This is a genomic window from Pseudomonas sp. MDV22-iso1 (genome assembly GCF_058145095.1).
The window spans coordinates 1-56,602 of the sequence record NZ_JBYVMF010000022.1; the positions used below are offsets into that span (position 1 = coordinate 1).

General features: G+C 57.9%; 52 protein-coding genes and 4 tRNA genes (1 of these 56 cut by a window edge). 31 read left to right on the forward strand and 25 right to left on the reverse strand.

Annotated elements, in window-relative coordinates; translation table 11 throughout:
• Positions 1-60: 60 nt before the first annotated feature.
• The 6 genes from msrQ to AC3ZVB_RS21930 form a co-directional block, all read right to left on the reverse strand.
• Positions 61-681, reverse strand: coding sequence for a protein-methionine-sulfoxide reductase heme-binding subunit MsrQ (gene msrQ / locus AC3ZVB_RS21905; RefSeq protein ID WP_490147725.1), 621 nt, complete (start codon positions 679-681; stop codon positions 61-63).
• Entirely contained in the window at positions 681-1,694 is a 1,014-nt protein-coding gene (msrP, locus tag AC3ZVB_RS21910) for a protein-methionine-sulfoxide reductase catalytic subunit MsrP (protein ID WP_490147726.1), read from the reverse strand. Before msrP ends, msrQ begins: the two co-directional genes overlap by 1 nt.
• Positions 1,695-1,752: 58 nt before the next feature.
• On the reverse strand, positions 1,753-2,607 hold the full coding sequence (pssA, locus tag AC3ZVB_RS21915; protein WP_162437840.1) for a CDP-diacylglycerol--serine O-phosphatidyltransferase: 855 nt from the start codon (positions 2,605-2,607) through the stop codon (positions 1,753-1,755).
• Positions 2,608-2,751: 144 nt separating this feature from the next.
• On the reverse strand, positions 2,752-3,768 hold the full coding sequence (gene ilvC, locus AC3ZVB_RS21920; RefSeq protein WP_007948647.1) for a ketol-acid reductoisomerase: 1,017 nt from the start codon (positions 3,766-3,768) through the stop codon (positions 2,752-2,754).
• Between the two features lie 48 nt (positions 3,769-3,816).
• Positions 3,817-4,308 carry an acetolactate synthase small subunit gene (gene ilvN / locus AC3ZVB_RS21925; protein WP_003176102.1) on the reverse strand — a complete coding sequence of 164 codons (492 nt, stop codon included), beginning with the start codon at positions 4,306-4,308 and terminating at the stop codon, positions 3,817-3,819.
• A 2-nt stretch (positions 4,309-4,310) separates the two neighbouring features.
• On the reverse strand, positions 4,311-6,035 hold the full coding sequence (locus tag AC3ZVB_RS21930; protein WP_162437839.1) for an acetolactate synthase 3 large subunit: 1,725 nt from the start codon (positions 6,033-6,035) through the stop codon (positions 4,311-4,313).
• 400 nt (positions 6,036-6,435) lie between these two features.
• On the opposite strand from AC3ZVB_RS21930, the gene AC3ZVB_RS21935 reads away from it, so the two are divergent.
• Entirely contained in the window at positions 6,436-6,849 is a 414-nt protein-coding gene (locus tag AC3ZVB_RS21935) for a DUF4124 domain-containing protein (RefSeq protein ID WP_162437838.1), read from the forward strand.
• A 144-nt stretch (positions 6,850-6,993) separates the two neighbouring features.
• On the opposite strand, the gene AC3ZVB_RS21940 is transcribed toward AC3ZVB_RS21935, so the two are convergent.
• From AC3ZVB_RS21940 to mrcB, 3 genes are read right to left on the reverse strand one after another with little or no spacing between them, the layout of a single operon-like run.
• Positions 6,994-7,329, reverse strand: coding sequence for a YqcC family protein (locus AC3ZVB_RS21940; protein ID WP_162437837.1), 336 nt, complete (start codon positions 7,327-7,329; stop codon positions 6,994-6,996).
• Entirely contained in the window at positions 7,329-8,066 is a 738-nt protein-coding gene (locus tag AC3ZVB_RS21945; protein WP_490147727.1) for a tetratricopeptide repeat protein, read from the reverse strand. Before AC3ZVB_RS21945 ends, AC3ZVB_RS21940 begins: the two co-directional genes overlap by 1 nt.
• A gap of 16 nt (positions 8,067-8,082) precedes the next feature.
• Entirely contained in the window at positions 8,083-10,407 is a 2,325-nt protein-coding gene (gene mrcB, locus AC3ZVB_RS21950; RefSeq protein ID WP_490147728.1) for a penicillin-binding protein 1B, read from the reverse strand.
• Between the two features lie 117 nt (positions 10,408-10,524).
• On the opposite strand from mrcB, the gene AC3ZVB_RS21955 reads away from it, so the two are divergent.
• The 3 genes from AC3ZVB_RS21955 (at position 10,525) to AC3ZVB_RS21965 (ending at position 13,030) form a co-directional block, all read left to right on the forward strand.
• Positions 10,525-12,081 carry a bifunctional aminoglycoside phosphotransferase/ATP-binding protein gene (locus AC3ZVB_RS21955; protein WP_490147729.1) on the forward strand — a complete coding sequence of 519 codons (1,557 nt, stop codon included), beginning with the start codon at positions 10,525-10,527 and terminating at the stop codon, positions 12,079-12,081.
• 88 nt (positions 12,082-12,169) lie between these two features.
• Positions 12,170-12,514, forward strand: a complete 345-nt coding sequence (locus tag AC3ZVB_RS21960; protein WP_194692773.1) for a pentapeptide repeat-containing protein — start codon at positions 12,170-12,172, stop codon at positions 12,512-12,514.
• A 243-nt stretch (positions 12,515-12,757) separates the two neighbouring features.
• Entirely contained in the window at positions 12,758-13,030 is a 273-nt protein-coding gene (locus tag AC3ZVB_RS21965) for a TfoX/Sxy family protein (protein ID WP_007971093.1), read from the forward strand.
• 249 nt (positions 13,031-13,279) lie between these two features.
• On the opposite strand, the gene AC3ZVB_RS21970 is transcribed toward AC3ZVB_RS21965, so the two are convergent.
• From AC3ZVB_RS21970 to AC3ZVB_RS21985, 4 genes are read right to left on the reverse strand one after another with little or no spacing between them, the layout of a single operon-like run.
• Complete coding sequence (locus tag AC3ZVB_RS21970; protein WP_490147730.1) at positions 13,280-14,143, reverse strand: ChaN family lipoprotein; 864 nt, start codon at positions 14,141-14,143, stop codon at positions 13,280-13,282.
• A 21-nt stretch (positions 14,144-14,164) separates the two neighbouring features.
• Positions 14,165-14,932 carry a heme ABC transporter ATP-binding protein gene (locus tag AC3ZVB_RS21975; RefSeq protein ID WP_194692775.1) on the reverse strand — a complete coding sequence of 256 codons (768 nt, stop codon included), beginning with the start codon at positions 14,930-14,932 and terminating at the stop codon, positions 14,165-14,167.
• Positions 14,932-15,969 carry a FecCD family ABC transporter permease gene (locus AC3ZVB_RS21980; RefSeq protein ID WP_162437830.1) on the reverse strand — a complete coding sequence of 346 codons (1,038 nt, stop codon included), beginning with the start codon at positions 15,967-15,969 and terminating at the stop codon, positions 14,932-14,934. The genes AC3ZVB_RS21975 and AC3ZVB_RS21980 overlap by 1 nt, the downstream gene beginning before the upstream one ends.
• Positions 15,966-16,838: a heme/hemin ABC transporter substrate-binding protein gene (locus AC3ZVB_RS21985; protein ID WP_490147731.1), complete on the reverse strand. Its 873-nt coding sequence runs from the start codon at positions 16,836-16,838 to the stop codon at positions 15,966-15,968. The genes AC3ZVB_RS21980 and AC3ZVB_RS21985 overlap by 4 nt, the downstream gene beginning before the upstream one ends.
• A 164-nt stretch (positions 16,839-17,002) precedes the next feature.
• Here AC3ZVB_RS21985 and AC3ZVB_RS21990 point away from each other — a divergent pair, with 164 nt between their 5' ends.
• Entirely contained in the window at positions 17,003-17,320 is a 318-nt protein-coding gene (locus AC3ZVB_RS21990; RefSeq protein ID WP_490147732.1) for a Rieske (2Fe-2S) protein, read from the forward strand.
• On the opposite strand, the gene sfsA is transcribed toward AC3ZVB_RS21990, so the two are convergent.
• Complete coding sequence (gene sfsA, locus AC3ZVB_RS21995; protein ID WP_162437827.1) at positions 17,317-18,030, reverse strand: DNA/RNA nuclease SfsA; 714 nt, start codon at positions 18,028-18,030, stop codon at positions 17,317-17,319. The genes AC3ZVB_RS21990 and sfsA overlap by 4 nt on opposite strands.
• Entirely contained in the window at positions 18,030-19,202 is a 1,173-nt protein-coding gene (locus AC3ZVB_RS22000) for a pyridoxal phosphate-dependent aminotransferase (protein WP_490147733.1), read from the reverse strand. The genes sfsA and AC3ZVB_RS22000 overlap by 1 nt, the downstream gene beginning before the upstream one ends.
• A 332-nt stretch (positions 19,203-19,534) precedes the next feature.
• On the opposite strand from AC3ZVB_RS22000, the gene dksA reads away from it, so the two are divergent.
• The 15 genes from dksA (at position 19,535) to AC3ZVB_RS22075 (ending at position 39,998) form a co-directional block, all read left to right on the forward strand.
• A complete protein-coding gene (gene dksA, locus AC3ZVB_RS22005; protein WP_007902025.1) occupies positions 19,535-19,975 on the forward strand; it encodes an RNA polymerase-binding protein DksA in 441 nt (146 codons plus the stop codon).
• A gap of 291 nt (positions 19,976-20,266) precedes the next feature.
• Entirely contained in the window at positions 20,267-21,154 is an 888-nt protein-coding gene (gluQRS, locus tag AC3ZVB_RS22010; RefSeq protein WP_162437825.1) for a tRNA glutamyl-Q(34) synthetase GluQRS, read from the forward strand.
• A 77-nt stretch (positions 21,155-21,231) separates the two neighbouring features.
• Positions 21,232-21,408 carry a hypothetical protein gene (locus AC3ZVB_RS22015; RefSeq protein WP_003176118.1) on the forward strand — a complete coding sequence of 59 codons (177 nt, stop codon included), beginning with the start codon at positions 21,232-21,234 and terminating at the stop codon, positions 21,406-21,408.
• Positions 21,392-24,346 (forward strand): sensor histidine kinase, encoded by a 2,955-nt coding sequence (locus tag AC3ZVB_RS22020; RefSeq protein WP_162437824.1) that lies wholly within the window; start codon positions 21,392-21,394, stop codon positions 24,344-24,346. The genes AC3ZVB_RS22015 and AC3ZVB_RS22020 overlap by 17 nt, the downstream gene beginning before the upstream one ends.
• Before the next feature lie 22 nt (positions 24,347-24,368).
• Complete coding sequence (locus AC3ZVB_RS22025) at positions 24,369-25,808, forward strand: sigma-54-dependent transcriptional regulator (RefSeq protein ID WP_490147734.1); 1,440 nt, start codon at positions 24,369-24,371, stop codon at positions 25,806-25,808.
• A 731-nt stretch (positions 25,809-26,539) separates the two neighbouring features.
• Positions 26,540-27,940, forward strand: a complete 1,401-nt coding sequence (locus AC3ZVB_RS22030; protein ID WP_490147735.1) for a polynucleotide adenylyltransferase PcnB — start codon at positions 26,540-26,542, stop codon at positions 27,938-27,940.
• Positions 27,941-27,943: 3 nt separating this feature from the next.
• Positions 27,944-28,429, forward strand: coding sequence for a 2-amino-4-hydroxy-6-hydroxymethyldihydropteridine diphosphokinase (gene folK, locus AC3ZVB_RS22035; protein WP_162437821.1), 486 nt, complete (start codon positions 27,944-27,946; stop codon positions 28,427-28,429).
• A gap of 378 nt (positions 28,430-28,807) precedes the next feature.
• Complete coding sequence (gene panB, locus AC3ZVB_RS22040) at positions 28,808-29,608, forward strand: 3-methyl-2-oxobutanoate hydroxymethyltransferase (protein WP_162437820.1); 801 nt, start codon at positions 28,808-28,810, stop codon at positions 29,606-29,608.
• Positions 29,605-30,465 (forward strand): pantoate--beta-alanine ligase, encoded by an 861-nt coding sequence (gene panC, locus AC3ZVB_RS22045; protein ID WP_490147736.1) that lies wholly within the window; start codon positions 29,605-29,607, stop codon positions 30,463-30,465. Before panB ends, panC begins: the two co-directional genes overlap by 4 nt.
• A 337-nt stretch (positions 30,466-30,802) precedes the next feature.
• Positions 30,803-32,467 carry a glucose-6-phosphate isomerase gene (gene pgi / locus AC3ZVB_RS22050; protein ID WP_162437818.1) on the forward strand — a complete coding sequence of 555 codons (1,665 nt, stop codon included), beginning with the start codon at positions 30,803-30,805 and terminating at the stop codon, positions 32,465-32,467.
• 122 nt (positions 32,468-32,589) lie between these two features.
• Positions 32,590-34,527: an acetate--CoA ligase gene (acs, locus tag AC3ZVB_RS22055; protein ID WP_490147737.1), complete on the forward strand. Its 1,938-nt coding sequence runs from the start codon at positions 32,590-32,592 to the stop codon at positions 34,525-34,527.
• A gap of 147 nt (positions 34,528-34,674) precedes the next feature.
• A complete protein-coding gene (locus AC3ZVB_RS22060; protein ID WP_194692784.1) occupies positions 34,675-35,547 on the forward strand; it encodes an oxygenase MpaB family protein in 873 nt (290 codons plus the stop codon).
• Positions 35,548-35,634: 87 nt separating this feature from the next.
• Positions 35,635-36,651: a class I SAM-dependent rRNA methyltransferase gene (locus tag AC3ZVB_RS22065; protein ID WP_490147738.1), complete on the forward strand. Its 1,017-nt coding sequence runs from the start codon at positions 35,635-35,637 to the stop codon at positions 36,649-36,651.
• Between the two features lie 93 nt (positions 36,652-36,744).
• On the forward strand, positions 36,745-39,702 hold the full coding sequence (locus AC3ZVB_RS22070; protein WP_490147739.1) for a DUF748 domain-containing protein: 2,958 nt from the start codon (positions 36,745-36,747) through the stop codon (positions 39,700-39,702).
• Positions 39,702-39,998: a DUF2845 domain-containing protein gene (locus AC3ZVB_RS22075; RefSeq protein WP_490147740.1), complete on the forward strand. Its 297-nt coding sequence runs from the start codon at positions 39,702-39,704 to the stop codon at positions 39,996-39,998. Before AC3ZVB_RS22070 ends, AC3ZVB_RS22075 begins: the two co-directional genes overlap by 1 nt.
• A gap of 336 nt (positions 39,999-40,334) precedes the next feature.
• On the opposite strand, the gene AC3ZVB_RS22080 is transcribed toward AC3ZVB_RS22075, so the two are convergent.
• Together AC3ZVB_RS22080 and AC3ZVB_RS22085 are read right to left on the reverse strand one after the other, a co-directional pair.
• Entirely contained in the window at positions 40,335-40,691 is a 357-nt protein-coding gene (locus tag AC3ZVB_RS22080; protein ID WP_162437812.1) for a BON domain-containing protein, read from the reverse strand.
• A 315-nt stretch (positions 40,692-41,006) separates the two neighbouring features.
• A complete protein-coding gene (locus AC3ZVB_RS22085; protein WP_490147741.1) occupies positions 41,007-41,417 on the reverse strand; it encodes a pilin in 411 nt (136 codons plus the stop codon).
• A 225-nt stretch (positions 41,418-41,642) separates the two neighbouring features.
• Here AC3ZVB_RS22085 and pilB point away from each other — a divergent pair, with 225 nt between their 5' ends.
• From pilB to yacG, 5 genes are read left to right on the forward strand one after another with little or no spacing between them, the layout of a single operon-like run.
• Positions 41,643-43,343 carry a type IV-A pilus assembly ATPase PilB gene (gene pilB / locus AC3ZVB_RS22090; RefSeq protein WP_490147742.1) on the forward strand — a complete coding sequence of 567 codons (1,701 nt, stop codon included), beginning with the start codon at positions 41,643-41,645 and terminating at the stop codon, positions 43,341-43,343.
• A 2-nt stretch (positions 43,344-43,345) separates the two neighbouring features.
• The gene (locus tag AC3ZVB_RS22095; RefSeq protein ID WP_490147743.1) at positions 43,346-44,563 is read left to right on the forward strand and encodes a type II secretion system F family protein; all 1,218 of its coding nucleotides are present in this window, start codon (positions 43,346-43,348) and stop codon (positions 44,561-44,563) included.
• Position 44,564: 1 nt separating this feature from the next.
• Positions 44,565-45,437, forward strand: a complete 873-nt coding sequence (locus AC3ZVB_RS22100) for a prepilin peptidase (RefSeq protein WP_490147744.1) — start codon at positions 44,565-44,567, stop codon at positions 45,435-45,437.
• Complete coding sequence (gene coaE, locus AC3ZVB_RS22105) at positions 45,434-46,057, forward strand: dephospho-CoA kinase (RefSeq protein WP_490147745.1); 624 nt, start codon at positions 45,434-45,436, stop codon at positions 46,055-46,057. The genes AC3ZVB_RS22100 and coaE overlap by 4 nt, the downstream gene beginning before the upstream one ends.
• Positions 46,054-46,254, forward strand: coding sequence for a DNA gyrase inhibitor YacG (gene yacG, locus AC3ZVB_RS22110; RefSeq protein ID WP_490147746.1), 201 nt, complete (start codon positions 46,054-46,056; stop codon positions 46,252-46,254). The genes coaE and yacG overlap by 4 nt, the downstream gene beginning before the upstream one ends.
• Before the next feature lie 54 nt (positions 46,255-46,308).
• On the opposite strand, the gene AC3ZVB_RS22115 is transcribed toward yacG, so the two are convergent.
• Positions 46,309-46,998 carry an energy-coupling factor ABC transporter permease gene (locus tag AC3ZVB_RS22115; protein WP_490147747.1) on the reverse strand — a complete coding sequence of 230 codons (690 nt, stop codon included), beginning with the start codon at positions 46,996-46,998 and terminating at the stop codon, positions 46,309-46,311.
• Positions 46,999-47,134: 136 nt separating this feature from the next.
• On the opposite strand from AC3ZVB_RS22115, the gene AC3ZVB_RS22120 reads away from it, so the two are divergent.
• The 5 genes from AC3ZVB_RS22120 (at position 47,135) to AC3ZVB_RS22140 (ending at position 50,606) form a co-directional block, all read left to right on the forward strand.
• Positions 47,135-47,761: a DUF1780 domain-containing protein gene (locus tag AC3ZVB_RS22120; protein ID WP_162437805.1), complete on the forward strand. Its 627-nt coding sequence runs from the start codon at positions 47,135-47,137 to the stop codon at positions 47,759-47,761.
• Entirely contained in the window at positions 47,758-48,285 is a 528-nt protein-coding gene (locus tag AC3ZVB_RS22125) for an MOSC domain-containing protein (RefSeq protein ID WP_162437804.1), read from the forward strand. The genes AC3ZVB_RS22120 and AC3ZVB_RS22125 overlap by 4 nt, the downstream gene beginning before the upstream one ends.
• A 51-nt stretch (positions 48,286-48,336) precedes the next feature.
• Complete coding sequence (locus AC3ZVB_RS22130) at positions 48,337-48,510, forward strand: DUF3094 domain-containing protein (protein WP_162437803.1); 174 nt, start codon at positions 48,337-48,339, stop codon at positions 48,508-48,510.
• 60 nt (positions 48,511-48,570) lie between these two features.
• Entirely contained in the window at positions 48,571-49,869 is a 1,299-nt protein-coding gene (locus AC3ZVB_RS22135; RefSeq protein ID WP_162437802.1) for an NAD(P)/FAD-dependent oxidoreductase, read from the forward strand.
• Between the two features lie 335 nt (positions 49,870-50,204).
• The gene (locus tag AC3ZVB_RS22140) at positions 50,205-50,606 is read left to right on the forward strand and encodes an HvfA family oxazolone/thioamide-modified RiPP metallophore (protein ID WP_490147748.1); all 402 of its coding nucleotides are present in this window, start codon (positions 50,205-50,207) and stop codon (positions 50,604-50,606) included.
• 116 nt (positions 50,607-50,722) lie between these two features.
• Here the strand turns inward: AC3ZVB_RS22140 and AC3ZVB_RS22145 are convergent.
• From AC3ZVB_RS22145 to rluD, 7 genes are all read right to left on the reverse strand, one after another.
• Positions 50,723-50,799: transfer RNA gene (locus AC3ZVB_RS22145), tRNA-Pro, on the reverse strand.
• A gap of 95 nt (positions 50,800-50,894) precedes the next feature.
• Positions 50,895-50,970, reverse strand: a tRNA-Lys gene (locus AC3ZVB_RS22150).
• 5 nt (positions 50,971-50,975) lie between these two features.
• Positions 50,976-51,052, reverse strand: a tRNA-Pro gene (locus AC3ZVB_RS22155).
• A gap of 9 nt (positions 51,053-51,061) precedes the next feature.
• Positions 51,062-51,137: transfer RNA gene (locus tag AC3ZVB_RS22160), tRNA-Asn, on the reverse strand.
• 300 nt (positions 51,138-51,437) lie between these two features.
• A complete protein-coding gene (clpB, locus tag AC3ZVB_RS22165) occupies positions 51,438-54,002 on the reverse strand; it encodes an ATP-dependent chaperone ClpB (RefSeq protein ID WP_162437800.1) in 2,565 nt (854 codons plus the stop codon).
• A gap of 130 nt (positions 54,003-54,132) precedes the next feature.
• Positions 54,133-54,858, reverse strand: coding sequence for a peptidoglycan editing factor PgeF (gene pgeF, locus AC3ZVB_RS22170; RefSeq protein ID WP_490147749.1), 726 nt, complete (start codon positions 54,856-54,858; stop codon positions 54,133-54,135).
• The gene (rluD, locus tag AC3ZVB_RS22175) at positions 54,855-55,817 is read right to left on the reverse strand and encodes a 23S rRNA pseudouridine(1911/1915/1917) synthase RluD (RefSeq protein ID WP_007942311.1); all 963 of its coding nucleotides are present in this window, start codon (positions 55,815-55,817) and stop codon (positions 54,855-54,857) included. Before rluD ends, pgeF begins: the two co-directional genes overlap by 4 nt.
• A gap of 151 nt (positions 55,818-55,968) precedes the next feature.
• Between rluD and AC3ZVB_RS22180 the strand changes: the two genes are divergently transcribed.
• A protein-coding gene (locus AC3ZVB_RS22180; protein ID WP_162437798.1) for an outer membrane protein assembly factor BamD crosses the window boundary here: on the forward strand, positions 55,969-56,602 show its 5' portion. The gene runs 389 nt beyond the window's last position; the window shows 634 of its 1,023 coding nt (coding positions 1-634); it begins with the start codon at positions 55,969-55,971; its stop codon lies off the right edge, out of view.

Sequence of the window (56,602 nt, forward strand, 5' to 3'; positions counted from 1 at the left end):
TTCGACTGCGCCGGAAGTGGGGCGAATTATAGACATCCTGAATCTGCCGTCAACCCTTAATTACGCCTTTCGTGCAGAAGATCCCTTTTTATTGGTAAATCGTGGAATTCGGCGGCTTACAGAGGGGATTCGCATCACCAATAGCAGCACACCTATAGAGGCGTAGATCACCCACTCCTTCAAGTCAGCGCGCACGATCCACAGCATATGTAGCAAGCCAAGCCCGAGGATCACATAGACCAGGCGATGCAGCTTCTTCCATCCCCCCCCCAAACGGCGCTGACTGAACCGATTAGAGGTCACTGCCAACACCAACAAACCGAGAAACCCCAGCACTCCGACAATAATGTAAGGCCGCTTGCGCAATTCGACACCCAGCTGCGACCAATCGAACCCGAGGATAAAAGCGGTATAGCCGCTCAGATGCAGCACCACATATGCAAAACACCAAAGACCCAGTTGACGCCGTACAGCTACCCACCCCGCCCAACCGGTAAGCTTCTGCAAAGGCGTCATGCTCAAGGTAATCAGGAGCAACACCAGCGTTCCCAGCCCCAAGCGGTCGACCAGCACCTTCCCGGGATCAGGACCCAGTACATCCTCCCAAGCCTGATAAAGCCAAAGTACAGGCCACATCGCCGCAGCGATGAAAATCCCGATACGCCAGAACGGATAACGCATCAGTAATTCTTCCGCAGATCGAGCCCTGCATATAAGGAAGCGACTTCATCCGCATAGCCGTTGAACATTTGGGTGTCGCGCACATTGGGTTTGAACAGACCACTCGGCAATCTGCGCTCGCGTGCCTGGGTCCAGCGAGGATGATCTACTTCGGGATTCACATTCGCATAGAAGCCATACTCATCGGCAGCGATACTCTGCCAGGTCGTTTTGGGCTGCTCGCTCACCAGACTGATACGCACGATGGATTTGACGCTCTTGAAGCCGTACTTCCAGGGCACCACCAAACGCAGCGGCGCACCGTTCTGATTAGGCAACTCTCGCCCATACATGCCCACCGCAAGAATCGCTAACGGATTCATCGCCTCATCCAGGCGCAGCCCTTCTATATAAGGCCAGTCGATCAACGCAAAACCGGAACGCTGGCCCGGCATGCTCTTGGGGTCCTGCAGGGTTTCGAAGCGGATGTATTTGGCGCTGGAGGTTGGCTCGACTTCTTTGAGTAACTCCGAAATGGGGAGTCCGATCCAGGGAATGACCATCGACCACGCCTCCACACAGCGGAGTCGGTAAATCCGCTCCTCTAAATGGTAGGGCTTCATGAAATCTTCCAGTGCATACCGCCCCGGCTTACCCACCTCCCCATCCACCACGACGCTCCATGGCTCGGTCTTCAGCGCACCGGCATTCGCCGCCGGATCACCTTTATCGGTACCAAATTCATAGAAGTTGTTGTAATGGGTCGCGTCCTTGAACGGGGTGATAGCCTCATCCTTGACGTTCACTGCCCCCCATTTAGTGGACAGCAGCTTGTCCGCAAACCAGGAAGGCGCCTTGCCAGGCTCGACGTCGGCATATCGCGCAGCCTCATCAGCACCAGCCCAGCGAGGGAGACTGCTGACAGCCAGGCCGGCCACGGCAGCACCGAGCACATGACGACGGGAAAGATAGAGAGATTCAGGCGTAACGTCAGACTCATGACAGTCGGACGCTTTAGGAATTTTGATCAGCATGGCTACTCCGCAGTATTGGAGAACAGATACACCAATAGACTGCGGAGTATGAGGGATGTTACGCGTTCTTGTGCCGGCGAAGTCTCAAGAGATATTGCACCGGACCGGAGGCTGCATAAGCAAGGAAAACCAGCAGCAGAATGCGTGGTGGATCGCTGAACACTACCGCAAACACCAGGACCACAGCCAGGATCGCCACGAAAGGGACACGCCCCTTCAGATCCAGCTCCTTGAAGCTGTTGTACTTGATGTTACTGACCATCAGCATACCGGCAGCGGCAACCATCAATGCCACCAGGAAAGACATCTTGGAGCCCTGGATACCGTAATCGCTGAAGGCCCAGACAATACCAGCAACTACACCCGCAGCAGCCGGACTGGCCAGACCGATGAAGTAGCGCTTATCCGCAGTGCCAACCTGAGTGTTGAAGCGTGCCAAGCGCAAAGCAGCGCCAGCTACATAGATGAAGGCAACCATCCAGCCAACCTTGCCCATGTCGCCCAACGCCCAGCCAAACGCCAGCAATGCCGGCGCAACACCAAAGGCAACCATGTCCGACAAAGAGTCGTACTCGGCGCCGAAAGCGCTTTGTGTATTGGTCATGCGAGCAACACGGCCATCAAGCCCGTCGAGGACCATGGCGACAAAGATCGCAATCGCAGCGAAAGCAAAATACTTGCTCGCATTGACTGAGTCACCCGCACTCAATGCCGCCTGGGCGCTCATCGAATTGATGATGGAATAAAACCCTGCGAACAGATTCGCAGTAGTGAAAAGATTCGGCAGAAGATAGATACCACGATGCCGGACTTTACGACCTTCAGCGTCATGCCCTTCTTCGATATGTTCATCGATGGGCAGCAGGCTTTCGGCGTCAGAAGCCTGGTTTGGCTCTTCGGGACGTTCGCTCATGGACATTACCTTGCAACAGGGTGGAAAGTTTCGACAAGTGTCTGGGACGACGGTTCGGCCACAAACGATGCAGCTTTATACCAGAACCGGACTCCCAAACGAAAAAACGCGGCCTAGGCCGCGTTTTCCGTTCAACCGTGCGACTTAGTTTTTGGCTTTGTCGACGATCTTGTTGGCACCGATCCACGGCATCATGGAGCGCAGTTGCTCACCGATGATTTCGATACCGTGAGCGGCGTTGTTACGACGCTTGGCGGTCATCGAAGGATAGCCGGTTGCGCCTTCGCTGATGAACATCTTGGCGTATTCGCCATCCTGAATACGTTTCAGGGCGTTGCGCATGGCCTGACGGGACTCGGCGTTGATTACTTCCGGACCCGTTACATACTCGCCGTACTCAGCGTTGTTGGAGATCGAGTAGTTCATGTTGGCGATACCGCCTTCGTACATGAGGTCAACGATCAGTTTCAGTTCGTGCAGGCATTCGAAGTAAGCCATTTCCGGCGCGTAGCCAGCTTCAACCAGGGTTTCGAAACCGGCTTTTACCAGTTCAACGGTACCGCCGCACAGAACGGCTTGTTCGCCGAACAGGTCGGTTTCGGTTTCGTCCTTGAAAGTGGTTTCGATGATGCCGGTACGGCCGCCGCCAACGCCAGCAGCGTAGGACAGCGCAACGTTCTTGGCGTTGCCGGAAGCATCCTGATAGATAGCGATCAGGTCAGGGATACCGCCGCCTTTGACGAACTCGGAACGCACGGTGTGACCCGGTGCTTTCGGCGCGATCATGATCACGTCGAGGTCGGCACGCGGAACAACCTGGTTGTAGTGAATCGCGAAACCGTGGGAGAAGGCCAGGGTGGCGCCCTTCTTGATGTTCGGCTCGATTTCGTTCTTGTACAGAGCGGACTGGAACTCGTCCGGGGTCAGGATCATGACCAGGTCGGCAGCAGCAACAGCCGAAGCAACGTCGGTCACTTTCAAGCCGTGGGCTTCTGCCTTGGCAACGGTAGCCGAACCTTTACGCAGGCCAACGGTAACGTCAACGCCGGAGTCTTTCAGGTTGCACGCTTGAGCGTGACCCTGGGAGCCGTAACCAATGATGGCAACTTTCTTGCCCTGGATGATCGACAGGTCGCAGTCTTTTTCGTAATAAACTTTCATGAAATTCCCCTATATATCCAGGCCGTTCAGGCCATTCACTAATTTGGTTTAGATGCTGAGTACTTTGTCGCCGCGAGCAATCCCGGTCACGCCACTGCGGACGGTTTCCAGAATCGAGGCAGTGCCAATGGACTGAATGAAGCTGTCGAGCTTGTCGCTGGTACCGGTCAGTTGAACGGTATACACGCTGGCGCTGACATCGACGATCTGCCCACGATAAATATCGGTAGTGCGCTTGATCTCGGCGCGCTGGGCGCCGGTGGCCTTGACCTTGACCAGCATCAGCTCGCGCTCGATGTGAGCACTCTCCGACAGGTCGACCAATTTGACCACTTCAATCAACTTGTTCAGGTTTTTGGTGATCTGCTCGATCACTTCGTCATGACCAACCGTGGTCAACGTCAGACGCGACAGTGTCGGGTCTTCGGTCGGTGCCACTGTCAGGCTTTCGATGTTGTAGTTGCGCTGCGAGAACAGGCCGACTACACGAGACAGAGCGCCAGGTTCGTTTTCCAGAAGCAAGGAAATAATGTGCCGCATGATTAAGTACGCTCCGTCTTGCTCAGCCACATATCGCGCATGGAGCCGTCTTTGATCTGCATCGGATAGACGTGCTCGCTGGTGTCCACCGAGATATCGATAACCACCAGACGGTCTTTCATGGCGAACGCCTCTTCCATCTTCGACTTCAAATCTTTCGAGTCGGTGATGCGTACGCCAACATGACCATAGGCCTCTGCCAGCTTGACGAAGTCAGGCAACGATTCCATGTAGGAATGCGAGTGGCGACTGCCATAACTCATGTCCTGCCACTGGCGAACCATGCCCAACACACCGTTGTTCAGGATGACGATTTTTACAGGCAAACCGTACTGCAGGCAGGTCGACAACTCCTGAATGTTCATCTGGATGCTACCCTCGCCCGTCACACAGGCGACGTCATCATCCGGAAAGCTCAACTTGATCCCCATGGCCGCTGGAAAGCCGAACCCCATGGTGCCCAGGCCACCGGAGTTGATCCAGCGGTTCGGCTTGTTGAACTTGTAGTACTGCGCGGCGAACATCTGGTGCTGACCCACGTCTGAGGTGACATAGGCATCGCCCTTGGTCACTTCGCACAGGGTCTCGATCACGGTCTGCGGCTTGATGATGCTGCCGTCGCCCTTGTCATAAGGGAACAGGCCGCGGTCACCCCGCCATTCGTCAACTTGCTTCCACCAACTGGCAACGGACTCCTTGTTCGGGGTCTCGCCGATCTCCTTGAGAATCGCGACCATTTCGGTCAGGACACTCTCGACCGGGCCAACGATAGGCACATCGGCTTTGATAGTCTTGGAAATCGAAGCCGGGTCGATGTCGATGTGAATGATCTTGGCGTTCGGGCAAAACTTGGCCGGGCCATTGATCACGCGATCGTCGAAACGAGCGCCAACAGCAAGGATCACATCGGCATGGTGCATCGCCAGGTTAGCGGTGTAGCTGCCGTGCATGCCGAGCATGCCGATAAACTGACGGTCCGTGCCAGGGTAGGCACCGAGACCCATCAGGGTATTGGTCACTGGAAGGTTAAGCATCTTCGCCAGCTCGGTCAGCGGCGCGGAGCCACCACCAAGGATCACGCCGCCGCCCGCATACAACACAGGACGTTTGGCCGCCAGGAGCATCTCTGCTGCCTTTCGGATTTGCCCGGAGTGACCGCGGACAGCCGGGCTGTAGGAACGCAGCTTGGCTTTTTTCGGGAAGATGTATTCGAACTTCTCGGCCGGGTTGGTCATGTCTTTAGGGATATCGACAACGACCGGACCAGGACGACCGGATTGCGCCAGGTAGAACGCCTTCTTCATGACTTCCGGAATTTCCGAAGCATGCTTGATCATGAAGCTGTGCTTCACGATCGGCCGGGAGATACCGATCATGTCGGTTTCCTGGAATGCATCGGTGCCTACCATAGTGCTAGGCACCTGGCCGGAAATGATCACCATCGGAATGGAGTCCATGTACGCCGTGGCAATACCGGTAATGGCATTGGTTGCGCCCGGCCCGGAAGTTACCAGCACCACACCGGCTTTACCGGTTGCGCGGGCATAGCCGTCAGCCATATGGGTCGCAGCCTGCTCGTGACGAACCAGGATGTGAGTCACTTCCGGTTCTTTGAACAGCGCATCGTAAACATGAAGAAGAGCACCACCCGGGTACCCGTAGATGTACTTGACGCCTTCGTCACGCAAAAAGCGGACGAGCATCTCACCGCCAGATAAAAGCTCCACGTTGTTCACCTCTAAAACGCCAGAATACCGCCCACTTCAAAGAGGACGGGTCTTAATAGGTTTACTTCTCAGCAGAGCATGAGCGACGGTGGTCGCCGACTACGTCAGCACTGACTGAGCAAGTATTGGGATCGTCCCAAGTGTTGCGGGCCTTTCCCACCCAGCGCGAGGTAACGCGTTGCGGGTGTAACAGGTCGGCGCGGATGTGCGCCTCATGATCTGCTGAGTGGGTCTGCTTCTGGCAGTCCCTCTACAGCGGACTTTGGATTCTTCTGTTTCGCCCTCTCCAAGTCAAGTCGTCTATGTGCTTTATTGAAGTAAGCGCATGAGAAAGCAAGAAAAAACCGCTAAACAGCAACTGTGTTAGCTTCAATTGCGCAACTCATGGCAAGGAAATGGCATGCGAACTTTATTGATGGTCAGTCTGTTGATCAGCCCTTTGTGTATGGCCGGTCAAATCTATAAATGGGTCGACGCCCAAGGCGTTACCCATTTCGACGCTCAACCACCCCAAGGCCAAGCGTCGACAACAGTGGTCACGCCCTCTGCGCCTGCAAGCAAATCGACGCTACCTGCACGCAGCAACGTCATAGGCGATCAGCAGGCAATCGACAAATCGGTGAAAGAGCAGGTCGCTGATCAACAGGCCCAGTTGAAAGTGTTCTGCGAACAGGCACGCACCAACCTTGCTCAACTGCAGAACAATCCAAGGTTACGAGAGGATGTGGATGGCGAGATGCGTCGCCTGACCGATCAACAGCGCCAGGAGCGAACAAGCGAAGCACAGAAACAGATTGCGGAGAACTGCCAATAGGTGCGGATAGATAGCTGTAGGCGCTGCCGAGTGAAACGAGGCTGTGATATTCGATTTTGCTTTTCAAGAACAAGATCAAAAGATCGCAGCCTCGTTTCAATCGACAGCTCCTACAAGCCCTACAGATCCAACAATGAATCGGCCTTAGCGCGAGGCCGTGATCAGCAGGTCGAACTCTTTGAGCAGCACCTGCAATTGACGATCTTTGCCCTGGACGTTACGGGCAGCGAAAACCATTTCGGCCATTTCCTGAATCCCCGAGGCATTGGGCAACGGTAGATCCTGCTCCAGGATCACTTTCATCCTCGGCAGGAAGATCCATTGCAGCCATTGCTCGAAATCCAGGGTGTCGACCGAAAAGGGCTCGACACTGGAAAGCGCTTCGACCGATGGAGAAACCTCGTCCCACCAGCCCTGAACACGCAACTCGCGCTCGATCAACAGCAACTGTTCGGCGATCTTCGGGAAGCGTTCGTCCATCACAGCGAAACCTTGGCCTTCTGACGGGCCAATGCGGCGCCAGCGGAATCGCCCTGTTTTTCACGCGCCTGAGCGATCAACCCCCACAAACTGGCCTGAAGATCCGGACGACCGTTGGCCATGGTCAGGCCACGTCGCGCGAACTGCTCAGCCTGTGCCGCATCGCCTTGGGCCATGCGGACCTGAGCCAGACGATAAAGCACCTGCGGTTCCCGAGGCGCCACTCGCTGAGCACGCTCAAGACTGGACGACGCACCGTTCAGATCACCACCGGCCTGTTGCTGCTGCGCGGTCGTCAACAGCGCCAATACCGGACCATCCAGTTGCTCATCGGCAGACAAGCCCCCTCCCGTACTGGCGGAGGGAATGCCGCTCGGCGTCGACGGCATGCTGTAGCTACCCTGATTGATCGGCGCCGACTGCACTGGCGAAGTGTCGATCGGCCCCGGAGTAATAGGGCCCGGCGTGATCGGCGACGTACTGATCGGCGCCGATGCTACCGCCCCGCCACCGGGCACCATGACCACTACACCGGTATCACCTTGCGGAATCGCCTGGGTCTGGGCTTGTGCAGGACGTTTCACTGTCGTCTGACGGAAACCGCCATTCGCCTGAATACGCTCGCTGTTCGACACGGCGCTACCCGAATCCACTACCGGAATCGAACCACGCTGCACGGTGGAACAACCGCTGAGCAAAGCCACGGCGGTAACCGCTGGAATCAACCACTTGTTCACTTGAAACCCTCTTTGCTTAATTCATCCAGCCTTTGACCCAATCCATCACCGTTTCGCCAGAAGCAGGGCTTTCGCCACCGCAGGCGGCACCAGGAGGTGGTTCGCTGCCGCGAATATACGGCATCTGCACGACGCCTGGGCAGCTGGCATCCGAACCCTGTCCCGTGCGCGAATCGACCCACGCCTGCACGATGTTGTCGGGCTGCGGCATGTCCAACGGCAACGGATCGGCCTTGCGCATGAAACTGGACCAGACCTGCAATGCACCGGTAGCGCCGGTAAACGGCGTCTTGCCGTTATCATCGCGCCCCAACCACACCACCGCCAGCAAGTCCTGACTGAACCCTGCGAACCAGCTGTCTCGAGAGTCGTTACTGGTACCGGTCTTGCCGGCCAGCGTCAGGGTTTTCGGTAACACGTTGTAAACCGAACTGCCGGTACCTTCACGCATGACCCGCTGCATGGCGCTTTGAATCAGATAAATGGACGCCGGATCGAAGCGTTGCTCGATCTGGAACGGGTAACGCTTGAGCGGCTCGCCTTCTGCAGTCAGCACGCTACGAATCCCGCGCATCGGCGTATTGAAACCACCGTTGGCCAGGGTCTGATACATGGTCGCGACTTCGATCGGAGTCAAACCTCCCGCCCCGAGCAACATCGAAGGGAAAGCCGGAAATTCACGAGTCACCCCAAGGCGCGCCAGCGTCTTGAGCACGTTGGGTACACCCACCGCCAACCCAAGACGCGCGGTCGACAAGTTGTAGGAATGCGCCAACCCTTGATAAAGGAAAACCGTGCCATGGGAGCGGCGATCATAGTTCTGCGGCTTCCAGACCTGACCGTCAGCCCCCTTGACGGAAAAAGCATCATCGGACAGCCAACTGGTCAGCGTGTACTGGCTTGGCTTCTCAAGGGCGGTCAGATAAACCGCCGGCTTTATCAGCGAGCCAATCGGCCTGACCGCATCCAGTGCGCGGTTGAAACCGGCAAAACTGGCCTGCCGACTGCCGATCATGGCCTGGACTTCACCTGTTTCCGGGTTAGTCACGACCATGGCCGCTTCAACTTCATCGGACCCCTTACGCCCGGACAGACGCTTGAACGTATCGTTGACCGATGCTTCAGCTTTCATCTGCAGAATCGGGTCGAAACTGGTGAAAATCCGCAGGCCTTCCTCAGTCAAGTCTTCGTCACGATAATCCTGGCGCAGCTGGCGCTTGACCAGATCGATGAAACCCGGGAACGAGCTATCAGCCAATTTGCCGCGCGTAGTCACACCCAGTGGCATTTTCTTCGCAGCAGCGACCTGTTCGGCGGTGGCAACGCCTTGCTGCTCAAGCACGTCGAGCACCAGATTTCGCCGCTCAAGCGCGCGCTCAGGATTGCGACGCGGGTTGTAATAGGACGGTCCCTTGACCATACCGACCAGCAACGCAACCTGATGCAGTTTCAGCTCGGACAACGGCTGCCCGAAGAAGAACTGACTGGCCAGGCCAAAACCGTGTACCGCGCGCTGCCCATCCTGACCGACGAACACCTCATTGAGGTACGCCTCAAGAATTTCCCGCTTGTCGTAATGCAACTCAAGCAACATCGCCATCATGGCTTCGGTGAGTTTGCGAGACAGGCTGCGCTCGCTGGTCAGGTAGAAGTTCTTGACCAATTGTTGCGTCAGCGTACTGCCGCCCTGCGTCATCCTGCCGCCAGAGGTGTTGACGTAAAGGGCTCGCATGATCGACTTGGGCGAAACGCCCCAGTGACTGTAGAAATCCCGGTCTTCAACTGCGACGAGGGTTTCCAGCAGGTACGGCGGGACCTGATCGATCTTGATCAGAATCCTGTCTTCAAGATTTTTCGGATAGATACCACCGATCATCAGCGGCTCAAGCCGGACAACGGACAGCTTCGAACCGTTCGTCGCGGAGAGCTCGGCGACATAGTCACCCGAGAACCGGACACGCACCGGTTGGGCCTTCTCCATGCCTTCATAGAACTGGAAGCCACGGGTGTTCAGGTCGACAGTGTTGCCATTGACCGCCGCAGCGCCCGGCCCATTGCTCACGCTTTCGCGCCGGTAGCCCAAAGCGTCCAGTTCGGTGAGGAAATCTTCTTTGCTCAGCTTCTGGCCGGTGAACAGTTCCAGCGGGCGGGCGTAGACCTTGGCCGGGATTGTCCAGCGCTTGCCAGAGAACTTCTCCTGGACGATGGCGTCGAGGTAAACCGCGAAACCGGCGAGCACCACAAGGCCGACCAGACTGAGTTTAAGGGCCCATCCCAGCCAGGGGCGCATGCCCTTGGAAGGTGGTTTTTTTGGAGTGCGGGGGGATCGAGTACGAGTCATGGCGGCGGATTATACGCACTTTATTCATACTCAACAGAAGCCCTCCGAGGTTTGCGTCGGGCGGACTTGCGGCCATAATGGCGACCGTGAATTTTCCCAGACTCTGAAGGATCGCCTGTGAGCCAGTCCCTGATCGCTGCCCTGCAAAACCCGGCCCTCTACCCGCATCCCGTAGAAGGGTTCCAGGTCATCGAGACCCACATTTCCTGGGTCCTGCTCACCGGCCCGTTTGCTTATAAAGTGAAGAAGCCCATGAATTTCGGCTTCCTCGACTTCACCAGTCTCGACGCTCGCGAGCATTTTTGCGGCGAAGAGCTGCGACTTAACCAACGTTTGACCAGCGATTTGTATCTTGAAGTGTTGCCGATAACTGGCAGCGCAGATGCCCCCCAACTGGGTGGCGAAGGACCGGCCATCGAATTTGCCCTGAAAATGCGCCAGTTTCCGCAGGCTAATCTGCTGAGCACGCTGCAGGCCAATGGTGAACTGACCACCGCGCACATCGACGAGATGGCCGCGCAAATTGCTCATTTCCACCTCAACGCGCCGAAGGTCCCCGCCGAACATGAAGCCGGTCAGCCGGACAGCGTGATGGCCCCTGTCAGTCAGAACTTCGAGCAAATCCGTCCATTCCTCAGCGACAAGGCCGATCTGCTGCAACTTGATGCCCTTCAAGCCTGGGCGGAAAGCAGCTTCGAACGCCTCAAACCGCTGTTTGCCCAGCGCAAGGCCGACGGTTTTATCCGCGAATGCCACGGTGATATCCATCTGGGTAACGCCACCCTGATTGACGGCAAAGTCGTGATCTTCGACTGCATCGAATTTAACGAGCCGTTCCGCTTCACCGACGTCTACGCCGACACCGGTTTCCTGGCGATGGACCTTGAAGACCGCGGTCTGAAAAGTCTGGCGCGCCGTTTCATCAGCCAATACCTGGAACTGACTGGCGATTACCAGGGCCTTGAACTGCTGAACTTCTACAAGGCCTACCGCGCGCTGGTTCGTGCCAAGGTCACCCTGTTCAGCATGCCGGCCGAAGCCGACCCTGTGCAGCGCGCGACAACGCTGCGTCAATATCGCAACTACGCCAACCTGGCTGAAAGCTACAGCACCATTCCTTCGCGTTTCATGGCCATCACCCACGGTGTTTCTGCTGTCGGCAAGAGCCGTGTGGCAATGCGCCTGGTGGAAGCACTGGGCGCGATTCGCCTGCGCTCCGATGTGGAACGCAAGCGCCTGTTCGGCGAGCAGACCGTGACAAACGATCCGCATGCCGGCATTTATAGCGCCGACGCCAGCGCCGCAACCTATACACGCCTGCATGAAATCGCGGCCGTGATCCTGCGTGCCGGCTTCCCTGTCGTAGTCGACGCCACTTACCTCAAGCGTGAGCAACGCGACGGCGCAGCGAAAATCGCCGAGTCCACTGGCGCGCCATTTTTGATCCTTGATTGCAACGCCCCACAAGCGGTCATCGAGGGGTGGTTGGCATTGCGCCAAGCCGATAAAACCGACCCTTCCGACGCTGACCTCGCGGTAATCGCCGATCAGCAGTCCAATCGCGAAGCCCTGACACCTGCAGAGATTCTGTGCAGCAAACGGGTTCAAACCAACGAAAGCGGGACGCTCGACACTGTCGTAGCGCAAATTCGCCAGCGACTGCCAGGCCTGTAAGGATATTTCAGCCGTGGGGCCAGCGTGGCTTCACGGCTGTCAAATAGTGGCACTATACTGGCGTCATAAAACCAACAGGTGATGTGACATGAGCCAGCCCAAACTCCTCGACACTCCGCTTTATGCCTTGCTGCACAAAGACGACATCACAGGTTTCAACAATGAACGCCCCGAGGAAGGAACCATCGACATGATCGGTGGTGACTTCCGCGGCCTGGACCTGCGTGAGTTGAATGCCGAAGGTGTCGACTTCACCGACGCTTATTTTCGCTCCGCCGACTTGCGCGGCATCGACTTTCGCAAATCCTCACTCGAAGGCGCCAGCCTGGCCCACGCGCAGATTTCCGGTGCCTATTTCCCCGCAGAACTGAGTGCGGACGAGATCCTTATGTCGATGAACTTCGGCACCCGTCTGCGATATCGCACTCGCTAAAAACGACCTGTTAACCGAACGGTCCAGCGCCCCCGCTTTGCGCTGGACTATGGGTCGTAACATCCGATCCACTCGATTCCGGCACCCTCTTTCGATTCGATTCACGTATTTCCTTGGACTCGGCGCCAACGTTTCTTAGAAGCATTTGCCCTGAAACCGACCAAAGAATCACGCTTTTCCTACTGATGGCTACACTCCTGAGAAGCTTGCCCACGCACCATTCGGCCGTCGCAAGGAGGCTTGATGAATGATGAACTGCAACACCTGAAGAATCTTGGCAAGACGTCGGCGCAATGGCTGCATGCCGTGGGCATCCACAGCGCCTCGGACTTGCGTCGCCTCGGGGCGGTGGATGCCTATCGAGCCGTGCGTACGCGCGGGTTTCGGGCGTCCAAGGTGTTGTTGTATGCAATCGAAGGCGCCCTGATGGATGTGCACTGGAACGACATTCCTGCAGAACGAAAGGAAGCGCTGAACAAGCAACTGGAGGCTATTTCGTCCCGTCACAAAAATTGAATAGGCGTGAAACCCAATGATTTCGGGCCTCTAGAATGAATTTCTGTCGAATTTAAAGGCGATGAAAAATCACCTGTTGACATGGTAATGAGAATCGCTATGATTATCACAACTGGTCGCGAGACTGGTCGATATTTGAACAGCCCTTGGTTCGGACTCTCAGATATCTCCTCATCAGGCTAATCACGGTTATTTGACCCGGCTCTTGCCGGGTCTTTTTTTGCCTGTCGAAAAGCCCTCCGTACAGACTTACTTCTTCGACGGCTTGCCGAACTGTTTTCGCATCTGCTCGCAGTAATCCGGGGTTGGCTTGTCCGGGGTGTACCAAACGTAATCGGCCATTTGCGACGTGACCTCGCTACCCTGCTGAGCCAGCATCAATATTGTCGGTGCTTCGGGTGCTCCCAGATCGAGCAGATGGATAGGCACGCCAACATCCTTGCGCGCATGAAACGCGCCGGCAAACAGCACCGAAGGCTCGGGGGCGGCAAGCAAGCGCTCAGCCATGCGTCTATCGCGCTGCTGCTGAACCGCCAGCATTGCAGGCATTTGCGACGCGGGTAACAGACCGCAATGCGAGTCACTGACTTGTTTCAGAAGCTCGTCCCTCACGGACGATGCATTGGAACGCGAACCGCTCAGCGTAGGTGGGGTTGTGTAGATGGCACGTACTTCAGGCACGTCCAGATTTGCCGCCAGCAATGGGTACGGTTGAGTCAGGGAAAATCGAACGATAGGCCCGTACAGGTCCCACTCCCAGCCAGACTGCCAGTCCAGAGATCCGGGCAAATCAGTCGGTGGCGTCGCGGCGTGACGCACTTCATCAACACGAGGTTGCTGATCCGGTGTGAGCATCTCCAACAGCAAACTGCCCTGAGGCCGCCTATCCCCCAACGACTGCAACAACCACAACTGCAGCTCATGGTGATCGCGGTTGTCATGCTGCTCACCCACGATCAGTCGAGAAGACTTGGCCAGCGCCGCAATCAGCGCCTGCGGCGTCACAGCCTGACTACTGTGCAGGTCGCGAATCTCACCCACCACAGGTGGCGGCGCTGAAACATGGGTACAGGCACTCAGCAACAACACTCCCAGCATCAGCATTAAGCGCATGGATTCACCCCAGTAATGGATCTAGCGGGCGATAATCAGCGGATGCCCGCGCTCCGGGTGCTGCTGCACCAGTACTTCCAGACCGAACACCGCCTGAAGTCGATCAGGACGTAACACCCGTTCCGGCGTATCCAGCGCAACAGGTCGTCCGCCTTCGAGCAGCAACAGTCGATCACAATAGCGCGCTGCCAGGTTCAGATCATGCAGGATCACCATTACCGCCGCACCACGATCGGCGAATTCGCGCACAGCTTGCAGTGTGGTGTGCTGATGCAATGGATCGAGCATCGACGTGGGCTCGTCGAGCAGCAAGGTCTGCCCCGCTTCACCTGGCCAGAGCTGTGCCAACACCCGCGCCAGATGTATTCGCTGACGCTCACCTCCGGACAGGGCCAGGTAACTTCGGCCGTGCAAATGGGCGGCATCGGCAGCGTTCAAGGCGGCCGCGACAATTTCGTCATCCCGGACACGACCACTCTGATAAGGCAAACGCCCCATGCCGACCACTTCTTCGACACGAAAGGCAAAGTCCAGCGTCGATACCTGCGGCAATACAGCCAGACGCTGGGCTCGCAACGGCCCGGTCCAGTGACTCAACTCATGCTCGTCGAGCCAGATGTTTCCGTGATCAGCCTTTAACTCGCCACACAAGGCGCCAAGCAACGTGCTCTTGCCGGCACCGTTAGGTCCCAGCACACCCAGGACTTCACCCGGTTTGAGCTCAAGCGTGATATCCATCAGCACGGTCTTGCGGCCGCGGCGGATTTGCAGATTTTGCGTTCGCAGCATCAGGCGCGTCCTCTGAGGAGCAGGTACAGAAAGAACGGAGCACCAATGAACGCCGTAACAATGCCAATGGGCAGCTCGGCAGGCGCCAGTGCCAGCCGCGCTACCAGGTCAGCAAACAGCAAGAGACTGGCGCCGGCCAGCACCGAGGCGGGTAACAGCACTCGATGATCAGGACCGGCCAGCAGACGCACCAGATGCGGCACCACCAACCCGACAAAGCCAATCATTCCTGCCGCCGCCACAGCGGCCCCTACTCCCAGCGCCGTGCAGAAGACCAGCTCGCGCTTGAGCCTTTCAACGTCGATGCCCAGGTGCCCGGCTTCGGACTCTCCCAGTAACAATGCATTCAAGGCTTTGGCACGACGTGGCAGCCACAGCGCCACACCGGCGCTGATCAACAGCAATGGCCAAAGTCGCGAATAACTGGCGCCGTTGAGGCTGCCCAGGTTCCAGAACGCCAGGGTACGCAGGGTGGCGTCGTCCGCCAGATAGGTGAAAAGCCCAACGGCAGATCCTGCCAGAGCAGTCAAAGCAATGCCTGCCAACAACATTGTTGCAACGTTGGTCTGACCGTTACGCCGACCCAACCGATACACCAGCGCCGTCACACCCAGGCCGCCGAGAAAGGCGCACAGCGATAACAGGTAAGGCCCGAAAGCCTCCGGCAGACCGCCAAACGCCGAACCACCGACAATGGCAATCGCCGCGCCGAGGGCCGCGCCGCTGGAAACGCCCACCAACCCCGGATCGGCCAGTGGGTTACGAAAGAGGCCCTGCATGGCCACGCCGGACAACGCCAGCACGCCTCCCACCGCCAAACCCAACAACGTTCGCGGCAGGCGTATTTGCCCAAGGATCAGCTCCGCCTGCTCCAGCCCGTCTGGCGCAATGGGCAGGCCGATCATGCGTAACGCTACGCGCAATGTGTCGAGCAACGGCAGACTGACCGGCCCAAGCGCCAGCGACAACCAGATCGCCAATAAGCACAGCAGGCTCAGGCCAATGAACAATGCACGCGGTTTAACCAGAACCGTCATTGTTTGGCGGTGCCGGGGAAGAAACCGTCAGACAGTTTTTTCAGTTCATCGGGTAACCGCGGCCCCAGCCCGCCGACCAGTAACGTCGGATCGAGCTCGATGACGCGCCCGTCCTTGGCCGCACGTGTCGAAGACAGAATAGGGTTTTCTTTAAACAAGGCGGCACGCGCCACTTCGCCACTCAGCGCGCGATCGGCAAACACCAGCACTTCCGGGTCCAGGCTGATCAGGGATTCGACGGAAAACGGCTTGTACCCGGTATGCGTCGCCAGGTTATGCCCACCGGCGCGTTGCAGGAGCCAATCCGCGCTGGTGTCTTTGCCGGCGATCAGTGGCTTGCCGCCCGCGTGACCGATCAGCACCAGCACACCCGGTGACGGCTGACTCAACTGCGCCTGGGTGACCCGGACCTTTTGTTGATCAAGCTGTTGCTGGTAAGCCTGAAACAGTTTCGAAGCCCGGCCTTCGGCACCCAGCAACTTGCCCAAATGCTCCAGGTTACTCTGCAAGGCAGGCAAATCAGGCTGGGCTGAGAACAGCTCGACCTGCACTCCCGCGTTGCGGATCTGCGACAGTATCGGCGGTGGCCCCATTTCTTCGGTGCCGACCAATATTTGCGGGCGCAGGCTTAAAATGCCTTCAGCCGACAATTGCCGCTGGTAACCGATACTCGGCAGTGCCTTGAGTGCCTCCGGGTGCTGACTGGTGGTGTCGACGCCGACCAACTTCGACTCACCACCCAGCGCGCTGACCCACTCCGACAGGGCGCCACCGGCACTGACCCAACGTTGTGGCAACTCGGTTGCGGCAACGTGGTGGCTGGCGAGGAGGCCAACACAAAGCGCAGCAACGCGGGGACTCAGGCGCATAAACAGCTTCCTTTAAAGTTTTTCCAGGCGTGGAGCTGACAGGCCAAGTATTCTCGGCGTCGGCACCTGCACCCAACGGGCGGAGCCGGCATTTGATAATTGTTTGCATTTGAACGTCAAGCTCTGACATATCCAGTCACGGGCAGGCGTGCTTGAGGATAGACATGAAGTTTCTTTGCGCGGGCCTGGAGCTCACCGATTCCAGCAGCCGTGGCTTTGACATTCACGGCCAGAAGCTCCTTGCGGTGCGCCGAAGTGGACAGGTTTATGTCTACCTCAACCGTTGCCCGCATCGTGGCGTCGGACTGGAATGGCAACCCGACCAGTTTCTTGATCCGAGCAACAGCCTGATCCAGTGCGCCACCCACGGCGCACTGTTTCTGATCGAAGACGGCGAGTGCGTCGCCGGCCCGTGTTCCGGACAGTTTCTGACCAGCGTCCCTAGTCTCGAAGATGAACAAGGCATCTGGATCAGCCTTTAATCTTCAAGCATTAGTTCCAGACGTCGATCGACCACCATTTCTTCATGACTCAATCTCACACCGTATGCCAGCACCTCGACCCCGCACGCCACCGCTTCGCGCAACGCTGCCGCATAAGCCGAATCGATTTCGTGCGCGGGACGCACGGCATCAATGCCACTCAGGTTCACGCAATACAGCTGCACCGCGCGGATCCCGTCCCGAGCCAGGTGTGCCAGCTCGCGCAAATGCTTGGCACCCCGCTGGGTTACCGCGTCGGGAAACGCAGCCACCGATGAGCCATCAAAGCCCAGCGTGACACTCTTGACTTCCACATAGGCCGGCCCGGTCGGGTAATCGAGACGGAAATCGATGCGACTGCTTTCCTGGCCGTAAGCCACTTCGCGCTTGAGCTCGGTGAAGCCGTTCAGTTCGGTGATGACCCCGGCACGCAATGCCTCCTCGATCAAACCGTTGGCGCGCCCGGTGTTCACGCAAAACAGCCGGCCCTGCGGGGTTTCGCCGATTTCCCAGGTGCCGGGCAACTTGCGCTTCGGGTCATTGGAGCGGCTGAACCAGACCTGCCCGCCCTCAACCTGGCAATTGAGCATCGAGCCGGTGTTCGGGCAATGAATGGTCAGCAACTCGCCGTCTACAGTTTCGATGTCAGCGAGGAAGCGCTTGTAACGGCGAATCAGGCGACCTTCTTCAAGGGGAGGATGAAAACGCATCAGCCTTGCCAGCTCCGCAATCCGCGGGCGATCCGCTCGACCGCTTCCTGCAGCCGAGGAAGGCTTTGGGTGTAAGCAAATCGCACGTGATGGCCGGCCTGATAACGACCGAAATCCAGACCCGGGGTGATCGCAACATGTTCAGTTTCGAGAAAATGACGACAAAACGCGAAGGCATCGCCGCCGAACTTGCTGATATCTGCATACAAATAGAACGCGCCTTCAGGTTCTACAGCGATACCGAAACCTAGCTCGCGCAACGCAGGCAGCAGGAAATCACGACGACGACCAAACTCGGCGCGGCGCTCTTCGAGGATGCTGATGGTGGCAGGCTCAAAACAAGCCAGCGCCGCATGCTGGGCCATACTCGGGGCGCTGATGTAGAGGTTTTGAGCGAGCTTCTCCAGTTCGCCGACGGCTGCCTCCGGGGCAACCAGCCAACCCAGGCGCCACCCGGTCATACCGAAATACTTTGAAAAACTATTAAGCACGAACGCGCTGTCATCGACTTCGAGCACGCTGGCGGCGTCGGTACCGTAAGTCAGGCCGTGATAGATCTCGTCGACCACCAGATGACCGTGTCGCGCCTTGATCGCGGCGGACAAGCCCGCCAGCTCATCGCGGGTCAGAATGGTCCCGGTCGGGTTGGCAGGCGAGGCCACGAGGGCACCGACGCTGTCATGGTCCCAATGACGAGCCACAAGGTCAGGCGTCAATTGATATCGCACCTCCGGGCCGACGGGCACCAACTGCGCCGCACCTTCCACCAGTCGCAGGAAATGCCGGTTACACGGGTAACCCGGATCCGCCAACAGCCAATGTTTACCCGGGTCTACCAACAAGGCGCTGGCCAGCAGCAGCGCCCCGGATCCACCGGGCGTGATGAGAATTCGCTGCGGATCGATGTTCAATCCATACCGCTGTTGATAGAAACCCGAAATGGCTTCACGCAGTTCGGGAATACCCCGTGCGGCGGTGTAACGGGTCTTTCCGGCGGTGAGTGCAGCCTGGCCCGCCTGAATAATCGGTTCGGCGGTGGTGAAGTCAGGCTCGCCGATTTCCAGGTGGATGACATCGTGGCCTGCGGCCTGCAATTCATTGGCCCGCGCTAACAGCGCCATCACATGAAAGGGTTCGATCGCGCGACTGCGGGCACTGTAGGACTGAGCCATTGGCCTTCCTTCAACGGTAAAAAGAACTGATTCTACCCAAGCACTGGAACGAGCGAGAACCTAAAGCGGTCAGACGCTCATAACGCCGGTCCCAAACGACTCAAGCGTGTATCCCAGGTTTGACTAAAATCAATATTTGATCAGGTCTCCAGCACCACCAGACAAGGCTTTGCAACTATTTGCAAGAGCATCGGGCCATTACCTCGACATCCGGGAGTAGCGCGGTCCGATTTGATCTGGTAAGTTCGCCCGCTTGCAGCCGCAGGGCCGGCAGGTGTCGGTGATGGAGCAATCCTGCGCAATGGATTACAAGAGTAGAGGCGGTCCATTTCATGCCCACCCAAGCAAAGCAGCAAAACCAGTCGATCAGCGGCTTCGAACCCTACAAAGAAGTGAAGGGTGAGGAATACATGGGCAAGCCCATGCGCGCGCACTTCACCAAGATCCTGAACAAGTGGAAACAGGACTTGATGCAGGAAGTCGACCGTACGGTTGATCACATGAAGGACGAAGCGGCCAACTTCCCGGACCCGGCAGACCGTGCCAGCCAGGAAGAAGAATTCAGCCTCGAACTGCGAGCCCGCGACCGCGAGCGCAAGTTGATCAAGAAAATCGACAAGACCCTGCAATTGATCGAAGACGAAGAGTATGGCTGGTGCGAGTCCTGCGGCGTCGAGATTGGCGTCAAGCGACTGGAAGCCCGCCCTACCGCCGATATGTGCGTTGACTGCAAGACCCTGGCGGAAATCAAGGAAAAGCAAGTCGGCAAGTAATGTCGACCTGAACGAAAAACGGAGCGTGCGAACGCTCCGTTTTTGTTTCCAAAATTCAAACCAGCAGGCCTCCCTTGAGGGAGCGGACCTTCGTGGCGAGGGGATTTATCCCCGTGGGTCGCGTAGCGGCCCCAAACTCTGTAATCGCGATGCATCAGATAGAACGCATTTACTGGTTTGCGACTGCTTCGCAGCCGAACGGGGTGGTACGGCATTCCGATAAATCCCCTCGCCACGAAGGCCACCGCCCTCAAGTGATTTGCGTCTGGCCCAACAACATAGATCGCCTTTATGACCGCCACCTCCTACATCGGCCGCTTCGCCCCCACGCCCAGCGGACATCTGCATTTCGGCTCGCTGGTCGCAGCGCTGGCCTCGTACCTCGACGCCCGCTCGGTGGGCGGTCAGTGGTTGATGCGGATGGAGGACCTCGATCCGCCTCGGGAAGAGCCCGGCGCTCAGGCTGCAATACTCAAGGCCCTGGAGAGCTACGGTTTCGAGTGGGACGGCGAAATGATCCGCCAAAGCGACCGGCACGACGCCTATGCCGAAGTCCTCAATCGTCTGTTTAACCACGGCCTGGCTTACGCCTGCACCTGCTCGCGCAAACAACTGGAGCCTTATCACGGCATTTATCCAGGATTCTGCCGCAATGCCGGGCACAGCACTGAAAACGCAGCAATACGATTGCGAGTACCCGAACTGGAATACCACTTTATAGACCGCGTGCAAGGCGAGTATCGCCAGCACCTGGGTCGTGACGTCGGTGATTTCGTGATTCGCCGCCGCGACGGACTCTACGCCTATCAACTCGCGGTGGTGCTGGACGACGCCTGGCAAGGCATCACTGATATTGTCCGTGGCGCCGACCTGCTGGACTCCACACCCCGGCAGCTCTACCTGCAAGAGTTGCTCGGCTTGCGGCAACCGAAATATCTGCATATCCCGCTGATCACTCAGCCCGATGGCAACAAGCTCGGCAAGTCCTACCGCTCTCCGCCCCTGACAGCCGATCAGGCAACACCTTTGTTGCTGCGTGCCCTGCGCGCGCTCGGGCAAAATCCGGGGACCGAATTGTTGTACGCAACGCCCAGGGAAGTGCTGGACTGGGCCATTGGCCACTGGGATGCACTGCTGATCCCGCGAACACTTGACCTTCCCGAAGCGCAACTGCAGTGATCACACTTGCAGTGGCGCGCCCATCCGTTACCATCGCCGCACGTTTTCGGGCACGCGCATAAAAAAGAGAGGCCGGGATGTACATCTATCGCTTGGTCCTGCTCCTGGTAGTGGGGATTTATCTGTTCTCCCCAGCCATCATGGATTGGTGGATCGACGCCACCGGTGCCTGGTATCGCCCTTATCTGCTCTGGCTGATTCTGATCGTCGTGACCTTCATCCTGCAGAGCCAAAAAGATGCCGATGAGCTTTAGCCTGACCCAGATGATCCTGATCAGCGCCGCCTACCTGGCCGTGCTGTTCGGCGTAGCCTGGATCAGCGAACGGGGCATGATCCCCCGGGCGATCATTCGCCACCCACTGACATACACCCTGTCGCTGGGTGTTTATGCCAGTGCCTGGGCTTTTTACGGCACCGTGGGCCTGGCCTATCAATACGGTTACGGTTTCCTGTCCAGCTATCTCGGTGTTTCGGGCGCTTTCCTGCTGGCGCCGGTGCTGCTGTATCCGATCCTGAAAATCACCCGCACCTATCAATTGTCTTCGCTGGCGGACTTGTTTGCGTTCCGCTTTCGCAGCACGTGGGCCGGAGCATTGACGACGATTTTCATGTTGATTGGCGTGCTGCCGTTGCTGGCGTTGCAGATTCAGGCCGTGGCCGACTCCATCGGCATTCTCACTCGCGAGCCGGTCCAGCATCGCGTGGCACTGAGCTTCTGTGCGCTGATTACCCTGTTCACCATTTTCTTCGGCTCACGCCATATCGCTACCCGCGAAAAACACGAAGGCCTGGTGTTCGCGATTGCCTTCGAGTCGGTAATCAAACTCATCGCCATTGGCGGCGTCGGCCTCTATGCGCTGTACGGCGTGTTCGATGGTCCGCAGCAACTTGAGCTTTGGCTGCTGCAAAACCAGACGGCGCTGGCGGCCCTGCATACACCGTTGCAGGAAGGTCCGTGGCGCACGCTGCTGCTGGTGTTCTTTGCCTCGGCGATCGTGATGCCGCACATGTATCACATGACGTTTACCGAGAACCTCAACCCTCGCTCGCTGGTCAGTGCGAGCTGGGGTTTGCCATTGTTTCTTCTGCTGATGAGCCTGGCCGTCCCGCTGATTCTCTGGGCCGGGCTGAAGCTTGGCGCCACCACTAACCCGGAATACTTCACCCTGGGAATCGGTATTGCCGCCAACAGCAAGGCTTTGGCACTGCTGGCGTATGTCGGCGGATTATCGGCCGCCAGCGGATTGATCATTGTCACTACCCTGGCGCTGTCCGGGATGGCACTCAACCACCTGGTGCTGCCGCTCTACCAGCCGCCGGCCGAAGGCAACATTTATCGCTGGCTGAAGTGGACGCGACGCGCGCTGATCGTCGCCATCATCATGGCCGGTTACGGTTTCTATCTGCTGCTCGGCGCCGAGCAGGATCTGGCCAACCTTGGCATCGTCGCGTTTGTGGCGACATTGCAGTTCCTGCCGGGTGTGCTGTCGGTCCTGTACTGGCCGACCGCCAACCGTCGCGGCTTTATCGCCGGTTTGCTGGCCGGGATCCTGGTGTGGCTGGTGACGATGCTGTTGCCGCTGGTCGGCAATTTGCAGGGCTTCTATATTCCGCTCCTGAACATGATTTACGTGCTGGACGACACCAGTTGGCACATGGCGGCCATCGCTTCGCTGGCTGCCAACGTCCTGATGTTCACGCTGATTTCACTGTTCACCAATGCCAGTCCTGAAGAAGCCAGCGCTGCAGAAGCCTGCGCTGTGGACAACGTCCGCCGACCGCAACGTCGCGAATTGCACGCCGCCTCTCCACAAGAATTTGCCACCCAACTGGCCAAACCATTGGGTGCGAAGGCTGCCCAAAAGGAAGTCGAGCAGGCGTTGCGCGATCTCTACCTGCCATTCGATGAGCGCCGCCCGTACGCGTTGCGCCGTTTAAGGGATCGGATCGAGGCCAACCTGTCTGGCCTGATGGGGCCGAGCGTCGCTCAGGACATGGTCGAAACCTTCCTGCCTTACAAGGCCGGCGGCGAAAACTACGTAACTGAAGATATTCACTTCATCGAAAGCCGTTTAGAGGATTACCACTCGCGTCTGACCGGGCTGGCAGCGGAACTGGACGCTTTGCGTCGTTACCACCGCCAGACGTTGCAAGAGTTGCCGATGGGTGTCTGCTCCCTCGCCAAGGACCAGGAAATCCTGATGTGGAACAAAGCCATGGAGGAGCTCACCGGAATTGCCGCCCAACGCGTGGTCGGTTCACGCCTGAGCACCATTGCCGATCCATGGAAAGAACTGCTGCAAGGCTTCATCAACCTGCCGGACGAGCACTTGCACAAACAGCATCTCGCGCTCGACGGCCAGACCCGCTGGCTCAATCTGCACAAAGCCGCCATCGATGAGCCCCTCGCGCCGGGTAACAGTGGCCTGGTGCTGTTGGTAGAAGACCTGACTGAAACCCAGATGCTCGAAGACAAACTGGTGCACTCCGAGCGTCTGGCCAGTATTGGTCGACTCGCCGCCGGCGTGGCCCACGAGATTGGCAACCCGATCACCGGTATCGCCTGCCTGGCGCAGAACCTGCGCGAAGAGCGTGAGGACGATAGTGAGCTGAAGGAAATCAGCGGCCAGATTCTCGAGCAGACCAAGCGGGTGTCGCGCATCGTTCAGTCACTGATGAGCTTCGCCCATGCCGGTAGCCACCAGCACAGCGACGAGCCCGTCTGTCTGGCGGAAGTCGCCCAGGACGCGATAGGCCTGCTGGCCCTCAACAGACGCAATTTCGAAGTGCAGTTCTACAACCTGTGCGACCCCGATCACTGGGTCGAAGGCGATCCGCAGCGACTCGCCCAGGTCTTGATCAACTTGCTCTCAAACGCCCGCGACGCCTCGCCTCCCGGCAGTGCAGTGCGCGTTAAAAGCGAAGCCGGCGAGCACACGGTCGACCTGATCGTGGAAGACGAAGGCAGTGGCATTCCGAAGAACATCATGGACCGATTGTTCGAACCTTTCTTCACCACCAAGGACCCTGGCGAAGGCACCGGTCTGGGCCTTGCACTGGTCTATTCCATCGTTGAAGAGCATTATGGACAAATCACCATCGACAGCCCGGCTGATGTTCAAAGCCAACGCGGCACCCGTATTCGGGTGACCTTGCCGCGTCATGTCGAAGCGACGTCCGCTGTGAACTGAGACCGTCGAGAGTATCGAATCAATGCCGCACATTTTGATCGTCGAAGACGAAACAATTATCCGCTCCGCCTTGCGCCGCCTGCTGGAACGTAACCAGTACCAGGTCAGCGAAGCCGGTTCTGTGCAGGAAGCACAAGAACGTTTCACTATCCCCACGTTCGACCTGATCGTCAGCGACCTGCGTTTACCAGGCGCGCCGGGCACCGAGCTGATCAAGCTCGGCCAAGGTACGCCGGTGCTGATCATGACCAGCTACGCCAGCCTGCGCTCAGCGGTCGACTCGATGAAGATGGGCGCGGTGGACTACATCGCCAAGCCTTTCGATCACGATGAAATGCTTCAGGCAGTCGCAAGAATCCTGCGTGATCGGCAATCGGTGCAAAGCACTGCGGGTGAGCCTGCCAGTGCCAAGGCGGGCAATGGCACGGCAAAAACCGGTGTCGACAACAGCAATGGCGAAATCGGCATCATCGGTTCGTGCCCCCCTATGCAGGATCTGTACAGCAAGATCCGCAAAGTGGCCCCGACTGACTCAAATGTCCTGATCCAGGGCGAATCCGGCACCGGTAAAGAACTGGTGGCGCGGGCGCTGCACAACCTGTCCAAACGTGCCAAGGCACCGATGATTTCGGTGAACTGCGCAGCCATTCCGGAAAGCCTGATCGAGTCCGAGCTGTTCGGCCACGAAAAAGGTGCGTTTACCGGTGCCAGCGCCGGTCGCGCCGGCCTGGTGGAAGCTGCCGATGGCGGCACGCTGTTCCTCGACGAAATTGGCGAACTGCCACTGGAAGCTCAGGCTCGTCTATTGCGCGTATTGCAGGAAGGCGAGATTCGCCGAGTCGGTTCCGTGCAATCGCAGAAAGTCGACGTGCGACTGATCGCTGCGACTCACCGGGACCTCAAGAGCCTGGCGAAGATCGGCCAGTTCCGTGAAGACTTGTTTTACCGCCTCCACGTCATCGCCCTGAAATTGCCAGCGCTGCGCGAGCGTGGTGCAGACGTCAACGAAATCGCCACTGCTTTCCTGGCGCGACAAAGTGCGCGAGTCAACCGCACCGACCTGAAGTTTGCGCCGGATGCCGAGCAAGCGATTCGTCACTATTCATGGCCGGGTAACGTTCGTGAACTGGAAAACGCTGTAGAGCGCGCCGTCATTCTTTGCGAAAGCCCGGAGATTTCCGCTGAACTGCTGGGGATCGACATCGAACTGAATGATCTGGATGACGATGAGTTCATCGGCCTTGCGCCGCAACAAGGCGGCAGCGCCAGTAACACCAGTCATGAGCCTACGGAAGACCTGTCACTGGAAGACTACTTCCAGCACTTCGTACTCGAGCATCAGGACCATATGACCGAGACCGAGCTGGCTCGCAAACTCGGGGTCAGTCGTAAATGCCTGTGGGAACGTCGTCAGCGCCTGGGCATTCCACGGCGCAAGACCGGTGTGGCCAGCGAAAGCTGAACGTCACCTTTCGAATGTGCAGGTAACAGCTGATTGTGTGAAAAAACTGTTACCTCAGGTTTTTCACGTAACAGAAGCCGGGGCTTACGGTAACGAAGCCCCGGCTTTTTTTGGCCTCGCGAATACCAGATCCAGCGCCTAACCCCTTGTTTTACTGGGCTTCGCAAAAGTTGGCACGCACCCTGCTATATGTTTAGTACAAGAACAATAACAAGCAATGCACAAGACAATAAAAATAAGACGAATCGACTCACGCACAATAAAAACAAGACGGCGAGAGGCGCAGCTAACTGATTCTTTTGGAGAGGCGTTGTATTTGGGGCTTGCCCCACGACCAGGCCGAGAACAACAAAAACTGTCCTAAGACAGAGCCTGAACTGGTTGGATCGATAGATCACTGCAGCACAGCGACCAAAGCAATCCGTTTGCTCTTGGCTCCCGATTGGGAGGGTCATGAAGGAAAATCTCCATGACGAGGGCACTTAACAAAAACAAAAAGCCCGAAACCAATAATAAAAATAGAGCATGCAACTACTTCTTGGGGAGCTTCGGCTCCCCTTGTAGTTTCCGGGATTTGACGATCATGCGGCCCCTGTCGTCGCTGTCCGATCAGTCGCCCCTCATCCCGTTGCGCAGCTTCCTACACCATCCCCCGACTAAATGCTAGAATCCCCGCCCATCATGCGGTCATTCTTCGTTATGGCCGAACATTCCTTCAAACAGTGCATCCCATGCTGAAGAAGTTGTTCCAGTCATTCCGTTCTCCCAAGCGTCATACGCAACACATTCGCAGTACGCCTGAAGTGCTCAACAGCAGCCAACATTCGCTGCAGAAGTCGCAATTCAGCCGATACGCAGTGAATATCGTCGAACGCCTGCAGAACGCCGGTTACCAAGCCTATTTGGTTGGCGGCTGTGTGCGCGACATGATGCTCGGCATCACGCCAAAAGATTTCGACGTCGCCACCAGTGCAACACCTGAACAGGTCAGAGCTGAATTCCGCAACGCGCGGATTATCGGCCGTCGCTTCAAATTGGTGCATATCCATTTTGGCCGCGAAATCATCGAGGTCGCGACCTTCCGCGCCAATCACCCGCAAAACGATGAAGAAGAAGACAGCAACCAGTCCTCACGCAATGAGAGCGGGCGCATCCTTCGCGACAACGTTTACGGGACCCTGGAAGAAGACGCGCAGCGCCGCGATTTCACCATCAATGCCCTGTATTACGATCCGGTCAGTGAGCGCATTCTCGACTACGCCAACGGCGTCCACGATATTCGCAATCATCTGATCCGACTGATCGGCGATCCAAAGCAGCGCTACCAGGAAGACCCGGTGCGGATGCTGCGCGCCGTGCGTTTCGCCGCCAAGTTGAATTTCGGCATCGAAAAGCACAGCGCCGCGCCGATCCGCGAACTCGCCCCGATGCTTCGAGAGATACCGTCGGCTCGTCTGTTCGAAGAAGTCCTCAAATTGTTCCTCTCTGGCCATGCCGCAGACACCTTCGAAATGCTGGTCGATTTGCAGCTGTTCGACCCACTGTTCCCGGCCAGTGCCGAAGCGTTGGAATACAACCCGACCTACACGCACACACTGATCAGCGAAGCCTTGGTCAACACTGACCTGCGCATCAAGCAGAACAAACCGGTGACCCCGGCGTTCCTGTTTGCAGCGCTGTTGTGGCCTGCATTGCCGGCGCGCGTGCTGCGTCTGCAAGAGCGTGGCATGCCACCGATACCGGCGATGCAGGAAGCCGCTCACGAACTGATTGCTGAACAGTGTCAGCGCATCGCGATTCCGAAGCGCTTTACCATGCCAATCCGCGAGATCTGGGACATGCAGGAGCGCTTGCCACGGCGCAGCGGCAAACGTGCCGACCTGTTGCTCGATAACCCACGATTCCGGGCCGGTTATGACTTTCTGCTGTTGCGTGAGAGCGCCGGGGAACAAACCGATGGCCTCGGTGAATGGTGGACCGATTATCAGGACGCCAACGACAGCGAGCGCCGTGACATGATCCGCGACCTCAGTGGTAAAGACGAAGGCACCGGTGCGCCGCGCAAACGACGCCGTAGCGGTGGCGCAAAGCGCAAGCGTACAGCCGACGCACCGAGCACCACGGGCGAGTAATTCATGGAACGCATCTACATCGGTATGGGCAGCAATCTGGCTGACCCCGCCGAACAATTGCGCAGCGCGGTCGACGCGCTGGCGCAACTGCCATGCACCGAACTGGTCGCCGTTTCCGCGTTTTATCAAAGCGATTCATTGCTGCCCGGCCAACCGCGTTACACCAACGCGGTTGCGGCCCTCGACAGCCTCCTCCCGCCACTGGAGCTACTGGATGCGCTGCAAGCCATCGAGAATGACCAGGGGCGCGAACGCCTCGAACGTTGGGGGCCACGCACGCTGGATCTCGATATCGTGCTGTTCGGCGATCGACTGATCGACGAGCCTCGCCTCAAAGTCCCCCACTACCATATGCAGGAACGCGCGTTCGTTCTGTATCCGCTGGCCGAACTGGCGCCTGCAGACCTGCGTTTGGCCGATGGCCGGGTACTTGGCGAATTACTCCAGGCTTGCCCGTTTGTCGGGCTGGAGCGCATTCCCCAAAATTGATGAAATCCCTCTGCAGGAGCAATGCTTGCTCGCGATAGCTGACTGAAATACGGCACGCATGTCGACTGACACGTCACTATCACGAGCAAGCTTTGTTCCTATAGAAACGCGGAGCCCCCCTTATGCCGCCGCCGCATCCCGTCTGCTGAATCGCATCAGTTACGCCGGTAACACCTCATGCGTAACAATGCGGTAACACACGCAATTGACTTCCCGAGTTCTCCTCACGACTATAGGCGTCCCGTTGCCGCCAACACGGCGTTGAAGGGCGCAATCCAGGCCTTAAAAGCACGACAACAGACCGTGCGCCTGTATTTAACGAAGAATCACGCGCGTTACTCGCAGTAGTTTTCACAGCGCCTGAATGAGGAACTTTTCATGCCAGCCATTACCCTGACCACCCTGCAAGGTCTCAAGCAAAAAGGTGAAAAAATCACCATGCTGACCTGCTATGACGCGACCTTCGCCCACGCCTGCAATCAGGCTGGCGTCGAAGTGCTGTTGGTGGGTGACTCCCTCGGCATGGTTTTGCAGGGTCATGACAGCACGCTGCCGGTGACCACCGCTGAGATGGCTTACCACGTGGCGTGCGTCAAACGCGGCAACACCGACGCATTGATCCTCGCCGACCTGCCTTTCATGGCCTACGCCACCACTGAACAAGCCATGACCAACAGCGCGCTGTTGATGCAGGCCGGTGCGCACATGATCAAGGTTGAAGGGGCATTGTGGCTTGCGGACTCGATTCGCTTGCTGGCCGAGCGTGGCATCCCCGTCTGCGCTCACATGGGACTGACACCTCAATCAGTGAACATCCTGGGCGGCTACAAAGTTCAGGGACGTAACGAAAACCAGGCGCGACAAATGCGTGCCGATGCGATCTCGCTGGAACAAGCCGGCGCAGCGATGCTGCTGCTTGAATGCGTCCCGAGCGAGCTGGCCGAAGAAATCACCCAGGCAGTGAAGATCCCGGTTATCGGCATCGGCGCAGGCAGCGCCACAGATGGCCAGGTATTGGTGATGCACGACATGCTGGGGTTGTCGATTACAGGTCGCATGCCAAAATTCGTGAAAAACTTCATGGCCGGTCAGACCAGCATTGATGCGGCTTTGACTGCCTACGTCACTGACGTCAAAGCGGCGACCTTCCCAGGTATCGAACACGGATTCTCTGCATGAACACCGTAAAAACCGTACGCGAACTTCGAGCCGCCGTCGCCCGCGCCCGTAGCGAAGGCAAGCGCATCGGCTTCGTGCCCACCATGGGCAACTTGCACAGCGGCCATATCGCGCTGATCACCAAAGCCACTCAACGAGTGGATTTCGTGGTCGCGAGCATCTTCGTCAACCCGTTGCAATTTGGGGCCGGCGAAGACCTCGACAAATACCCGAGAACCCTCGCTGCGGATCAGGAAAAACTGCTCCAGGCGGGCTGCCATTTGCTGTTCGCGCCAAGCGTTGAAGAGATGTACCCGGACGGCATGCAAGGTCAGACCCGCGTCAGTGTTCCACAGCTCTCCGAAGGCCTGTGCGGCGCCAGTCGTCCCGGTCACTTCGAAGGCGTGGCGACAGTGGTCAGCAAGCTGTTCAACATGGTCCAGCCGGACCTGGCGATCTTTGGCCAGAAAGACTTCCAGCAATTGGCCGTGATCAAGTCCCTTGTTCATGACCTGAACATGCCTGTGCAGATCATTGGCGAGCCTACTGTTCGTGCTGCCGATGGCTTGGCGCTTTCCTCGCGTAATGGCTTTCTCAATGAACAACAGCGCTCCGTTGCACCCGTGGTGTATCAAGGCCTGACGCAAATTGGCGAGGCGATCAAACAGGGCGACAGGGATTTCCCGGCGCTCATCGATGCCCAGATCAAACAGCTGGAAACCGCCGGGCTGCGTCCGGATTACCTGGAAATACGTGAAGCGCGGACCTTGCGTCCGGCAACCCCGCAGGATCGGGACCTGGTCATTCTGGTAGCCGCGTATCTGGGGACAACGCGCCTGATCGACAACCTGCACATCAACCTCGACACTACGGCGTAGAAAGTGCGGTCGGTCATCCAGCATGATGCTGGATGACCCAGCAGATTCGCGCCTGCTTCGACAGTGAATCGGGTTCAGCTTTCCCCTACCCGGTTCAAGTCGCCTGACCGAGCAAAAACCCGCACATCCTTCCGTTTGTCGGCTCACCCTCTTCTTTATGTATAAAAAAGTACCGGGGACGGGTCAGACAAAGTCAAGACAGATCGCAGCGCGAAGGTTACTGTATTCGCCCTGCGCCATGAAAACGTGAAGACGCAGTTGACCGGACGCCCACCCGCAGCGATCCGGTATTTTTAGTGTTCAAAAGGCCGTTCAAGTAAAAAGGAAACCCGCAGCGATGGCGTACTACCGCACTCCTCACGACGTGACCGCTCTGCCCGCCTGGCAAGCGTTGAATGATCACCGCCAAGCCATGCAGGATTTCAGCATGCGCGAAGCGTTTAATGCCGATCCGCAGCGCTTTACCCAATTCACCCTCAGTAGCTGCGGTCTGTTTCTCGATTACTCGAAAAACCTGATCAACGCCGAGACCCGCAACCTGCTGGTGGGTCTGGCCAACGAAGTCGACCTCAAAGGCGCTATCAAGTCGCTGTTTGAAGGCGAAATCGTCAACTCGTCCGAAGGTCGCCCTGCCCTGCACACCGCGCTGCGCCGTCCAGTTGGCGACAAGCTGTCGGTCAACGGCGTCAACGTGATGCCGGAAGTGCACAAGGTACTGAATCAGATCACCGATCTCGTGGGCCGTATCCACGACGGTTTGTGGCGTGGTTACACCGAGAAGCCGATCACTGACGTGGTCAACATCGGCATCGGCGGCTCGTTCCTCGGCCCGGAACTGGTATCCGAAGCACTGCTGTCCTACGCCCAGAAAGGCGTGCGTTGCCATTACCTGGCGAACATCGATGGCAGTGAGTTCCACGAGCTGACCATGAAGCTGCGTGCCGAGACCACGCTGTTCATCGTTTCGTCGAAATCCTTCAACACCCTCGAAACCCTGAAGAACGCCCAGGCAGCGCGCGCCTGGTACCTGGCTCAGGGCGGTTCCGAGGCGGAGCTGTATCGTCACTTCATCGCCGTGTCCAGCAACAACGCGGCAGCGGTGGCTTTCGGTATTCGTGAAGAAAACATCTTCCCGATGTGGGACTGGGTTGGCGGCCGTTACTCGTTGTGGTCGGCCATCGGTCTGCCGATTGCCCTGGCCATCGGCATGTCCAACTTCAAGGAACTGCTGTCCGGTGCCTACACCATGGACCAGCATTTCCAGAGCGCTCCTTTCGAACAGAACATGCCGGTATTGCTGGCGCTGCTCGGCGTCTGGTACGGCAACTTCTGGGGCGCGCAGAGTCACGCGATCCTGCCGTACGATCACTACCTGCGTAACATCACCAAGCATTTGCAACAGCTGGACATGGAATCCAACGGCAAGAGTGTTCGCCAGGATGGCACGCCAGTGTCCACCGAAACGGGCCCGGTCATCTGGGGCGGCGTGGGTTGCAACGGCCAACACGCCTATCACCAGTTGCTGCACCAGGGTACCCAACTGATTCCGGCCGACTTCATCGTGCCGATCGTCAGCTTCAACCCGGTCTCCGACCACCACCAGTGGCTGTACGCCAACTGCCTGTCCCAGAGCCAGGCATTGATGCTGGGCAAAACACTGGCGGAAGCCGAAACCGAGCTGCGCGACAAAGGCATGAGTGAAGAAGAAATTCACACAGTCGCGCCGCACAAGGTGATCCCGGGCAACCGCCCAAGCAACACCATCGTGGTGGAGCGCATCAGCCCACGTCGTCTCGGCGCATTGGTGGCGATGTACGAACACAAAGTCTTCGTGCAAAGCGTGATCTGGGGCATCAACGCCTTCGACCAATGGGGTGTGGAGCTGGGCAAAGAACTCGGCAAAGGCGTCTACAACCGCCTGGTCGGCAGCGAAGAAACTCCGGCTGACGATGCCTCGACCCAAGGCTTGATCAACTATTTCCGCGGTCGTCACCGCGGCTGATCGTAAGCAATGCCTTGTGGGAGCGGGCTGCCCGCTCCCACATTGGTTTGTGTCTGACTTGAACCGATCCACTACTCGGCGCATCTTTATATCTTGTCGCAAAACAAGAATAAGGAACCGTCATGTTCGATATCAGCACGTTCCCCGAAGCCGATGCCGTCCGCCGGGCTGCGAATCTGAGTCAAGACGACTACCAGCGCCTGTACCGCCAATCCATCGAACACCCCAGTACTTTCTGGGCCGAACAAGCCACACGCTTCCTCGATTGGAGCGCCCCCTGGGACACTGTCCAGCGCTACAACCTGAAAACAGGTGAAGCCAGCTGGTTCTCCGGCGGCCAGTTGAACGTCAGCTACAACTGCATCGACCGTCACCTGAAACAACGTGGCGATCAAATTGCGATCATCTGGGAAGGCGACGATCCCGCCGAATCCGCCCAGATCACCTACAAAAAACTCCACCACAACGTCTGCCGCCTGGCCAACGTGCTGAAAAGCCGTGGGGTCAAAAAAGGCGACCGGGTGTGCATCTACATGCCGATGATTCCCGAAGCGGCTTACGCCATGCTCGCTTGCACGCGAATTGGAGCAGTGCATTCGGTGGTGTTTGGCGGATTTTCTCCCGACTCCGTCCGCGACCGGATACTCGACGCCGATTGCCGCACGGTCATCACCGCAGATGAAGGCGTGCGTGGCGGCAAATCCGTACCGCTCAAACAGAAGGTCGACCAGGCGCTGAAAAGCTGTCCGGACGTCAGCACCGTTATCGTGGTCGAGCGCACGCAAGGCGAAGTGGACTGGGTCGAAGGCCGGGACATCTGGTATCACCAGGCATTGCGCGATGTCAGCGATGACTGTCCGCCCGAACCGATGGACGCTGAAGATCCGCTGTTCATCCTCTACACCTCCGGCAGCACCGGCAAACCAAAAGGCGTGCTGCACACCACCGGCGGCTACTTGCTGCAAGCGGCGATGACGTTCAAATACGTGCTCGATTACCGTGATAACGAGGTTTTCTGGTGCACGGCCGATGTCGGCTGGGTCACCGGCCACAGTTACATCGTCTACGGCCCCCTCGCCAACGGCGCGACCACGCTGATCTTCGAAGGCGTGCCCAGTTATCCGAGCAGCTCGCGCTTCTGGCAGGTCATCGACAAACACCACGTCAACATCTTCTACACCGCCCCGACAGCCCTGCGTTCGCTGATGCGCGAAGGCCCCGAGCCCCTGAAGGAAACGTCCCGGGCGAGCCTGCGACTTCTCGGCAGCGTCGGCGAGCCGATCAACCCGGAAGCCTGGGACTGGTACTTCAACGTCGTCGGCGAGCAGCGTTGCCCGATCGTCGACACCTGGTGGCAGACCGAAACCGGCGGCATCATGCTCAGCCCCCTGGTCAGCGCCCAGCGCATCAAACCCGGTTGCGCCACCCAACCGATGTTCGGCGTGCAACCGGTGTTACTTGATGAAACGGGTAAGGAAATCAAGGGCGCCGGCAGCGGCGTACTGGCGATCAAGTCCAGCTGGCCGGCGCAGATCCGTAGCGTGTATGGCGACCCTCAACGAATGGTCGACACCTACTTCAAGCCCTACCCCGGGTATTACTTCACCGGTGATGGCGCGCGGCGCGACGAGGATGGCGATTACTGGATCACCGGGCGGATCGATGACGTGATCAACGTCTCGGGGCACCGCATCGGTACTGCGGAAGTGGAAAGCGCGCTGGTTGTGCACGACAGCATCGCCGAGGCCGCCGTGGTCGGTTACCCTCACGACGTCAAAGGTCAGGGCATCTATGCCTTCGTCACCCCCATGAACGGCACCGAGCCCAACGATCAGCTGAAAAAAGAGCTGCTGGATCACGTCAGCAAGGAAATCGGCAGCTTCGCCAAGCCTGATCTTATCCAGTGGGCACCGGCCTTGCCGAAGACCCGATCGGGCAAGATCATGCGACGAATTTTGCGCAAGATCGCCTGCAATGAGCTCGACACGTTGGGCGACACCTCGACCCTGGCCGATCCAAGTGTGGTTCAGGAGTTGGTTGATAAGCGTCTGAATCAATAACATTGGACTCGGAATGCCCCCCGTAGGAGCTGCCGCAGGCTGCGATCTTTTGATCTTGTTTTTTAGAATCAAGATCAAAAAATAGCAGCCTGCGGCAGCTCCTACAGGGGTATTTCAGGTCCGTAATTTTTTCGCCATTGAGTCGCCATGGAATACATCCGCAGTCGCATCGAAACCCAGATCATGAGCCTGACCGGTCTGTCCCTCGGCAAACTTGACCTGGAAAACCCCAAAGGTGATCCCGGCCTGTTCGGTCCCGACTCGGTGAGCTGGCAAGTTCATGGCGACTTCAGCAGCATGCTGATTGGTGGTATCAGCGCGCTGATGTTGCAAGCCTTGCACCCCTTGGCGCTGGCCGGGGTGTGGGACCACTCGAATTTTCGCGAGGACATGCTCGGCCGATTGCGCCGCACCGGCCAGTTCATCTCCGGCACCACCTTCGGCTCACGAAAAGATGCCGACTGGTTGATCGAGAAAGTCCGCACCATTCACCTTCAAGTCACCGGCACCGCGCCTGACGGACGCCCCTACGCTGCCAGCGACCCCGATCTGTTGACCTGGGTTCATGTGGCCGAAGTCAGCAACTTTCTCGCTGCGCACCTGCGGTATCGAAATCCGAACCTGTCCTTGGCGGATCAGGACCGCTATTACGACGAAATCGCTTTGGTCGCCGAACGGTTAGGCGCCCGTGATGTACCTCACTCGCGGCAAGACATTGCCAACTACCTTGAGCGCATCCGTCCGCAGTTGCTGTGCGATGAGCGCAGTCGCGAGGTGTTGCGGCTGCTCATGAACGCGCCATCCCCCAGCCGGTTGGCCAAGCCGTTCGGCGGGTTGATGATGCAAGCCGGGATCGACCTGCTGCCGGACTGGGCCAGCGACATGCTGGGTGTCCACCAGAGCCCGCTGCAACGAAAACTGATCCGCGCCAGTGTCAATCGCAGCGCGCCGATGTTGCGCTGGGCTGTCCGTAACGGCTCGGTCCAGCGGGCCAAGCGGCGGATGGGCTTACTGACCTGAGCCAGGGTATCCACCCTCGCCACAGACACTCCCCTTCCACACAGTGTTAAACTCCCGCGCCAAATTACCTCCTGCAAGGCGCCCAGCATGTCTTCCTTGAATCAGGCGCTGCGCGCCGCCCTCGATCAGCGCCAGGACCTGCTTGCCGAACTGCATCAGCAAGGCACCGATTGCTACCGACTGTTCCATGGCAGCCAGGAAGGCGCTGGCGGTTTGACCATCGACCGTTACGGTCCACAGTTGCTGGTGCAAAGCTTCCACCAAGCGCTGGAACGCGACGCCCTGCTGCAGTTGCATGCCACGATCAATCAACACTTGGGCGTTGAAACGCTGCTGGTCTACAACGACCGCTCCCGTGGCAACTCACGCATTGACCGCGAAGACACGGTTTACCAAGCCGACGAAGCCGCGTTGCAGGACCTGGTCGGTCACGAGTGGGGGCTCAACTACCGGGTCCGCGGTCGTCACGCGGGTCAGGACCCGCTGTTGTTTCTCGACCTGCGCAACACCCGAGGCTGGGTCAAGGCACACAGCAGCAACAAAAGCGTACTCAACCTGTTCGCCTACACCTGTGGTGTCGGCCTCAGTGCTGCGGCCGGTGGCGCGCGCGAAGTGTGCAACCTGGACTTTGCCGAGGGTAACCTGGCAGTCGGTCGCGAGAATGGCCTGCTCAACCCGCAATTGCCGACCATGGAATTCGTCCAGTCCGATTATTTCCCGGCGATCCGCCAACTGGCCGGTCTGCCGATCAGCCAGCGTCGCGGGCAGAAACTACCAAGCTATCAGCGCCTGGAACAACGTCAGTACGACCTGGTGCTGCTTGATCCACCGGCATGGGCGAAGAGCGCGTTCGGCACCGTCGACCTGCTGCGCGACTACCAGAGCCTGCTCAAACCAGCGCTGCTGACCACCGCCGACAACGGCGTGCTGATCTGCTGCAACAACCTGGCGAAAGTCAGCATGGACGACTGGCGCGAGCAGGTACTGCGTTGTGCCGAGAAGGCTGGACGGCCGGTTCGTGAGTGGACCGTGATGAAGCCCGGCGCCGATTTCCCGTCGATGGACCAGCAGCCTCCCTTGAAAACGCTGATCCTGCAGCTCTGACATCTGCCGACATTTTCAGACAAATCCCATAAAGCCTGTTCACTTCGGAACCAGAAACGCGTGCCATACTCCAAGGCACTCCGATTCAGACAGATGAAGCCGCACATGCCCAAAGGATTGATTCGCGCTATTGGCGCTTTGTTGACTGCTCTGGCCCTCTACAGCCTGCTGGGGTTTCTGATTTTGCCGGGCATTGTGCTTCGGGTGGCCAACCAGCAACTGGCCAACTACGCCACCGTGCCCGCGCATCTGCAACGCATCGAACTCAACCCGTTCAGCCTTGAAGTGACCCTGTGGGGGCTGACCCTCGGTGAGCCAGGCAAGGAACAAGTCGGTTTCGAACGTCTATACGCCAATTTGCAGATCGACAGCCTCTGGACCAAGGCACTGCACCTGTCCGATATCGAGCTGGACAAAGCCAAGACCGAAATCCTCTTCAACAAGGAAGGCCAGCTCAATCTGATCGGTCTGTTCAAACTGCCCGCGAGTGAACCGACGCCCGTAGACCCTGACGCCAAACCTTTCCCGATGCGTATCGAGCGCATCAAATTCGCGGATGGTTACGTGCACTTCCAGGATGCGCGGCCCAGCGAACCCATTGAGTTTCTCTACGACAAACTCGATTTCGAACTGAACAACCTCAGCACCCTGCCCGATGACAGCGCCGACATGACTCTGGTCGCGGTCGGGCCAGGAGGCGGTCAAATTGACTGGACGGGCAATTTCAGCCTGATCCCGATTGCATCCGAAGGTAAGTTGAAAATCACGAACGGCCAGATGAAACTCTTTTGGCCCTACGTTCGCGATGCCTTGCCACTGGTGCTTGAGAACGGCGTTGTAAACCTCAGCACTGACTACAAACTCAACCTGTCCAAGGAAACCGAGCTGCTGTTGAGCAACGTCGCGGTCAGTGTCGCGCCCTTTGCCATCAAAGCCCCGGACGGTCGTCCTCTGGCGAAACTTGAGCGTCTGGATGTCACGGAGACCACCGTCGACCTGGCCAAGCAGCAAGTGGTGGTCGGCAAGATTCGCAGCCAGAAACTGGAAACCTGGGCAGCCCTCGAAGCCGACGGGCAGCTCGACTGGCAAAAACTGTTCGCCAGCCAGCCGTCCAAACCGGCGGCCAAAGTCAAAGCCGACGCCGAACCCGCCAGCACACCCGCCGCTGCCGATTCACCGAAACCTGAACCTGCCGCGCCCGGCAAGCCATGGCAGGTGTTGCTCAAAGACGTGCAACTGCGCAATTACCAGGTGCACCTGGCGGACCGTCAGGCTCAGCCCAACGTAGCGCTGGATGTCGGGCAGCTGAACGTTGATCTGCAGAACTTCGACAGCCTCAACGGCTCGCCTTTCGACCTCAAGCTCGACACTGGCATCGGCAAGCAAGGCAAGCTCACCGCGCAAGGCATCGTCAATCTGGCGCCGGTCAGTGCGAAGCTCCAGGTTCAAACCAAAGATATCGACCTGCGTGTCGCCCAGTCCTATATCAACCCCTTTATTCGCCTCGAGCTGCGCAGCGGCATGCTGGGCAGTGACCTGGCTGTCGACCTGAAAAGCACCGAGCCCCTCGCGCTCAGCGTCACCGGTCGGGCTCAGATCGATCAACTGCACACCCTCGATACCCTGAAGACCCGCGACTTTCTAAAGTGGCAACAGGTCGTGGTCGAAGGTCTGAATTATCAGCATGGCGACAGCTTGTCGATCGACAAGGTCAACCTGTTCCAGCCTTACGTACGCTTCATGATCAACGATGACCGCACAACCAACGTCGATGATTTGCTGATCCCGCAACCGGCCGACTCTGGCAGTAAATCCACTACCGCCAAACCGGCCAGCAAGGACAAACCCCTGGGCATTCACATTGGCGGCATTGCCATCAATGACGGGTCGGCCAACTTCGCCGACTTCAGCCTGACGCCAAACTTTGCCACCGCCATCCAACAGCTCAACGGTGCGATTGGCACCATCGACAGCCGCCAGATGAAACCGGCCACCGTCGACATCAAGGGCAAGGTCGACCGCTATGCGCCAGTGACCATCAAGGGCGCGGTCAACCCGTTCGACCCGATGGCCAGCCTGGACATTGCGACCAGCTTCAAGCGCGTGGAACTGACCACACTGACGCCCTACTCCGGCAAATTTGCCGGTTACCGCATCCGCAAGGGTCGACTTAATCTCGACCTGCATTACCTCATCACCAAGGGCCAGCTCAAAGCCGAAAACAAAGTGGTGGTCGAACAGCTGCAACTGGGCGAAAAAGTCGACAGCCCCGATGCAGTGAGCCTGCCGTTGAAACTGGCGATTGCGCTGCTCAAAGACGTCGACGGCAAGATCTCGATCGAACTGCCGGTCACTGGCGATCTCAACAACCCCCAGTTCAGCGTTATGCCGATCGTCTGGCAAACCCTGCGCAACCTGATCGTGAAAGCGGCTGCCGCCCCCTTCAAATTGATCGGCGGACTGGTCAGCGGTGGTGGCTCGCAGGATCTGGGCACCGTCTCCTTCGCCCCAGGTTCAAGTGACTTGAGCAAGGATGCCGAAGAGGCATTGATCAAACTGTCCCAGGCCCTCAAGGAACGCCCAGCCCTGCGCCTGGAAATTGAAGGGACTGCGGCGGCCAGCAGTGACGGCCCGCTGATCGCCGAGCAACGTCTGGAGCGGGAATACCAATACAACTACTACAAGATGCTCCAGCGTCGCGGCGACAAAGTGCCGGCCCAAGCCTCTCTTCTGGAGGTGCCGGACGGCGAAAAGGGCGCACTGCTGGAAGGGATCTACCGCACACGCCTGAAGACTCAACCTCCTGCCGAGTGGAAGGATCTGGGCAAGGAAGAACGCACCGCGAAAATGCGCGAAGGCGTTATCAAGTCCTGGAGTTCGAGTGACGTGCTGTTACGTCAGCTGGGTCAGGACCGCGCCAGCAGCATCAAGGATTATCTGGTCGACAAGGGTCAACTGGCCGATGACCGCGTTTACTTCGTCGACGCCAACCTTGGCGAAGCAGAAAGCGACGGCCGGGTCATTACGCCGCTGCACCTGGATGCTGAGTGATGATTCGCAAAGTGTTATTCAGCCTGGCGCTGACAGTGATTGCGGGGCATGCCTCGGCAGCCAACACCCTACGCTGCGGCAGTCAATTGATCAGTGTCGGGGACCGTTCCAGCGAGGTCTTGCAGAAGTGTGGGGAGCCCGTCGAACGAGACCCGCTGGGCTATAAGCGCAGCGCTAACCGACGGGAAGAATTCCAGGTCGAAGAATGGACTTACGGGCCGAATGGCGGGATGTATCAGTACTTGCGGTTCGAAGGTAACCGCCTGGTGCAGATCACCAGCAAGCGCGGAAACTGATAAATCCCCTACGCCAGCACATCCCCTGTAGCAGCTGGCGAAGCCTGCGTCCGGCTGCGAAGCAGTCGTAAAAACAGAGCATGCGGTCTTCCTGATGCACCACATCGCGAGAGTTCACGACTGCTTCGCAGCCGGACGCAGGCTTCGCCAGCGGCTACAGGAGCGAGAGCGCACTGAATTTTCAAGCTCCCACAATAGAACAGGCCCCGACACGAATGCCGAGGCCTGTAATGGCCACGTCCTTGTGGCCTTCGCATGAACTCCAAAGCTGCGACAGACGTATAGCTCGGCCCGTCTATCGCGCCTTCTCCCGGTTCAGGCGAGAAGTCGTGCCGTTTACTCGGCTTTCAGGCCGTCAGCGGAGACCGCTTTGACGCCTTTGATTTTCTTGGCGATAGCCACTGCGGTGGTTTTCTGAGCGTCAGTCACTGCAACAGTGGACGACAGGGAAACAACGCCTTTGTTGGTTTCAACTTTGATGTCGGTACCAGGAATGCCTTTTTCGGTAACCAGGTCAGCTTTGACTTTGGTAGTGATCCAGGTATCGGAAGTAGCTTCTTTGGCTTCGGTCACTTCACCAGCAGCCAGCACCATTGGTGACTGGGTAGCCTGGGTAGTTTGTGCAAATGCGGAACCGGCCATGGTCAGGGTCAGCGCGGTAGCAGCAGCGGCAGTGATAGCGAACTTCTTCATACGAGTAACTCCTGTTTTTCTGGAAAGTCTGCTGCGTGTCTTGTCAGCAGGGTTACTGGGTATATTGCGAACGCTGTGCCAACTTTGAGACACCTTAATATTCGTTATAAATCAACATGTTAGCAAACAGGCCGATTTTCGGAATCATGCAATTTGCATGAGTTGGAAATAATGGACATGCAAGTTGCGGGTTTTGGCGTGGGCCTAAGGCCATGAATTGTCGGGGGTTTTCTTGATTAACCCGATCGCACCGAATAAAAAGCAAAAAAACCCTGTATCGCGAGATACAGGGCTTTTGATTACGCTGAAAATGGATCAGCCAGCGGCAGGCGTGCAACCTTTAGGCGCGTAGTCCGCGACGACACTGGTGGCGCAGGACCAACCTTTAGTGGCATCACGAGTCAACGTAACAGTCGCACCGGAAATAACGGTAGGCGCGCCTTTGATTGTGCAAACGATGCCGGTAGCAGGAGTTGTAGCAGCGGTGATGGTGCAGTTTTGCGTATCGCCACCCGGATTGAAAGCAGTCACCGCTGGTGCCGCAGTACCGGAGTTCACCGCGTCTTCATAATTGACCTTGAGCGCCGACACTTCAGCTGCGCCAGCCGTCATCTTCGCCCGAGCCTGATATTTCGAATAGGCCGGGATAGCGAACGTCGCCAGGATCCCGATGATCGCCACAACGATCAACAGCTCGATCAGGGTAAAACCTTTTTGGTTATTCATAGACAAGCTCCATGCATGAGTCGGAATCTCATGATCTGAATTTACCCCAGCACAGCGCATGCCAATTTCCATAACGCCTGCACGCTGGGGGCAAGCGCAAATGATCTGCCTGATCGGCCCTCGTAAACCGCACTATCTGACACTTTTTGTCACTTCACCACGGCTGGTTTGGCTCCGTCCCTTGACTAGGCTATAAGTCATGAACTGTCTGCGTCCGGTATCCCAATGAATGACATCGCTCTTAGCGGCCTGGCCAAGCAATTGGTCCTGGCCGAGCTGCTGACTGACAAAAGCGCGCAACAGGCGTATCAGCAAGCCCAACGCAACCGCATCTCCCTGGTCAGCCATCTGGTGCAGAACAGGCTGGTGAAGAGTCGGCAGGTGGCCGAAATCGCTTCCGAGCATTTCGGCATGGCGTTGTTTGACCTCAATGCCCTCGACAAGGAAGCCCAGCCCAAAGGACTGGTCAGCGAAAAGCTCGTGCGCCAACACCAGGTCCTGCCCCTTTGGCGGCGCGGTAACAAGTTGTTCGTGGGGGTTTCCGACCCCACCAACCATCAAGTCATCAATGACATCCAGTTCAGTACCGGGCTGACCACCGAAGCCATTCTGGTAGAGGATGACAAGCTAAGCGACGCCATCGAAAAACTCTTCGACACCCACTCCACCGGCCTGGAAGACATGGCCGACGTTGACCTTGATGGCGTGGACATCGATTCAGCCGACGACGGCAAAGCGGACGCCATCGCGGGACAAGATGCCGATGACGCGCCAGTGGTTCGCTTCGTCCACAAGATGCTGCTCGACGCGATAAAAAGCGGCTCCTCCGACCTGCACTTCGAGCCTTACGAAAAGACCTACCGCGTGCGGATGCGTACCGACGGCATGCTGCGCGAAGTCGCCAAACCGCCGATTCAACTGGCCGGTCGCATAGCCGCGCGGTTGAAAGTCATGGCCAGCCTCGACATTTCCGAACGACGCCGGCCTCAGGACGGGCGGATCAAAATGCGCCTGTCCAAAAGCAAATCCATCGATTTCCGGGTCAATACCCTGCCGACCCTGTGGGGCGAGAAAGTGGTGATCCGGATTCTTGATCCGTCCAGCGCACAAATGGGCATCGACGCCCTCGGTTATGAACCCGCGCAAAAAGACCTGTACATGGCCGCGCTGAGGCAGCCACAGGGCATGATTCTGGTCACCGGCCCCACGGGTTCCGGCAAGACCGTATCGCTCTACACCGGCCTGAACATTCTCAACACCGTGGACATCAACATCTCCACCGCCGAAGACCCGGTGGAAATCAACATGGAAGGCGTCAACCAGGTCAACGTCAATCCCAAGCAAGGCCTGGATTTTGCCCAGGCCTTGCGCTCATTCTTGCGGCAAGACCCGGACGTGATCATGGTCGGTGAGATCCGCGACCTCGAAACCGCTGAAATAGCCATCAAAGCGGCCCAGACCGGGCATTTGGTGTTATCGACCCTGCACACCAACAGTGCGGCGGAAACCCTCACCCGTCTGCACAACATGGGCGTTCAGGGCTTCAACATTGCAACGTCCGTCAGCCTGATCATCGCTCAGCGCCTGGCGCGTAAACTGTGCAGCCACTGCAAGAAACCTATCGACATTCCCCGTGAAGCATTGCTCAAGGAAGGCTTTCCCGAGGAACGCATCGGCTCGTTCACGATCTTTGAACCGGTCGGATGCGACCTCTGTAACAACGGCTATAAAGGCCGGGTCGGGATTTATGAAGTGGTGAAGAACACGCCGGCGCTTCAACACCTGATCATGGCCGAAGGCAATTCACTGGAAATCGATATTCAGATGCGCAAAGACGGTTTTGATGATCTGCGTACTTCCGGTCTGCAAAAGGCCATGCAAGGCATCACCAGCCTTGAAGAAATCAACCGGGTCACCAAGGACTGAACATGGCGGTCAAAGCAGTAAAAATCAGCGTGTACGCCTGGGAAGGCACCGACAGGAAAGGCACGAAAATGACCGGCGAGTTGAGCGGTCAGAATCCGGCGCTGATCAAGGCTCAGTTACGCAAGCAAGGCATTAATCCGGGCAAGGTGCGCAAGAAGTCTGTCTCGATTCTCAACCTGGGCAAACGCATCAAAGCCCAGGACATCGCCCTGTTCACCCGGCAAATGGCGACCATGATGAAAGCCGGCGTGCCGCTGCTGCAATCGTTCGACATCATCGGCGAAGGCTTCGAGAATCCGGCCATGCGCAAACTGGTGGACGAGGTGAAACAGGAAGTCGCGGCAGGTAACAGCTTCGCTGCCGCCTTGCGTAAAAAGCCCCAATACTTCGATGAGCTCTACTGCAACCTGGTGGACGCGGGCGAACAGGCGGGCGCCCTGGATACCCTTCTGGAGCGGGTGGCGACCTATAAGGAAAAGAGCGAAGCCCTCAAGGCCAAGATCAAGAAAGCCATGACCTATCCGCTGTTCGTGGTGTTCATCGCGCTGATTGTGACGGGGATTCTGCTGGTCAAAGTGGTGCCGCAGTTTGAGTCCGTGTTCAAGGGGTTTGGCGCTGAATTGCCCGCCTTTACCGTCATGGTCATCGGCCTCTCGGAGTTCATGCAGGAGTGGTGGTGGATCATACTGGGGCTATTGATCGCAGCAATCTTCGGTGTACGCCATGCGCTTAAAACCTCTCAAGCTTTTCGCGACCGGATGGACACCTGGCTGTTGAAGCTGCCCTTGGTGGGCACCTTGATGTACAAGTCCGCCGTCGCTCGTTATGCCCGCACGCTGTCGACCACTTTCGCCGCGGGGGTACCACTGGTAGAAGCCTTGGAGTCCGTTGCCGGGGCGACCGGCAATATCGTGTTCAAGCGTGCGGTATTAAGGGTCAAGCAAGATGTTTCGACGGGTATGCAGCTGAACTTCGCCATGCGCACCTCTGGCGTTTTTCCAAACATGGCGATCCAGATGACAGCGATTGGCGAGGAGTCTGGCGCGCTGGACGACATGCTCGACAAGGTGGCCGGTTTCTATGAAGCCGAAGTCGACAATATGGTGGATAACCTCACCAGCCTGATGGAACCGTTCATCATGGTGGTGCTGGGGGTTATCGTCGGCGGCTTGGTGGTGGCCATGTACCTGCCTATTTTCCAACTCGGCGCAACGATCTGACATGCCCTTGAATGAAATCCTCAACGCGCACCCATTGGCCTTTGTCGCCCTTGCTTTGCTGGTCGGCTTGCTGGTGGGCAGCTTCCTGAATGTGGTGATCTGGCGCCTGCCAAAAATGCTTGAGCGTGAATGGCGCCTGCAAGCTCACGACATACTCGGTCAACCGCTGGATACGCCGCAGCCGACCTACAACCTGATGCTGCCCCACTCCCATTGCCCGCATTGTGATCACAGCATTCGCGCCTGGGAAAACATTCCGGTCATCAGTTACGTGTTTCTGCGGGGACATTGCTCAAACTGCGCGGCGTCGATCAGCAAGCGCTATCCATTGACCGAGTTGGCCTGCGGTGTTTTGTCGGCGTTTATTGCCTGGTACTTCGGATTCGGCTGGCCGGCTTGCCTGGTGCTGGTGCTGACATGGGGCCTGTTGGCCATGAGTCTCATCGATGCAGAACATCAACTGTTGCCGGATGTGCTGGTGCTGCCGTTGCTGTGGCTGGGATTGATCGTCAACAGTTTCGACCTGTTCGTGCCGCTGCATGAGGCGCTGTGGGGCGCGATCGCCGGTTACCTGGTGTTGTGGTCGGTGTTCTGGCTATTCAAGCTGATCACCGGCAAGGACGGTATGGGCTACGGAGATTTCAAGCTGCTGGCGATGCTCGGCGCCTGGGGCGGTTGGCAAATTCTGCCGCTGACCCTGCTGCTTTCGTCCTTCGTGGGCGCCATCATCGGTGTGACCCTGCTGCGTTTTCGCAATGCCAAAACCTCCACACCGATCCCGTTCGGCCCCTATCTGGCAATTGCCGGCTGGATTGCGTTGCTCTGGGGTGGTCAAATAACCGACTTCTATTGGCAGTTTGTCGGTTTGAAATGAATACCCCTGTGGAAAAACCCTGGATACTCGGCCTCACCGGCGGCATCGGCAGCGGCAAAAGCGCGGCGGCACAGCACTTCATCGATCTTGGGGTGCACGTGGTGGACGCCGACCACGCAGCGCGCTGGGTGGTGGAACCCGGTCGCCCGGCGCTGGCGAAAATCGTCGAGCACTTCGGCCCTGGTGTCTTACAGGCTGACGGGCAGCTGGATCGCGCGGCGTTGCGCAAGCTGATCTTCGAAGTGCCAGAGCAGCGCATGTGGCTTGAAGCGTTGCTGCATCCACTGATCGCGAAGGAAATCGTCGAACACCTGGGCAAGGCACAATCGCCCTACGCGATACTGGTGTCGCCGCTGTTGATCGAATCCGGCCAGTACGCCATGACGCAACGTGTCCTGGTCATCGATGCCCCCGAACAGCTTCAGATCGAACGAACCCTGCAGCGCGACCAGACCAGCGAGCAACAGGTCCAGGCGATCCTCAAGGTTCAATCAAGCCGTCAGGATCGCGTGAGCCATGCCGACGATGTCGTGATCAACGACCGCGACCTCGCCTGGCTGCACAGCGAGGTCGAACGCCTGCATCACTTTTACCTTACTTTGCGTGAAGGCCAGTCATGAGCCAGACCCCAACCGTCAACTGCCCAACTTGCGGCGCTCCTGTCGAATGGAGTGCCAGCAGCACTTTCCGGCCCTTCTGTTCGGACCGTTGCAAACTGATCGACCTGGGCGCCTGGGCGTCCGAAGAACACAAGATTCCCGTCAGCCCGGACGCCGAAGATGACCTGTTCAGCGAAGACTTCGAACCCCGTCACTAAGAGGACGACCCAGGCGGAGCTTCAAATCCAAGGGCGAAAGACTTCAATTCAGAATCAGGATTCTGGATCGTCGTCTTTCCCGGGTGCCGACAGGTAGCGCGTACGATTGAAAGTTTCCAGCCACTCGGGGCAGAACACCACCAATGCGCTGACCACCATGCCGTTGATGAACGCTTCGGGAAATATGATCAGCCACAGATAGCCGACAAAATCCTCCAGCCAATACGGCATCGCAAAACGCCCATCGAACCACAGCAGCCAAAGCGCAAGCAGAAGGCACAGCAACGCAGACACCGCCGCCGCAAAGAACCCGGACACGAAGATGTAGACGAAGGGGTTACGCGGCTGCGCGCGCTCGACCAGAATGGCGCAGCATTCGGTAATCAGCACCGGCAGCAAAATCAGCAAGGCGCCATTGACCCCCACGGCAGCAAGGTCCTGACGCCCGAGGAAAACCAGGCCCATTTGCGCCACCAGGCCGCCAATGATTGCCAAAGGCCAATCCAGCAGCAGAGTGACCGCCGTCAGACCGATGAAGTGATAGCTCACGCCAGTGTCGAAATCCCGACGCACCAGCCAAAGCATGAACAGCGCGAACACCGTGCCAAACAGTAAATGCTGACGCCGCCGGTCGGTGAACAATTCGACCCACGGCGCACGCCAGATGGCGCACATCACCACAGGCACATAAATGAGCCAGCCGACCGTCAGACTTTCCGGTGACAGCAACTCGGCGCCGATCATGTGCCTACTCCTTTGAACACCACCGTAGTCTCCTTGGCTGATTGCAGCTCATGTCAGCAGTCTACACCGACGTAAAAGTCGCTCCACCTGATGCAAAGCTTTCTGCTTGTCGCATTTGAACGCTAAGCTTGGGCCTATGGATGACTCAGACTACTTACGCCTGCTGACCATTGCGGCCGAGCAAGCCAACGCGTTCCTGTCCAATGCCCGCAAATGGGAGCGTGAGCGTTGGGTTTGCCAGCGCCTGCTGCAAGGCCTGAACATTCCCTACCGCGCCGACGAATTCGCCCCCGCCGGGGAGCCGCCAGACGTGCTGTTTCGCGACGCCAGTTTCGAGGTGTTCTTCGTACTCGACGAAGGCCGACGCCTCAATGACGAATGGCGCGATGAACTGCAGCGCCGACGCAGCGCATTTTCCTTGAGCTCCCTGGTGCGCCGCGAAGCAAAACCCAAACGCATTCCAGCCAATGAATTCTTGATGAGACTGGCGCCGACCCTGCGTAAAAAAGCGCACAACTACAAAGAGCGCGGCATGGACCTGGGGGAACTGGACATCATTGCCTTTGCCAGCCTCAAGCGTGAAGTCCTCGACCTCAACAGCCACTTTCCACCGCCCACCGAATACCTGCGCCAAGGCTGGCGCTCGTTGTCGCTGGTCGGGCCGACCTTCGCCCGCGTGCTGTTCGCGCATCCGGACGCCCCGGACTTCCTGCGCAGCAACCTGGGACGCAGCATTGTGTTCGACGTTGGAATCAGTCTGTGAGCCCGTTGCAGGAATTGCTCGCTGAAGTCCCGCAAACCGGCCACGTTCGCTGGATTGGCGTGCGACCGGAACCGCACGTGCCGATGATCGAACTCGATGCCGTGGAAGCGCGCCTCGAGGCAGGCCTGACCGGCGATCGCGCCCGCCCCGGCGTGCGTAATGCCCGGCAGGTAACGCTCATTCAGTGGGAACACCTGGCGGTGATCAGTTCACTCATGGGGCGTTCGGTCGATAACCCGGTGTTACCACAGGATTTGCGACGCAATCTGGTCATCAGCGGGATCAATCTGTTCAGCCTCAAGGGTCGACGCTTCCGGATTGGCCAGGCAATTTTCGAAACCACCGGTTGGTGCCAGCCCTGTGCACGCCTGCAGAACAACCTCGGCCCCGGAACGTTTCAGGCCGTTCGTGGACATGGCGGAATCACAGCTCGAGTGTTACAAAGTGGAATCATTCGCCTAAACGACACCGTGAGCGTCGAGCCCATTCCGGACAGCGGCTATGCTCCGTTCAACGTGCGTTAAATCAGCCTGTAGCTTCTATACATTCAGCAACGTCTACCTGATGAGGCCTTTATGACCAGCCGCCTGAACCCGGACGACCAGAAGCATGTCGAAGAGTACCTGCACCTGTCCCAACACCAAGTCGAGCGCCGGCCCTTCCGGCCGTGGATGCTCCTTGTGCTGGTGCTGGCAGTGACCATTGGTTTGGGCTTGTTGAGCCGTTTCATCAGTTACCTGACGCTATGAGCCGCCTCGCGCTCGCTCGGGTAATTGCACCGATTTCTTTTAGCCTTGCGAGATATTCCCATGACTCATCGTATTGTCATCGTTGGCGGCGGCGCCGGCGGTCTGGAGTTGGCTACCCGTCTGGGTAAGACTCTGGGCAAGCGCGGCACAGCCAGCGTGATGCTGGTCGACGCGAACCTGACTCACATTTGGAAACCCCTGTTGCACGAAGTGGCCGCTGGATCGCTGAACTCTTCCGAAGATGAACTCAACTATGTCGCCCAGGCGAAATGGAACCACTTCGAGTTCCAGCTGGGGCGCATGAGCGGGCTCGATCGCACCCAGAAGAAGATCCAGCTGGCCGCGACCTATGACGAAGCGGGCGTAGAACTGGTGCCTGCCCGTGAACTGGGTTATGACTCGCTGGTGATTGCCGTTGGCAGTACCACCAACGATTTCGGCACACAGGGTGCGGCGCAGCATTGCCTGTTCCTCGACACCCGCAAACAGGCCGAGCGCTTTCACCAGCAACTCCTGAATCATTATCTGCGCGCCCACGCCGGACAAACCGACAAGGTCGAGCAAATCAGCGTCGCCATCGTCGGCGCAGGTGCGACGGGTGTCGAATTGGCCGCCGAGCTGCACAACGCCGCCCATGAACTGGCAGCGTACGGACTGGACCGGATCAAACCAGAGAATATGCACATCACCCTGATTGAAGCCGGACCACGGGTGTTGCCAGCATTGCCAGAGCGAATTGGCGGGCCCGTGCATAAAACCCTGGAGAAACTTGGGGTCAACGTCATGACCAATGCTGCTGTCAGTGAAGTGACGGCTGACAGCCTGATTACGGCGGATGGCAAAGTGATCAATGCCAGCCTGAAAGTCTGGGCCGCAGGGATCCGCGCACCGGGTTTCCTCAAGGACATCGATGGTCTGGAAACCAACCGCATCAACCAGCTTCAGGTGCTGCCGACCCTGCAAACGACTCGCGATGAAAACATCTTCGCCTTCGGTGACTGCGCGGCCTGCCCGCAACCGGGCACAGATCGCAACGTGCCGCCACGGGCGCAAGCCGCGCACCAGCAGGCGTCATTGCTGGCCAAATCGTTGAAGCTGCGCATCGAAGGCAAAGCGTTGCCCGAGTACAAATACACCGACTACGGCTCGCTCATCTCGCTGTCGCGTTTTTCGGCTGTGGGTAACTTGATGGGCAACCTGACCGGTAGCGTCATGCTTGAGGGCTGGCTGGCTCGGATGTTTTATGTGTCGCTGTATCGCATGCACCAGATGGCGCTGTATGGCGCGTTTCGCACGGCGATGTTGATGCTGGGCAGCAAGATCGGGCGCGGGACTGAGCCGCGTTTGAAACTGCATTAAATTTCGGCGCCCGTCAGGGCCTCATCGCGGGCAAGCCCGCTCCCACAGGTTAGGTGTTGATCTTGGAATCCGGGTCCAGCACTAAACCTGTGGGAGCGTGGCTTGGTCTGGGCGGCATTCCGACGATGCGGTCGCCTCGGTTTAACCTGCGCAAACTGTGTCCCACTGTATCCCCTCCCCGATTCAGCCCCTTCGCTTACAAACCTCCCCCTGGCGCGACACAGTAGCGATACACCCATCCCGCTAAATGGCCACACCCGAGCAAGGCAACCCGCCTGCTCTGGCTACCAGACCCTTTATCGAGCGGTTGTGTCGTGCAACCCAGGAGAATTCAAATGTCCCGCATCCCTACTCTCGGCAAGAACACTTTTGGTCTGCTCGGCGCTGTACTGGCCGGCGGCATGATGTTGTCCGGCTCCGTATTTGCCTCCCAGCCTTTGACTCAGGGCTATTTGCTGGCGTCGGCCGAACAGGTCGTGAAGACCCCTGAAGGAAAATGTGGTGAAGGCAAGTGTGGCGACGAGTCGATGGCCCGGACCGATACCGACGGTGACGGCAAAGTATCCCGCGCAGAATTTTTGAAAGTGGCGCCCAAAGCGGACTTCGACAAGATCGATACCAATCATGACGGGCAGATCGATGAGCAGGAGGCATTTGAGAACGTGAAGGCTAATTACGAAGCCAATGGCAAAAAAATGCCAAAAGGCTTGTTCGAACACCTGAAGGACAACAGCTAAGCCCTGAACGTCGCACCCACGCCTCGCTTCTCAACAAGAGACGCGGGGCTTTTTTTATGTGCATTTCCAGCAGGCAAAAAAAATCCCCGTATCTTTCGATACGAGGATTTTTAATATGGTCGGGGTAAGGGGATTCGAACTCCTGACATCCTGCTCCCAAAGCAGGCGCGCTACCGGACTGCGCTATACCCCGGTAAAAAAAAGGCGACCTTATCAGTCGCCTTCTTCGATCAGTGCTTTTGGCCTCTGATCTTAAGATCTGATTCCAGCGTTAACTGGTTTCAAAAATGGTGGGTCGTGTGGGATTCGAACCTACGACCAATTGGTTAAAAGCCAACTGCTCTACCAACTGAGCTAACGACCCAAAAATGGTCGGGGTAAGGGGATTCGAACTCCTGACATCCTGCTCCCAAAGCAGGCGCGCTACCGGACTGCGCTATACCCCGGTTTGAAATTGGCTCCGTGACCAGGACTCGAACCTGGGACCCAATGATTAACAGTCATTTGCTCTACCGACTGAGCTATCACGGAACTACATATTTCAATTTACAACATTGAAGCTTTACAGCGTTCTCTTCGACCCGTTCGCATCGCTGCGTTCGTGTGTCTGAGGCGCGCTATTCTACAATCTTAAGCACCTCTGTCAACCCCCTAAATTGCTTTCAAGTTAATGATTTGCAACTTATTTCAGATTTCTGCTTGGGGAGCAGAAACCCTTCCGGGTGACTTACTGCGGGGCGCACTTTACAAGCCTTTTCCTTTGAGTTCAACAGCCTAACGAAAAAAAGGCCTCGCAATGCGAGGCCTCTTCTATTTTGCTGCCGCTTTGGATCAGACGAAGACGATTTCGTCGTTCTCCACGACACCCTGTGCGGTATCGCCAGGCATGAACCGACCCGAAAGGATCAGCTGTGCCAGCGGGTTCTCGATCCAGCGCTGGATCGCTCGTTTGAGCGGCCGTGCGCCGTATACCGGGTCGTAACCCACCGCGATCAGCTTGTCCATGGCCTCAGGACTGAGATCAAGCTTCAGTTCCCGTTCAGTCAGACGACTGCGCAGGCGACTCAACTGAATCTCAGTGATGCCGGCGATCTGATCGCGAGCCAGAGGCTCGAAGATCACCACTTCATCGACCCGGTTGATGAACTCCGGACGGAAGTGTGTGGAAATCGCGTCCATCACCGCAGCGCGCTGAGCTTCACGGTCACCGACCAATTCCTGAATCTGTACCGATCCCAGGTTAGAGGTCATGACAATCACGGTGTTCTTGAAGTCCACCGTGCGGCCATGACTGTCGGTCAAGCGGCCATCTTCCAGCACTTGCAGCAGGATGTTGAACACATCGGGATGGGCCTTCTCGACCTCGTCCAGCAAGATCACCGAGTAAGGCTTGCGACGCACTGCCTCAGTCAGGTAACCGCCTTCTTCATACCCTACGTACCCTGGTGGCGCACCAATCAGTCGAGCCACGGAATGTTTTTCCATGAACTCGGACATATCGATCCGCACCATCGCCTCTTCCGTGTCAAAGAGGAACTCGGCCAAAGCCTTACACAGCTCGGTTTTACCCACACCGGTCGGGCCGAGGAACATGAACGAGCCACTCGGACGATTCGGATCGGACAACCCGGCCCGCGAACGCCGCACCGCGTTGGAAACGGCAATCACCGCTTCGTCCTGGCCGATCACACGCTGGTGCAACAGGCTTTCCATCTTCATCAGCTTGTCGCGCTCGCCTTCGAGCATTTTCGATACGGGAATACCGGTCCACTTGGAGACGACTTCGGCGATCTCTTCTTCAGTGACCTTGCTACGCAGCAACTGGTTTTCGCTCTTGCCGTGCTGGTCGACCATCTGCAGGCTGCGCTCCAGATCCGGGATAACCCCATACTGCAGCTCTGCCATACGGTTAAGGTCGCCTTTGCGGCGGGCCGTTTCCAGCTCCTGTCGCGACTGCTCGATTTTCTGCTGGATCTGCGCAGAACCCTGGACTTCAGCTTTCTCCGCGTTCCAGATTTCTTCCAGGTCCGAGTATTCGCGCTCCAGGCGGGCGATTTCTTCCTGGAGTTTTTCCAGGCGTTTTATCGCCGGCTCGTCACTCTCTTTCTTCAGCGCCTGGGATTCCACCTTCAGCTGAATCAAGCGACGCTCCAGACGGTCCAGCACTTCCGGCTTGGAATCGATCTCCATGCGGATGCGGCTGGCAGCTTCATCGATCAGGTCGATGGCTTTGTCCGGCAGCTGACGGTCAGTGATATAGCGATGACTGAGCTTGGCCGCAGCAATGATCGCACCATCGGTGATCGCCACCTTGTGGTGAACCTCGTAACGCTCTTTCAAGCCACGCAGGATGGCAATGGTGTCTTCTTCGCTCGGTTCGTCTACCAGGACTTTCTGGAAGCGCCGTTCGAGGGCCGCGTCCTTCTCTATATATTGGCGGTACTCGTTGAGCGTGGTAGCACCCACGCAGTGCAACTCACCCCGAGCCAATGCCGGCTTGAGCATGTTGCCCGCGTCCATCGAGCCTTCGCCTTTACCGGCGCCAACCATGGTGTGCAGTTCGTCGATGAACAGGATGATCTGCCCTTCCTGCTTCGACAGTTCATTGAGCAGGGATTTCAGACGCTCCTCGAACTCACCGCGATATTTGGCGCCGGCAATCAGCGCCCCCATGTCCAAGGACAACAGGCGTTTGCCTTTCAAGCCATCCGGCACTTCGCCATTGATGATCCGTTGCGCCAGACCTTCAGCGATGGCTGTTTTACCAACGCCAGGCTCACCGATCAGTACCGGGTTATTTTTCGTACGACGCTGCAGCACCTGAATCGTGCGGCGAATTTCGTCGTCACGGCCGATAACCGGGTCAAGCTTGCCGTCTTCGGCACGCTTGGTCAGGTCGACGGTGTATTTATCCAGCGCCTGACGCGACTCTTCGTGGTTGGCGTCGTTGACGGCCTCACCACCGCGCAAGTTGTTAATGGCATTTTCCAGGGCTTTTTTGCTGACACCCTGGCCAAGCAACAATTTGCCGAGCTTGCTGTTCTCATCCATCGCCGCCAGCAATACCAACTCGCTGGAGATGAACTGGTCACCCTTCTGCTGTGCCAGACGATCGGCCTGGTTGAGCAGGCGCGCCAGATCCTGCGACATGTTGACGTCGCCGGTCGGGTTCTGGATTTTTGGCAGCTGGTCGAGCTCTTTCGTCAGCTCTTTGCGCAGGCTGTTGACGTCGAAGCCTACCTGCATCAGCAGAGGCTTGATCGAACCACCCTGCTGTTCGAGCATGGCTTGCATCAAGTGCGCCGGTTCAATGCCCGGATGGTCAAGGCCAACCGCCAGCGATTGGGCGTCGGATAGTGCTAACTGTAATTTGCTTGTTAAACGGTCGATACGCATAAGTCACCTTCCTTTTGAGCAGGCCGGACCTATAAAACATCCTGAATGAAGAAACCTGCCAGATACCGTTATAGATGCGGTCGATTCTGGGAGTTTCAAGCGTTGATCAGTTGATGCAGGTCAGGGAAGTCTAGCGTTCAAGCCAGATAAGGGAGGCAAACCGGCCGGTACGGGATGAACGGCGGTAAGAAAAGAAGCGTGGATCGGTGACCGTGCAGAAATCACCACCATAGACAGCGGTTACTCCGCGAGCCGCCAGACGCAGGCGTGCCAGCTCATAGATGTCGGCCATGTACTTGCCGACGTTTTGGCTGGCGACAAAGGCTTTCTCGGTTTCGGGTAACTGCTGGATGAAGGTTTCACGGACTTCGGGGCCGACTTCAAAGGCCTGTGGGCCAATGGCCGGTCCGAACCAGACCAGCACTTCTGCTGATGGCAACGCCAGGGTATCGAGAGTTGCTTCGAGCACACCCGCCGCCAACCCGCGCCAACCGGCATGAGCTGCCGCGACGCGAGTGCCGGCACGATCACAGAACAGCACAGGCAGGCAGTCCGCCGTCATCGCCGCGCAGGCGATACCCGGGGTTGCCGTCCAGCTCGCGTCGGCCGTGGCTACCACGCCCGGATCAGCATGAGCCACGGCAATGCCATGAACTTGCTGTAACCAGGCAGGTTGAATAGAGAAACAATCGGTTAGGCGTCGGCGATTTTCGGCAACAGCTTCAGGACTGTCATCGACATGATCACCGAGGTTGAGGCTGTCGAACGGCGCCAGACTGACGCCGCCCGAACGGGTGGTAACACAGGCTTTTACCCCGGCAGGCGCAGGCCAGTCGGGAATCAGCCAGTCACTCATCCGATGAACGCCTCACGGTCTTGCTTGAGCAGGGTCAGCAACCAGACGAAATCGTCCGGCAATGGCGATTCCCAGCTCATGCGCTTACCGGTCGTCGGGTGATCCAGTTCCAGGAATCGCGCGTGCAATGCCTGGCGCGGGAACGCCTTCAACGATTCGACCATGGTCACACTGGCTGCCGGCGGAATGCGGAAACGACCGCCGTAGGCAGGATCTCCGACCAACGGGTAGTTGATGTGCGCCATGTGCACACGAATCTGGTGCGTACGACCGGTTTCCAGCTTTACCCGCACGTGAGTATGGGAGCGGAAACGCTCAAGCACGCGGTAGTGGCTGACGGCTTGCTTGCCACCTTCCATCACGGCCATGCGCTGGCGCTGCTGGCCGTGACGACCGATCGGGGCGTTGATCTTGCCGCCAGCGGTCACCACACCAATCACGATGCACTCGTAGATCCGGCTTACGCTGCGGCTCTGCAACTGAGTGACAAGTTGTGTCTGCGCTTGAATGGTCTTGGCCACCACCATCAGACCGGTGGTGTCCTTGTCCAGGCGATGCACGATACCGGCGCGGGGCACATTGATAATGTCCGGTACATGGTGCAGCAAGGCGTTGAGCAAGGTGCCATCGGCATGACCGGCAGCCGGATGCACCACCAGGCCCGCAGGCTTGTTGATCACCAGGATGTCGTCATCTTCATAGACGATGTCCAGTTCGATGTCTTGAGCGATCCATTCGCCCTGAGCTTCCTGCTCGGCAGTCAACTCAAGAATGGCGCCACCGTGAACGATGTCTCGCGGGCGTATTACCGCCCCATCCACAGTCAGGCGGCCGTCTTTGATCCAGGCGGAAAGGCGCGAGCGCGAGTGCTCAGCGAATAATTGTGCGGCGACTTGATCGAGGCGTTGGCCGCCCAATTCGGACGGCACCTCTGCGCGAAGTTCAATTTTATCGGACATGCTCAGACTAGGCGTCGGCACAGCCTTTGGTTTCGGCTGCGCGCTTGTGGTTAAATACGGCGTCTTTTGCCCCGAGGCTTTTCAACGGGGCGCTCATCATAACAGGACGGCCTCGCCCAAGACAGCGGCCGTCATAGGGACGCAAGCCGCCATGCAAGTGAAACACCTGCTGCTGATCGCCATCCTCGCATTGACCGCTGCTTGCTCATCGAAGGAAGTCGTAGACGAAAACCTGAGCGAGGTCGAGCTGTACCAGCAGGCTCAGCACGATCTGGATAACGATAACTACACCGCGGCCACAGCCAAGCTGAAGGCCCTGGAATCGCGCTATCCGTTCGGTCGCTACGCCGATCAGGCTCAACTCGAGCTCATTTACGCCAACTACAAAAACACCGAGCCTGAGGCTGCGAAATCGGCTGCCGAGCGTTTCATTCGCCTGCACCCACAGCATCCGAACGTGGATTACGCTTATTACCTGAAGGGTCTGACGTCTTTCGACCAGGACGTCGGCCTGCTGTCGCGTTTCCTGCCGCTGGACATGACCAAGCGTGACCCGGGCGCTGCTCGCGACTCCTATAACGAGTTCGCCCAGCTGACCAGCCGCTTCCCGAACAGCCGTTACTCGCCTGACGCCAAGCAGCGCATGATTTACCTGCGCAACCTGTTGGCGGCCTATGAGATCCACGTCGCCGACTATTACCTGACTCGTCAGGCCTACGTTGCCGCTGCGAACCGTGGCCGTTATGTAGTGGAAAACTTCCAGGAAACCCCATCGGTTGGCGACG

Excerpts from the sequence above, each read along its gene's own strand:
- msrQ (WP_490147725.1), bottom strand. The coding sequence starts at position 681 with ATGCGTTATCCGTTCTGGCGTATCGGGATTTTCATCGCTGCGGCGATG.
- msrP (WP_490147726.1), bottom strand. The coding sequence starts at position 1,694 with ATGCTGATCAAAATTCCTAAAGCGTCCGACTGTCATGAGTCTGACGTT.
- pssA (WP_162437840.1), bottom strand. The coding sequence starts at position 2,607 with ATGAGCGAACGTCCCGAAGAGCCAAACCAGGCTTCTGACGCCGAAAGC.
- ilvC (WP_007948647.1), bottom strand. The coding sequence starts at position 3,768 with ATGAAAGTTTATTACGAAAAAGACTGCGACCTGTCGATCATCCAGGGC.
- ilvN (WP_003176102.1), bottom strand. The coding sequence starts at position 4,308 with ATGCGGCACATTATTTCCTTGCTTCTGGAAAACGAACCTGGCGCTCTG.
- AC3ZVB_RS21935 (WP_162437838.1), top strand. The coding sequence starts at position 6,436 with ATGCGAACTTTATTGATGGTCAGTCTGTTGATCAGCCCTTTGTGTATG.
- AC3ZVB_RS21940 (WP_162437837.1), bottom strand. The coding sequence starts at position 7,329 with ATGGACGAACGCTTCCCGAAGATCGCCGAACAGTTGCTGTTGATCGAG.
- mrcB (WP_490147728.1), bottom strand. The coding sequence starts at position 10,407 with ATGACTCGTACTCGATCCCCCCGCACTCCAAAAAAACCACCTTCCAAG.
- AC3ZVB_RS21960 (WP_194692773.1), top strand. The coding sequence starts at position 12,170 with ATGAGCCAGCCCAAACTCCTCGACACTCCGCTTTATGCCTTGCTGCAC.
- AC3ZVB_RS21965 (WP_007971093.1), top strand. The coding sequence starts at position 12,758 with ATGAATGATGAACTGCAACACCTGAAGAATCTTGGCAAGACGTCGGCG.
- AC3ZVB_RS21970 (WP_490147730.1), bottom strand. The coding sequence starts at position 14,143 with ATGCGCTTAATGCTGATGCTGGGAGTGTTGTTGCTGAGTGCCTGTACC.
- AC3ZVB_RS21975 (WP_194692775.1), bottom strand. The coding sequence starts at position 14,932 with ATGCTGCGAACGCAAAATCTGCAAATCCGCCGCGGCCGCAAGACCGTG.
- AC3ZVB_RS21980 (WP_162437830.1), bottom strand. The coding sequence starts at position 15,969 with ATGACGGTTCTGGTTAAACCGCGTGCATTGTTCATTGGCCTGAGCCTG.
- AC3ZVB_RS21985 (WP_490147731.1), bottom strand. The coding sequence starts at position 16,838 with ATGCGCCTGAGTCCCCGCGTTGCTGCGCTTTGTGTTGGCCTCCTCGCC.
- AC3ZVB_RS21990 (WP_490147732.1), top strand. The coding sequence starts at position 17,003 with ATGAAGTTTCTTTGCGCGGGCCTGGAGCTCACCGATTCCAGCAGCCGT.
- sfsA (WP_162437827.1), bottom strand. The coding sequence starts at position 18,030 with ATGCGTTTTCATCCTCCCCTTGAAGAAGGTCGCCTGATTCGCCGTTAC.
- AC3ZVB_RS22000 (WP_490147733.1), bottom strand. The coding sequence starts at position 19,202 with ATGGCTCAGTCCTACAGTGCCCGCAGTCGCGCGATCGAACCCTTTCAT.
- dksA (WP_007902025.1), top strand. The coding sequence starts at position 19,535 with ATGCCCACCCAAGCAAAGCAGCAAAACCAGTCGATCAGCGGCTTCGAA.
- gluQRS (WP_162437825.1), top strand. The coding sequence starts at position 20,267 with ATGACCGCCACCTCCTACATCGGCCGCTTCGCCCCCACGCCCAGCGGA.
- AC3ZVB_RS22015 (WP_003176118.1), top strand. The coding sequence starts at position 21,232 with ATGTACATCTATCGCTTGGTCCTGCTCCTGGTAGTGGGGATTTATCTG.
- AC3ZVB_RS22020 (WP_162437824.1), top strand. The coding sequence starts at position 21,392 with ATGCCGATGAGCTTTAGCCTGACCCAGATGATCCTGATCAGCGCCGCC.
- AC3ZVB_RS22025 (WP_490147734.1), top strand. The coding sequence starts at position 24,369 with ATGCCGCACATTTTGATCGTCGAAGACGAAACAATTATCCGCTCCGCC.
- AC3ZVB_RS22030 (WP_490147735.1), top strand. The coding sequence starts at position 26,540 with ATGCTGAAGAAGTTGTTCCAGTCATTCCGTTCTCCCAAGCGTCATACG.
- folK (WP_162437821.1), top strand. The coding sequence starts at position 27,944 with ATGGAACGCATCTACATCGGTATGGGCAGCAATCTGGCTGACCCCGCC.
- panB (WP_162437820.1), top strand. The coding sequence starts at position 28,808 with ATGCCAGCCATTACCCTGACCACCCTGCAAGGTCTCAAGCAAAAAGGT.
- panC (WP_490147736.1), top strand. The coding sequence starts at position 29,605 with ATGAACACCGTAAAAACCGTACGCGAACTTCGAGCCGCCGTCGCCCGC.
- pgi (WP_162437818.1), top strand. The coding sequence starts at position 30,803 with ATGGCGTACTACCGCACTCCTCACGACGTGACCGCTCTGCCCGCCTGG.
- acs (WP_490147737.1), top strand. The coding sequence starts at position 32,590 with ATGTTCGATATCAGCACGTTCCCCGAAGCCGATGCCGTCCGCCGGGCT.
- AC3ZVB_RS22060 (WP_194692784.1), top strand. The coding sequence starts at position 34,675 with ATGGAATACATCCGCAGTCGCATCGAAACCCAGATCATGAGCCTGACC.
- AC3ZVB_RS22065 (WP_490147738.1), top strand. The coding sequence starts at position 35,635 with ATGTCTTCCTTGAATCAGGCGCTGCGCGCCGCCCTCGATCAGCGCCAG.
- AC3ZVB_RS22070 (WP_490147739.1), top strand. The coding sequence starts at position 36,745 with ATGAAGCCGCACATGCCCAAAGGATTGATTCGCGCTATTGGCGCTTTG.
- AC3ZVB_RS22075 (WP_490147740.1), top strand. The coding sequence starts at position 39,702 with ATGATTCGCAAAGTGTTATTCAGCCTGGCGCTGACAGTGATTGCGGGG.
- AC3ZVB_RS22080 (WP_162437812.1), bottom strand. The coding sequence starts at position 40,691 with ATGAAGAAGTTCGCTATCACTGCCGCTGCTGCTACCGCGCTGACCCTG.
- AC3ZVB_RS22085 (WP_490147741.1), bottom strand. The coding sequence starts at position 41,417 with ATGAATAACCAAAAAGGTTTTACCCTGATCGAGCTGTTGATCGTTGTG.
- pilB (WP_490147742.1), top strand. The coding sequence starts at position 41,643 with ATGAATGACATCGCTCTTAGCGGCCTGGCCAAGCAATTGGTCCTGGCC.
- AC3ZVB_RS22095 (WP_490147743.1), top strand. The coding sequence starts at position 43,346 with ATGGCGGTCAAAGCAGTAAAAATCAGCGTGTACGCCTGGGAAGGCACC.
- AC3ZVB_RS22100 (WP_490147744.1), top strand. The coding sequence starts at position 44,565 with ATGCCCTTGAATGAAATCCTCAACGCGCACCCATTGGCCTTTGTCGCC.
- coaE (WP_490147745.1), top strand. The coding sequence starts at position 45,434 with ATGAATACCCCTGTGGAAAAACCCTGGATACTCGGCCTCACCGGCGGC.
- yacG (WP_490147746.1), top strand. The coding sequence starts at position 46,054 with ATGAGCCAGACCCCAACCGTCAACTGCCCAACTTGCGGCGCTCCTGTC.
- AC3ZVB_RS22115 (WP_490147747.1), bottom strand. The coding sequence starts at position 46,998 with ATGATCGGCGCCGAGTTGCTGTCACCGGAAAGTCTGACGGTCGGCTGG.
- AC3ZVB_RS22120 (WP_162437805.1), top strand. The coding sequence starts at position 47,135 with ATGGATGACTCAGACTACTTACGCCTGCTGACCATTGCGGCCGAGCAA.
- AC3ZVB_RS22130 (WP_162437803.1), top strand. The coding sequence starts at position 48,337 with ATGACCAGCCGCCTGAACCCGGACGACCAGAAGCATGTCGAAGAGTAC.
- AC3ZVB_RS22135 (WP_162437802.1), top strand. The coding sequence starts at position 48,571 with ATGACTCATCGTATTGTCATCGTTGGCGGCGGCGCCGGCGGTCTGGAG.
- AC3ZVB_RS22140 (WP_490147748.1), top strand. The coding sequence starts at position 50,205 with ATGTCCCGCATCCCTACTCTCGGCAAGAACACTTTTGGTCTGCTCGGC.
- clpB (WP_162437800.1), bottom strand. The coding sequence starts at position 54,002 with ATGCGTATCGACCGTTTAACAAGCAAATTACAGTTAGCACTATCCGAC.
- pgeF (WP_490147749.1), bottom strand. The coding sequence starts at position 54,858 with ATGAGTGACTGGCTGATTCCCGACTGGCCTGCGCCTGCCGGGGTAAAA.
- rluD (WP_007942311.1), bottom strand. The coding sequence starts at position 55,817 with ATGTCCGATAAAATTGAACTTCGCGCAGAGGTGCCGTCCGAATTGGGC.